The following is a 57,671-nucleotide window of genomic DNA, read 5'->3' as shown; positions in this document are numbered from 1 at the left end:
TTATTGACCTAGTTCCCCATATTATATCTTCGCTGCTTACTATTTCAGCGTCTGAAAGTGCATCCATTAATATATCGTGGTCTTCCTTAGTAAGATTGATCATTATTTCCGGTCCCATTTCTATGGCTATCCTTTTGTTCAGAAGCTTCTTTGTTTTTAACAAGTCGACCACCATATGAATTAAATCCCTTGGTTTGGCATGTGTTTTATGGTGAATAATAACATCTTCGAGCCAAGAGGTTCTTTCAGCCGTTCCTGATAGGAAATCCGGAACTACCAATGCTGGCATTTCATCAGCATAGAAGAGTACAACACCATTCGGTATTCCCTTTACTGCCCAATGAGTAGTGTAATACCCTGAAAAATATTCAATATTCTCCTTCTGCGTTAAGATCATCACATCGATATCTTTAGAAGCCATAATTTTCTGTGCTTTTTTGCATCGTTCTATATATTCTTCTTTCGGAAATGTGGCAAATAATGCCCTATAGTTATTTGATATTGACATTAAATATCCTCCTTTATTTATTCAGTAATATTTTATTCTACGACTTTTAAGGAAAAAACAATTGGATTTTTGGGGTCTGGGCATGCAGCAAGTATGCTGCCATCGGGTTCTGCCCACCCAAATTTAGCACCTGCACTTATTGCCTTTAGATTTGGATAAAGAGATACAAAGGCTGGGGCGCAAAAGTTACATGGAGTTTCATTTGGATTTATTCTAATTTTGTCACCTTTTTTTAGCCCAGCAACACATGTCCCTTTTTGTTCAACCACTTCAATTTCCACTATCATTGTTTTAACCTCCTTTCATTCCTCTCTGTATACAGTTTCTTTATTTAGGACCTAGTCTTAATCTTTTTTGTTTTGTAAAGCCTTTAATATCCTATTAGGCGTCATAGGTAATTCTTTTATTCTAACTCCTATTGCATCATTAATCGCATTGGCAATAGCTGGAGCAACTGGTACAAGCCCTGGTTCTCCAACGCCTTTTGCACCATAAGGTCCTATTGGACTCGGTTCTTCAATTAATAATGTTTCGATCTTGGGCATGTCTTTAGATGTAAGCATTTTATAGTTTGCAAATTCTGGATTCAATACCTTTCCATTGTTATCTACCATCAATTTCTCTATTAATGCATAACCAATACCTTGCTGTATCGCACCTTCTATTTGACCTTCAACTATATAGGGGTTTATCGCTCTTCCAACATCATGGGCAGCAACAAAGTTTAAAACTTCAACTATCCCCGTTTCTATATCTACCTCAACCTCAGCAAATTGTGCTGCAAAAGGTGGCGAATTCCCATCTATATCGGATACACCTATTCCAATGATATACTGGCCATCCTCTTTGAAATTAACATCATAAACAACATCTGCCACTTTGAGCAATTCCTCTTTGCTATTAGCATCCTTTATAATGCTATCCTCGATGGTTAAATTATCTTTATCGTAACTTAGCATCTTGCTAGCATGATTGAGAATCTTATTTCGAGCATCTAATGCTGCATTCTTTACGGCAACTCCATTTGAAAAAGTCTGTCTGCTAGCATAAGCACCCATATCATAACCGTCCACCATTGTATCAACTTGACGGTAATTATCCGTCTTAACATCTTCATATTTAAAGCCAAGCGCTTCGGCTGCAATTTGCCTTATGGAAGTAGTAATTCCTTGACCTATCTCTGCTGCGGCACTGCTTAGGTATGCGCATCCATCTTCATTGACAGTTATTCTAGCAGTAGATAACTCCGATAGGCCTGGCCTAGTACCCGAAATGTGAATCATGATTGCCATACCTTTACCGTGCTTTTTATTTTCGCTGCTGGACTTTGTTTTTTCCGACCAGCGTATTTTTTTCGCCCCTTGTTTAATACATTCCTCAATACCGCAACTATCTATCTCCAGCCCACTCTGATAATTAACATCGCCTTTTTCAACGTGGTGCATTAATCTATATTCCAATGGGTCCATATTTAATTCCCTGGCAATGGTATCGGTATGGGATTCTACTGCAAATGTCCCTTGTGGATTGCCATATCCTCTTATTCCACCAGCAGGTGGATTATTAGTGTAAACTATTTTCCCACCAAAATGTAAATTTTCACATTTATATAATGAAAGTCCCAAAAGTCCCATCATACGGGTTACTCCAGCTGCATGACAGGCATATGCCCCAGCATCTACAACAACATCCAAAGTTCTTGCGGTTAAACTACCATCTTTTTTAACTCCACTTTTTATTTTCAAATATGCAGGATGACGTGTGGTAGTGCAAACAAGCGATTCTTCTCTGGAGTATGACAATTTAACAGGTTGATTAGTTTTAATAGATAAAAATGCTGCTATTAATTCATTCGTTACCCCATGTCTCCCACCAAAGGCGCCACCAACTGAAGGTTTAATAATCCTTACCTTGCTAATTCCTAATCCGAGCGCTTCAGCAATTATTCTCCGGGTTATATGCGGTGTTTGGGTAGCTGAATAAATTGTAATATCGCCTCCTGGGTGTGCCATTGCAATACTAGTAGCAATTGGCTCAATTGGCGCTGGGCTTATCCTCGAAGTAGAAAATTCTTCTTCTATTATTAAATCTGCTTCTTTAAACCCTTTATCTATATCTCCAAAACCAACATCGTATTTGTGTAAAATATTTTTTTCTGCACATTCATGGATTGATAATGAATCATCTTTCATTGAATCAAAAGGATAAAAATAGGCCTCAATTGGTTCATAATCCACTTCTATAAGGCTTAAGGCCTCTTCTGCTATTTCCTCGTCTATAGCAACAACTGCTGCAACGGGATCACCTACGTACCTTGCCTTATCTGTAACAATAAACATGTCTTTAGGCAAAACCATCCTGCCAGGAACATTAGTTGGTGGGTAGGCTGCTGGATTATATCTGATCTGAGGAATATCGTTATAGGTAATAACATCGATTACTCCATTTAATTTTTTGGCCCTTTCCACTTTGATGTCCCTAATTATGGCATGTGGATATGGACTACGTAATACCTTACCCGCTAGCATCCCATGCATTTTTATATCATCCACATAGAGAGCCTCGCCACTTACTTTTTGGTATGCATCTCCTCGGGGTAATGACTTGCCAACCGTATTCATAATTTATCCTCCTATCTATTTTTGATTTATTGAACACCCACCATGTGTACAATATATACATTTGAAATTACCAAATTTGCATTTTACATAACTTTCCTCTGTATCTTTTCTTCCTATGTGATCAATTTTACTTTTTTGCTCATTATCTAAACCTGAAGATGATGTTAGATTGGGATATCTACTTTTCCCTTTTGATATCATTTTAAATTAGCTCCTTATCATTTCAAGTTAATCAATTATGAGTTGCAATCATTGCCACTCAGTGATTTTATAGCTTTTACTATTTTTTCATATCCTGTACATCTACAAAGATTTCCAGAAATAGCCTCCCGGATTTCTTCTTCTGTTGGATTCTTATTTGTATCCAACAATGCCTTTGCTGAAAGGATCATTCCTGGAGTACAATATCCACATTGAACTGCTCCATTATCGATAAATGCTTTTTGGATTGGATGCAATTTTCCATTTTGCGATAATCCTTCTATTGTGGTAATTTCCTTGCCATCACAATCCACGGTAAGTAGAACGCAGGATGTTACTGGTTTTCCTGATAATAAAACTGTACAAGCTCCGCAATCTCCTGATTCGCATCCTTTTTTGGTTCCAGTTAGGTTTAACCTTTCCCTCAATGTGTATAATAGAGTTTCCTTATTTTTTACCACAATGCTATGATCCTGGTCGTTAACCTTTAGGTTAACTAATGTTTTAGTTTTGATCATAAAATCACCCCTTCTTTATTCAATGCTTCTATTATTGAACGCTTTACAAGGGTCTTTAGAACTGTAGAGCGATACTCTTTTGTTCCTCGAATATCATCTATTGGGGATGATTTTTCGTGAGCAATATCAGCTACCTTTTCCAATAGCTTTTTTTCAATACTCCGTTCTTGTTTTATAAGTTCTTCGGCATCCCTTAATCTAAAGACACATGGTGCCACGCTTCCAAGTGCAATTCTAATATCTTTTATACTATTGTCCTCATCTAATTCAATTAAAGTTGCCACACAAACAGTTGATATCTCTAACGATTTGCGGTATCCATGTTTAATAAAACTATGAGTAAATTTACCTGATTGGGATGAAATACAAATTTTTGTTAAGAGGTCTCCACTATTCATCTTTGTGATTCCAGGCCCATTAAAGAAATTTTCAATTTGATATTCTTTTGCGCCCTCCTGAGCAAAAACGGTTAATTTAGCATCGTAACACATTAAAGGAGGTATCATATCTCCCGCTGGTGATGCATTGCATATATTACCTCCAATAGTTGCTATATTTCTTATTAAAGGTGATGCAAGTGAACGTGCAGCATCCGATAACAATGGAAATGACTCTTGAACCTGTTTATCAATACAAATTTCCGCTATTTTAGTCAATGCACCTAATTTTAAATGGTTGTTTTCTTTACAAATTCCATTAAGTGAATCTATTTTCTTTATATTTACAAGAGTTTCAGCACGAATAACTCCCCTTCTTAATTGAGTTAGTACATCTGTTCCACCGGCTAATATTCTTGTGTTCTTATCACAATCTTTGACAATTGAAAGGAACTCTTCAATATTTTCAGGGGAAACATAATAAAAGTTCTTCATGCTTTAATCACCTCCAAATTATATAATTTATAATGTTTTTACATGGCTTATAAAATTTGAATAAATAAAATTTCTATTTGATTTTTATTCTTCCTTGGATATGAAATGTTTTTGTATATCTAGATAGTATTCCTTGGGCAATTCATCGCGTAAATGTTCTTTACCCGTAACAATTATTTTGCTAAGCTCTGCAACCCTTTGCCCAATATTTTCCGCTGATAAAATTGCATTTTCATTAGAGCTGATAGCGCCGGCCTTTGGATCACCATATGTTGAACCTCCAGCTCCAATATAGGATATAGGCATATCTCCGGCAACAGGTATACAGTCCATTAATAGGAATGAATTAATTATGAATTGCATAGCAAATTCCTGTCCACCAAATCTGTTCATGCCTTGGGTGATCGCTCCTCCAACCTTTATTAACCTCCTGGGTTCTTCAGGATACATTGAGATAACGCTATTCCCTAATCTATCAAGTGCCGCTTTTAAATTGCTTGGTACGGACATGTGGTAAATAGGAGTAGATATGATTATTCCATCGGCAGAAACCCATTTTTCAAAGAATTCTTCGAAATCATCTCCTTTTAAAATACACTTTTCCCTTCTTCTATTACAAGCACTACATCCTATACAATGCTTGTAACTTTTTTTATGCAAGTCTAACACCTCAGTTACCACACCGCTGACCTTAGCAGCTGAATCCAAGGCTTTTGTTAAGAGTATCATTGAATTACTGCCTTTCCTTGGGCTAGCAGAAATACCCAATAGTTTTACTTGTTTACCCACTTGTTAATCCTCCTTTCGCATTAAAAACAATACATTTGTTGTGAGAATTCTAGAATAACTAAAAAAGCAAAAAATCATTTTTTATAAAACTACCACCACCCATAAGAATAATTGACAAATAATTATTAATTATCATCTGTCGAATAAACAATTTAAATTAAACATATTTTTATTTCTTTGTTTCTACTAAAGCTTAAAATCTCTAATTCTACCATTCCTTGATGACTTAAAGTCTGTCATATTATGATTGTTAAATTTATTCTTTCAGTTTTTGTAATTATTTTACTTCAATAATTATAATAACTCCTAATTTTCTTCCAGTATAATCCCAATTTATTGTCTTAATATATGTATTAGTCCATATATGACTAACTTTTTTATAGCTTGTATGTTCCGTTAAACTTCTAAATATTAAATTTCCACCGCTAGCAATCATTAGGATTTTTATAATATTAACATAGTACTATTTTTTGAACTTTGTTAATCAAAAGTTTAATGATTGACTTAGAGGAATCTGATAAGCAAGACACACCTTACAAATTAAATATATTTTTGAATTCATTTGCACTAATCGGGTTGACCCCTTAATTTTGGACAAAAACTCACTAATACTTCCAATACCATAGCATTTCATTTTGCCCTTGGTTTATTGTACATTAATATTTATCTTCATCAAGGATAAAGGCTACGCCCCTGCTAACGCAAGCCCTTGATTTCAGCTAAATATTAATGTGTTAGGCACTTGAGGACAAAAGTATTAAAGCTTTATTATCAACGGTTTTGCAGTTCCTTACAATGTTTTATGATAAAATTCTACTGGTGGAACATATCCTAAAGAACTATGGATTCTAACTTTATTGTAGAATTTAATATATTCAGATACTGCTTCTATCTTTAAGTATAGCTTTTAAATTCATACCTTGATAAACATTCATCTTTTAATAATCTATGAAAAGCCTCTATATGGACATTTTTGTTTGGAGTCTTAAATGGTATTCTTTCATGTTCTAATTTTAACTCTTTACAAGTATCTTGAAATTTATTGCTAATAAATTGTGGACCATTATCTGACCTTATAACCAAGCTAGTTTCCTTATTATAGAGTTCTCGCTTCATTAATGCTCTTTTAAGGGTTACGATTATATCTTCAGTTTTACAAGATAATCCCATATGATATTCTACTATATTTCTATCATATACATCTAGGAAGGAAGCTATATAGAAGAATCTATCTTCACCATGAATATAACCATATTTAATATCTGCTTCCCAAAGGGAATTTAATGTTGTTATTTCTCTATTTATAGCTATTTTTCTAGAATATTAGGTTTAATTTTTCTTTGAGGCCTTAAGACCTTAAGCTCTTTGCATAATCTATATGCCTTTTTCTTATTTATGATTAAATTAAATTTTCTTCTTAACAATACAGCTATTTTGTAGTAACCGTAGTATAATCCTTCTGTTTCAATGATTTCTAATATATATTCCTTTATTTGTTCATCATAAATAAGATTGCCATTTTTATCAAAAGAGTAACCAGGAATTAGCCTACCACCTTTATTAATTTTTTCAACTTCATTTATATCTTTAGTATTAGTTCTTTTTTTAATATTGTAATAATATGTAGACCTACTTAATCCAATAATTTTAAGGACAGTAACTACATTATAGCCTAAATCGATCCATTTCTTTGAAATAACGCTTTTCTCCTATTGTGGGTTCGTTTTTTTTGAAAGGTCTTTAAGAATGGCAATTTTTAAATCTTTTTTGCCTAATAGTTTTTTTAGTTGCTCATTTTCTTCTTCTAGAGACTTAGCATTAATATTATTGGAATAATTATAACTTGGAATTAATCCATTTTCTTTCCTTGACTCTCTAGCCCATCGGGTAACAGTTCCAGGAACTTTGGTCTGTCTTCTTGCGACTAAAGTAGAATTACCAGTTTCCTCTACTTCCCTGACAATTTGACGTTTAAATTCTTCTGGATATCTTTTATCTTTAACTCTCAATTTAGATAACCTCCCATTAATTTATATTTTTCTAAATTAGTGTGCGATTGTCCAAATAGGTTAGGGGGCTTAATAGTTACTACCAATATTAGTTGCAAATAATATGCCAAGTCTTCAAATCGTGAATCGTTAAAAAACATGGTTTTATATACCTTTTTTTAAAAACTATCATGAAGAAATACATTAATGAATCATTCAATGATACATTAATGTATCATTGAATCAATTAAACCCAAAATCTATTTGATCAATCATATACTGTAAGCGATCAATAATCACATGTATACATGTATATATGTAAGAATGAGAATGGCAGTCATTTTAGCTGCCATATTTTCTTTGTTATTTAGTTTTACATATTTCTTGGAATTTTCGATTCCTGGGAAGTAGATTATCCAATAATGCCATATTGTTTGAAATGGTATTCTAGGAAGAACAGTCAGTAAAAGTTGTAAATATTTATAGCGATTTAAGTCATTAGCTTTTGTCGTTTCATCAGACTATAGACAATTGCATTAGCTGTCGCGCCTTTTGGATTTCCTGCAAATAGCCAATTCTTTCCTCCTACAGTGAATGGGCGTATGCTGTTTTCTGCAAGATTGTTCGGAATTTCACAATTACCATCTTCGATATATGCCATTAATCCAGGTTGTTGATTCTTTATATATTGTAATGCTTGACCAATTTTGATTTTGTTAAAACTCCATTAATATTTAAATCAACCCACACCCAAGAACCTCCAAAACTGGTTTTTTATCAATTTGTTGTTTATGCTAATCTAAAAGTGGCTCTTCCTCATGATCGGTTAATTGAGTTAAGAAAACAAGGATTGATATATGACTTTCTTTCTTAACAACTCATAGCTTGCCCTGCCATACATATCTTTTTTAATTTGTTTAACTTTATTTACATTTCCTTCTGCTACCCCATTGCTTATATTACATGATATAGCGTTGATTACTGCTTGTGTCTCTTTCATCAGCCATCCTTACTAATCTACGTTGGAGATCCTTAGCATTATTTTGTGCTTTGCTAAGGGGAACGGCATAAAGATATTCTCTTTTCACTGCCATACCCGACACCTCCTTTTGTAGACTTTCAGGATTCGATAGCTACAGATGCTTCCATCTGTGTCCTCAGCCATAGTTACCCTTAGGCTGTCCTAAATTCTTGGCAGTATGAATCATTTAACTATGTTCCTTCATATATTGCCGATGTTCTAGATATTCACAGATTATCTAGAAGGTGATTCGTAATTCGGTCGGAATAGAGTCTGTGCGCACCCTAAGACATACTAAAATCAACGAGACTTCTGACAAAGGTTCACTTTCGTTTAACCATATTACATATGCGAGTGTCTATATCGGATTAGTGCTATTCCTATAGATTCACTATTTATCGTTACTTCCCATATTTTCATTTTTAAAAATGCAGTTACGGTAAGCTTCAAGTGGGTGATTACACTTGGTAGATGTTTCAGTCTACTCCATAAAGCTTACGTTTAGGCGCACCACAGATTATTTTTTCACTTACCAAAGTAACGTTTCCCATAAAATTCACATATTAGCAACACCACTTTTTAATGCTGCTTTTGAAACCGCCTCTGATACCCTGTCGACTACTCTTGGATCAAATACATCAGGTATAATATATTCCGATGTAAGCTCATCTTTAGTAACAATCTCAGAAATAGCTATAGCAGCTGCTAGTTGCATTTGTTCATTAATTTCTGTTGCTCTAACTGATAAAGCCCCTTTAAAAACTCCAGGAAAAGCCAAAACATTATTTATCTGATTAGGATAATCGGATCTGCCGGTTGCTACTATCTTCGCACCTGCTTTTAAGGCTTTTTGTGGCAAAATTTCTGGCGTTGGATTCGCTAGGGCAAAAATAATAGGATCTACATTCATCTTTCTAATTATATCTTCAGCAAGAATATTACCTGAAGAAACGCCAATAAAAACATCTGCTTTTTCTAAAGCATCTACCAATGACCCTTTTTTATTTTCTTTATTACTCCAGCGAGCAATTTCATTTTTATAACAAATGTCATACGTAGTATTGGAGTTAATAATACCTTTTCTATCACATATCAAAATGTCTTTTGGATTTAATCTTTTTAACATCTTCCCTATGGCTACTCCTGCAGCGCCAGCTCCATTAATAACTACACATACGTTTTTTATTTTTTTATTAACAATTTTTAATGAATTTAATAACCCAGCCAATACTACAATTGCCGTACCGTGCTGATCGTCATGAAACACTGGAATAAGAAGCTCCTTCTTAAGTCTTTGTTCAATCTCAAAACACCTTGGAGCACTAATATCTTCCAAATTAACACCTCCAAACCCAGTACAAATTAACTGTACAGTTCTAATAATTTCCTCTGTGTCACTTGTATCTAAACAAATAGGAAATGCATCTATCCCGCCAAATTCTTTAAATAAAACTGCTTTTCCTTCCATGACTGGTAAAGCTGCTTCTGGCCCTATGTTCCCTAAACCCAAAACAGCTGTGCCATCAGTTACTATAGCTATCATATTACCTTTTGAAGTATATTTATATACTTTATTTATATCCTTTTGTATTTCTTTGCAGGGTTCAGCTACCCAAGGTGTATATATTAACCCCAATTGTTTTTTATTTCTTACCATTACCTTTGGCGCTACTTCAATTTTACCTTTTTTTATCTCATGGAGTTCTAAACTCATATGTCTTAAACTCATATCATCCACCCTTTCATTTTGATCCTATTTAAACTTAAATGAAAATTGAGGACTCTAATCCTGTATGGTACAATGTTTTTGGAGAAAACAAGCACCTAACAAAAATAATAAAGTTCTTATGTAAAGAATTGGACCAATAAAGTGTTCAAAATGCAACAATAATATTTCTTTTTATAGTTATAGCAAGGATAGAGCAAAGATACGGGACGGTTTGAAGTGACCTGCAGTAATCCCCTAACGGTATACAAAATAGGTACGGTTAATTTATTGGTTTTTTATGAACTTAATTGCTTTTGTTTATATAGGTTTGGGGGCATGCTCCAAAATTTTTTGAGGCCTATAATGAGGCCTATAACTTAAATAACTCTAGTTGTGTAAGTTTTGAACCTTGATTTCCATTATAGGATAATAAATGACATATATCCTATAAATACCAATGAAGAATCATATACTAGCCCCTTGTATGTTGATAGTTTTTTTAAAAAAACTATGCGGGCAATTTTAATAAGTTATATATGTTTTTTAAAGGTACATTTTGCCTTGCTTGATAATAAATATACCTGATAAATCTTTTAGCAGTTGTATTTTTATGATGGATAATTGTTTCACCAATAGTTTTAATAGACAATCCCTTATTAGAAACCCTAAAGACTTCTAGGAAAGTATATGCTAAAAAACATATTAAAAAGTATCTTTCAATAGATATTCGGCTTCTAATACGGTATTGGTCAAGGCCTAGGTTTTCTTTAAAATACTGATAACTAGTTTCAATATTCCATCTGACCAAATAGTAATCTATAATTGTCTTATTATCAAGCGCATTATCTGTACTAAGAATGTATACAGGTTTTTCAAATCCATCTTTTCTAGCTTCAAAAGATATTAAAAGCACCTTGTTATCAATTTGGGCAACCTTACCTTGATAACGGTATACCTTGTATTCTTTACCCCTGACGGTAACGGAGTCTAGGGTATTTGGATCAAGATTATTGGCAAATTCAGATATTTTAATTTTATTACCATCAGGGTGGAAGTTTCGGTTAGACCTTACTCCACCAATTAAATGGTAATTCTCTGACAAGGCTTCATCTATTAACGAATTACTGGTATACCAGCTATCCATAAGGATATATGTTTTTTTAAGCTTTGATGGTTTACTGAAATTCTGTATAAATTCTTTGGCAATATCTGTTTTACTTTGAAAAGGTATCCCAAGTTCATCACACTTTGTATCCCTGTAGTAGGGTTTAAATTGAAGAGGAACTGAGTAAGCCCCTCCCACAAAATGTGAAGTTATTAAACAATGGGACCAGCATGCCTTACCCAAAGAATGCGAATAATGAAAATCCAGTGCCTCCATTGATTTAGTTCTAGTATCCTTTCGATTGACAGTATCATCAATTACAAGGAAACCAATATCATCGGAGCATAGTTCATTATTTAAAAGTTCTTTTATATAGGCTAAACGATTATTGTTAAGCAATTCATCATCCCAAGGAGAACTACTTAAAAATCGTGAGATACAGCTTTTATCTTTAGCCTTAACAATATTCTCTGCAATCTTTGAAATGGATACCTTATCACCTATATTGATAATGCCTTCTATTATTGTAGCAAGATTATTAAATTGTGGTTTATTCATTCCATAATTTACATCTTCTAAAAAATTGATTATTTCTTCATTGTGATTTACAATGGTAGTAGGCATAATCTTATTCCTCCCTTGATAAGTGTTTTTTGGGATAATTAACAATTATCATAGGAATGGAGATTATGCCATATTTAATTTTTGGTAATATTACCAATTACACTTTTATTTTTGCACAACAGGAGTTAATTGATCTTAAAGCTATGGATGTTAGACTAACACAACCAGCAATTATTACACTAACTGGAAAAAGAAACCAAAGAAGATCTGTTCCTTTAATGGATAAAACTCAAAATATTTTATCTGCATATATGAAAGAAAATCATCTACTAGAGAACGATAGACAGTACTTTCCACTCTTTCATAACGGCAGAAATCAAGCTTTTACAAGACCTGGAATTACATATATTTTAAACAAGTATTTTCAAGTGGCAAAACAGAAATATCCTGAAGTAGCATTTCTTGAATCTATTCATCCACATATGTTGCGCCATACTAAAGCTCTTCATTTGCTAGAATCAGGGGTAAATTTGATATACATCCGTGATTTACTTGGGCATGTTAGCATAACTACTACAGAAATCTATCTTAAGGCAGATACTGAATTTAAAAGAGCAGCATTAGAATCTGCATATCCTGAAGTAGTTTCTCAAGATATACCTGAATGGACAGAGGATACAGAACTTATACATTGGCTTGAAAATTTCTGTAGATAATTATTATCGAAAGATTTTTTATGGAAATTGTCTATTTAACATGTTTCTATTTTAAGTCTTTCGATAAACAAAAACTTGCGATAATTGCCTGAACCTGCAGGACCATAGAGGATTAAATTCTCTTAATTATTTATGAAATCGACCTTTTTAATTTTTCTATATCCATCGCCTTAGGGATCTGGATATTATTAAAGCTATATTAATCAAAGGTTTTAATTATATCAAAACCTGCACCCTTTAAATTTCTATTCTTACGTGATATTTCCATTTGTTCTACCTCTAGTTTCAATAATTGTGCTAGGAAATTAGTATAATCTAAGCTTGAATGTTTGAATAATTTTTATGGATACTACTGCTTAGCCTTAGTTCTTTACAATTTTTGTTTATTAATTCACTATTATGCATTATTATGATTCTCCTTGTATAATGTATTTAGGTTATTAAATAGGGAAACCTATAAACCTTTCTTTATTTATCTCTCAAAATCAGAGATAATTGTATTTTTAGATTGAGAGGATGATCGATTTCTCCTTGGGTCTTTGAACTCGTTATTGAAAGACTGATACCTCTCTCTAATAAGCTGTTTACGAATGAGTTGGATGTTGGTTGCTTTTTAGCTTCTCCCCGAATATATAACAAGGTAGTAACGCTTATTAGTAGAGTGGACTCACAATCTAAAATATTTCTTTATGAGGTATTATTTATGTTGTATTTAGGAATTGATATTGCCAAAAATAATCATGTTGCTTCTTTAATTAGTGAGAATGGAAAGACTCTTTTTAAAGCTTTTTCTTTCTCCAACACTTCAGATGGTGGAGAAGCTTTACTTTCCAAATTAAATTCTTTTTCTAACAATATTTCTGACTTTATTGTTGGTATGGAAGCTACAGGTCACTACTGGTTAGCTCTATATTCTTTTCTTTACGACAATGGTTTTACCGTTCATGTCATTAATCCTATTCAAACAGATGGTTGGCGAAAAGGAACTGAGATCCGTAAGAGAAAAACTGATACTATCGATTCTCTTTTAATTGCTGACCTTATTCGCTATGGTTCTTTTGTGGAAACATCTCTTTCCAATGAGGATATGTTCTCTCTTAGAAATCTAACTCGCTTTCACTCATACCTCGTTCAATCTATTTCTGACTTGAAAAGAAAGGTAATCAGTGTTCTCGACCAAGTATTTCCTGAATATCAATCCATTTTTTCTAATGTTTTTGGAAAAACCTCTAAAGAACTTTTGTTGCAATTCTCCTCTCCTATTGACTTTGAAGATATTTCTACCAATTCTTTAGCTGAATTAATCAATAAATTAGGTCGTAAGAGATCTGGAGATATTAAAGCTAATTTAATTAAATCTAAAGCTGAAAATTCTTTTGGAGTTACCTTTAGCAAAGATAGCTTCACCTTTCAATTAAAGGCTCTTATTCAGCAAATGAACTTTATTGAATCTCAAGTTAAAGATACAGAAAATGAAATCAATGATCTTATGTCTTTGATTAAGTCTCCTATTACTACAATACCAGGCATTGGGAATGTAATTGGTGCTACTATTCTTGGAGAAATTGGTGATATTGATAAATTTGACTCTCCAAAAAAGTTAGTTGCTTATGCTGGTATATATGCCGTTGTTAGCAGTTCAGGTGAATTTCAAGCTACACATACAGTTATGAGTAAAAGAGGATCTCCTTATTTAAGGAAAGCCTTGTTTCAAGCTGCCTTAGTAGCTTCATTTAATGACCCTGTTTTAAATGCTTATTACCTTAAGAAACGAGGTGAAAGCAAACATCATCTTACTTGTGTTGGAGCTGTTTCAAGAAAAATGTGCAATATTATTTATGCTGTGCTTAAAAATCAGACTCCCTATGAAGTAAGATTAAATGAATAATATCTAATTTACGTACCATTAAATATTCCCCTTTTAAAAACTTGTCATTTACAAGTCTTATTTGTTATACCTAATTTTAATATCAAAATTCTAAAATTATTTTATTTTATTGCTTGACTTTTTATAGTTGGTCTTTCCTATTAGCTGGTCATATTGAGTAATATTAGGAAAATATTTATCTAGTTTAGGCACTGTGTTTGGAAGGGAAATATCCACTTCCGGTAAACTTCCGGAATTTAATCTTAGGTATGTTCTCCATATTCCATTTGCTTCCCTTGCTCCACACTTAATTCCTTCTTCAAAGGCAATTATGACATTATCCATATTTGAATCCATTGTCATGTCAGTAAATATCATTAATGTTTTCTTCTTGCATTCATAATCACAACTTTCTAGAAAAGTTTTTAATGTTGTAGCCAATTTATTAAAAAAGCTTGTATACTTTAGATCCGTTGGTCTTTTTACCATTAGCTCTAGATATGGAAGCTGTCAATCCTTTTTAAAATGTCAGTAGTAGGATATAATAATAATAGCTTTGGAGCTTTGATATTGTAGCTGTTCAATTTTAAATGTCAAGGATAAAATGAAGAAGCAAAGCTTGTCCTTGACATTTAAAATTTCACTAGCTTGTTTTTCAACGAGTCCCAAAAGCTATAAAAATATTGTAATTAAGCGTATTTGCTTAAAAATATTTCTTGTAGGACACTAAGTATTTCCTCATAACTTTCGTCAAAATAAATTTTTTTAAACTTATCATGGCTGTATTTGAAATAAAGATTAAACCTAATTATCCTCGTATAATAATGTTATAGTTTAAAACCACATTTCTTTTCATTCTCACTATTCTTGTGAGATAATTATTGTACAGATAGAGGTCGTAGTAAGCTGTCCTTGAAGCATTGTCTTCCTTAAATAGACTTACGCCTCTTCTTTACATCTATATGCGAATGAGCTGGATAGTACCTAGTTACTGAATATCTAACGAGGTTGTATTGTTGTAAAGTAGAGAGGCTCTAGACTTTATCTGTTAATATTTTAAAAGCTGGTGATTATATGTTTTATGTTGGTATTGATGTTGCTAAGCAAAACCACGAAGCTTCTATTATTAATTCTAATGGCAAGCTTCTTGACAAAAGCATTTCCTTTTCAAATTCTAAAGCAGGTTGCAATAAGTTAATTACCGTACTTGAACGATTTGAAGCTAATACTTCCAATGTTATTATTGGTATGGAGGCTACTGGCCATTACTGGGTTAGTCTTTATTCCTATCTAATTGATCTAGGGTTTGATGTTTATGTTATTAACCCTATTCAATCAGATGCTTTTAGAAAGATGTATATTAGACAAACCAAGAATGATTCTAAGGATTCTTTTGTCGTAGCTCAAATTATGCGTTTCGGACAATTTACATCCACATCTTTAGCCGATGAAGATATTATGGCTTTACGCCAATTATCTCGTTATCGACTTGCTTTGGTTGATGAATGTTCTGATTGGAAACGTAGATGTATTGCTCTTTTAGACCAAGTTTTTCCTGAATATTCGAAGCTCTTTTCAGATACTTTTGGAGTAACTTCTAGAAAGCTTCTTTCTAAATACCCAACTCCTGAAGATATGCTATCTGTAGATACAGATACTCTTTCAAGACTTTTGTCAGAGGCAAGCAGAGGTCGTTTTAGTGTATCTAAAGCTTCTGAAATACAGGAATGTGCTACTAATACATTTGGAGTTAGCTTGGCAAAAGACGCATTTCAATTTCAAATTAAACAAATTATTACTCAAATTAATTTTATTGAAGAACAGCTAGAGGAGCTTGAAATCAAAATTTCAACATTACTTCACCAAACCAATTCAGTTATTACTACTATTACAGGTATTGGTGATGTTCTCGGCGCCATTATTATCGGAGAGATTGGTGATATCTCTCGTTTTAACTCAGCACCACAATTAGTTGCTTACGCTGGTCTTGATCCCTCTGTAAACCAGTCTGGCGATTTTGCTGGAACTAAAACCAAAATTTCAAAACGTGGGTCCCCTTATCTACGTAGAGCAATATGGTTGGCTGCTAATACTGCTGCTTTCAGAGATCCATCATTATCTGTGTATTATCAGTCACTTAAAGCACGTGGGAAGCATCATCTAACAGCTATAGGTGCAGTTGCTCGAAAGATGTGCAATATTATTTTTGCAGTCCTTCGTGATAACGAACCTTATGTGCCTCATGTTTAAGATAATTTATTAGTTAAGTTTAATTCTAACCTAAATTTCTTTGTTTCTAATTTAGGTTTATTTGTTTTGTCTATTTTACATGAGAATTTATGGCAGGTTCTGTCAAGGATGGTTTTCTCTTGACGGGTTCTGACAGAAATCTAAAATAACTAAGGCAAAATAAATAAAATTATCTCTTGACATTTAATAGCTGGTCTATTTAGATGTATATGACAAAAATGTAGTAGAATATCATACGGGATTATCCTGTAAAGCAGAAGATATAATTATAACCCTTAAAAAAGCACTAATAAAACTAGAACTCTATAACAAGGAAACTAATTTAGTTATAGGGTCAGATAATGGTCCACAATTTATTAGCAATAAATTTAAAAATACTTGCAAAGAATTGAAATTAGAGCATGAAAGGAGACCATTTAAGACTCCAAACAAAAATGCCCATATAGAGGCTTTTCATAGATTATTAGAAGATGAATGTTTGTCAAGGTACAAATTTAGGAGCTATATAGAAACTTATGAAGCAGTATCTGAACATATTAAATCCTACAATAAAGTTAGAATCCATAGTTCTTTAGGATATATTTCACCAGTAGAATTTTATCATAAACATTGGAAGGAACAGCAAAATCGTTGACAATAAAGCTTTAATATTTTTGCTATCAAGTGCCTGCGTTAACATGGGCGTAGCCTTTACCCTTGATGAGGATAAATATTAATGTACAATAAATCAAGGACAAAATGAAATACTATGATATTGGAAGTATTAGTGGGTTTTTGTCCAAAATTGCAAAATTAAAGGGTTAATCCTCTACCTACCAACATAAACGAGCACTCGCATTTACATCTCGTAAACTAGTACGTCTGATTTTTGGACTACCGATTAAGAATCAAAGCTACCCTAGCGATAAGGTTGGAGAGACTTAACAAAATGTTTTTACTTCAATACCCTGTTTTTTGTAAAAAAAATAGATTTTATTAAAACTACCCTTTTTTAATAATTTCTTTTGTTTTTTTAAAAAATTATCCCTTGACATATTACCAGATTGCTATCATGTTTTGAATATAACACTAGAAAAATATAAAAACCTGTATATTTTGAGATTCTAATTTTCGTGTGTTCCACTGTATAATTTTGGAGTTTAATAGGAATCTTATCAAAAATTATTCAAATTAAACAATTTAACCATGCTTTAAAGCAAGATAATTTACTTCATAACAGTCAATTCTTACTATTAAAGTTTTTGTAATAGTCCTTAAAGTTCTATCCAGCACAATACTTTTTCTTGTTAATATGAGATTTTTGCTAACGTTTTAGCCATGCTAAATAGTATTTTTCAAAACTGATATAAAGCCTTTACGGAAAATATTCGCATTATATTATTATATGCCTATTTATACTTATCTAAATTAATACCATATTTATTTGTCTTCCTAACTATTGTTGGTTGGCTAACTCCTAAGACTTTTGCAGCTTTTCGTGTTGTCCCATGCTTTTTTAAAGCTTTATATATCAATTGCTTCTCAACTATACTCACAGCTTCATCTAACGTCAATCCCTTTTGCCCAAGATTATATAGTTCGTCTATGTCTTCTTTACCAGCAATATTCAAAATATAATCATCAGAAATAGTATCATGGGGACTAATTAACACTAAGCGCTCTATTAAATTTTTTAATTGTCTCACATTTCCTGGCCATGAGTACCATTTAAGTAGTTCTAAGGCAGAATCGCTTAATTTTTTATTCATGTTATATTTTGAATTATATAAATCTAAAAAGTGTATTGATAATAGCGGAATATCTTCTCTCCTCTCTCTTAAAGGAGGAACTGTTATAGGTATAACATTTAATCTATAAAATAAATCCTCACGAAAAAATCCTTTCTCTACTTCTTTTTCTAAGTCTTTATTTGTAGCTGCAATTATTCTCACATCAATTTTTCGCAATTCTGTGCCTCCAACCCGAATTATTTGTTTTTCTTGCAATACCCGTAATAATTTAGATTGTGCATTTAAAGACAATTCTCCAATTTCATCCAGCAATATCGTCCCATTATCCGCTAATTCAAATAATCCAGGTTTTCCTTTACTAGCAGCTCCCGTAAAAGCTCCTTTAGCATAACCAAACAATTCAGATTCAAACAAATTTTCGGGTATAGAAGCACAGTTTACTTTAATAAAAGGCCCATCTTTTCTTAAACTATTCTTATGTATTTCCCTTGCTACAACTTCTTTACCTACTCCTGTTTCTCCAAGTATTAATATCGTCGCATCAACTTCCGCTATCCTATCAATAATTTCATAAATTTTAATCATACTTCTGCTATTCCCAATAATATTATATTTGTTTTCTTGGTCTTTGCGTAATTCCTTCAATTCTAAAAAATATTTTTCGTTTAAAACTTCTGACCACTCCAAGCGATTTTTTAAATCTAATAATTCAGTCATATCCCTTAAGTTTGTTACAACCATTACAATTTGTCCACTTCTATCAAATACAGGACTACTTGTGGCTAAACATTTCTTCCCATTTTTAAAGCAATCAATAATTGACACTGACCTTTTTTTCTTTAAAACTTCTAAACTAGCCGATTCTAAAAATAACCCTTTCTTTATTAACTCACTCATATGTTTCCCTATTACATCATCCTTTCTTATCCCACTCATCTTAGTATAAGATTCATTTACGAATAGTGTAATTCCATTGTTATCGGTGATATAAACGCCATCATGCATATAGTTTAAAATTTCCTCAATAGTCCCTCCTAGATGGTAACTTGGCCTTGAATCTGAATACTTAATTTTTTGCGTTTCAGATTCGAAAATATTTTCATTTTCCATAGAACCCCCCCAGATTCCCTAAAACCTAGATATATGAATAGCCTTATTGTTGTACTTCTTACTACTAATGTTCTTTTGTTACATGTCTAAATTTTTTGAATTGCCGTATTTATCTATAATTATATCATAAAATAAAATTAATGCCTATTATTTCGACAAAGTACTACATATTATTTATTGTTTTCATCATAATAGACTCAAAATAACAAATCTCTGCCAATTGCCAGAGATTTTACCTTATACTAATATACTTCCACTTATCGGTCTTAAATCTATATCTAATAAGTCCCCATCTTACCACCTGATCACAAAACATAGCATACCAAGCTCCTATTAAACCTAATTCTAGTTTTATAATAAATAGATAAGCTAATATTACTCTTACAATTAATACACTAAAAAATATAGCAACTAAAGTCCATACCGTATCCCCTGCTCCCCTCAATCCACCAGCTATAATTAACTGGGAGGATTGAAAAGGTTGTATGATTGCAATTACCTTCAATATTTTAGCTGCTTCTTCTATTACATTAGGGTCTTTGGTATATAAGCTTGCAATAAAGGAACCAAAGAAGAAAAATATTACCCCTACTGTTGTCGCAATGATGGCTCCAATTTTACCGCTAGTCCTAATATATTCTTCTGCTTTATCTGGATCATCTGCTCCTAAACTCCTACCCGTTAAAGAAGAAGCTGCTATTCCAAAAGCCTGACCTGGAGTAAAGGAAAGCCCTGATATATTTAAGCAAATCTGATGGGTAGCATAGGCTACAGTGCCTAAAGATGAAACGATTCGTACAAATACTAAAATACCAGCTCTAAAGGCAATTTGCTCTAAAGATGCAGGTATCCCGATTTTTACAAGATTATACATAATGTCCCTATTAAATTTAAATCTATTCTTTAAATTTATCTTAATAATAGTATTCTTTTTAAATATATGCCTTAATAGCATTAAAGTTGCTATCATTTGTGAAAATGAGGTAGATATACCTGCCCCAGTAACCCCTAGCCTAGGAAATCCAAACAATCCATAAATAAGTACAGCATTTCCAACTACATTTAAGGTATTCACCTTTAAATTTATATTCATCGGGGTTTTAGTGTCTCCTGCTCCCCGTAAAACTGCATAAATAGAGAAATTAAAAGCTTGAAATATTAATCCAATGATTATGACTTTAAAATAATTTCTACCATACATTAAAGTATCCTGATGGGCTCCTATAATTTTCATTATTTGATCTGTGTACACTAGGCCAAAAATAAAAATTGGCAATACAAGGAGAACCTGTGTCAGTAAAATTACATGTCTTACTACATTTTCTATCCGGCCTTCTTTTTTTGCCCCTACATATCTGGCAACCATGGCTGTTGCACCTACGTTTAAAGATTGAACCAAAGATAGGGCTATAAATACAACCTGATTAGTAATTCCAACAGCAGCAATAGAAGCAGCCGCTTCCCCTGGCTCTGCAATCCTCCCTAACATCATCATATCCACCATACCAAAAAGAGTTCCTAAAAAAACCTCTATCAAAACTGGGCCTGCTGTTTTCAATACTATATCTCGTGTTGTCTTTTTATTACAGACCTCCTCCATAAATAACCACCTCTTGTAAATAATTTCGATACCCTAAATATTATAGCATAAATATGGTATAAATCAAATTCGAAAAATAAAACCACTATAATTCAATTAGTGGTTTTTAAACTTAATTATATTCAACTTCTAAGATGTATTGGTCACTCCTATACCAACTATAAGTAAGTTCTATTGGATATACCTCATCTATGAAAGCAACTCGTTCTATATGAAGTAATGGAAAATTTTTATTCACATTTAATATTTGACCCATGTATTCGTCACTTTGTATTGCTTCTATTCTGTCTTTAGCTTTCTTTATTTCTTTACCCGTAATCTTTTGAATAGTCCTATATAATGATTTATTATCTAAATCATATTCAAAAAGTCCAGGACATAAATCTTTTCTTATATACGAATCTTGAAAAACTATAGGCATATTGTTTACCGATCTAATTCTCTTTATATGATATACATGCTGTGTTAAGAATATATTTAGCTTCTCTGCAACATCTTTAGTTGGGACTTCTATTTCTTTGAATATAACCTTTGAAGTTATTTTAAATCCTTTTTTCGAAATGGATTCCATAAAGCCTAAGGTAGTCATTCCACTACCTTCTCTTCTAATCTTACTGACATATGTGCCTGAACCAGGTATTCTTGTTAAATATCCATTATCAACTAAATCACTCAAAGCCTTATTTACAGTCATTCTAGATACACCAAAATGTTTTGCCAAGTTTTCTTCTGAAGGTAATTTTTCCCCTACCTTCAATTCCCCAGATACTATCCTTTTAAGTATTGATTCCCGAATTTGTATATAATAAGGAATTTTTTGACTCTTATCAAACATATAGAAAATAACTCCTTTCTTACACAAAAAAATTATAATTAATTTACATCCCTACATAAATATTGTATCTTAATTAGAAACTTCTGTAAACAATATTAATAACCTTAAACAAAAATAGCTATGCAATTTAACCGCATAGCTATTTTTGATTATATTATTTTGTAATTCCATATATTAGTTTATGTCTTGTATAGATGAAATGTGGACTATGCATATGAATTGAAACTATCTCTGTATGGGGATGATTTACAGATGTAAAGGGCTCGCTATATCCGCCTATGCTAGCACAATGCCCACCAACAAAAATACATGAAGTATTAAGAAACATTTCATCCAATAATGATGTCTCCATCAAATGATGACAATAAGTTGGAGATTCAATAAGAACCCTCTCCATTCCCATAGCCTTTAAAACTTTAAGAAGCATTTCAGCATTTGTATTACTTCCTTCTCCTGTAATTACAATAGGAATGCTACCAATATTATCCTCAATTTGTTTTTTTATAGTAGTCATATCTGTATAGTCAATAATAAAATAAGGTTTTGTAATTTCTTTCTTTAAATTTTTAAATCCATTTGGTGATGTATTAATTAATATAGAAACATCTCCGTCTACAAATACATCATTACTAAAAGGAATTTTAGTTCCAGACGCAGTTACTATTACTGTCCATGGAGCAATTGGCAAACCTGCTTCAATTCTTGAGTTTGAAATATCCTCATCAAAAACACTTCCTGTATAATCAGGTTCTTTTATAAGGGTTCCTGAGCCAATAATTATCCCATCAGCCACTCCTCTAAGCATATTAAGTACCCAGAAATCAGCTTTGGCTCCGCCTGGATCAAGATGGTTTGTTTTGGCTATTAGTGGACCTACAAAAGAATCCTCAAAAGCAATTTTCCCGTCAATAGACATAACATATGAAGCATATGTTATAGGTCTATCTTCTGGAATATCACCAAACATCAATTTTCCATATACATCCTCAATCTTTTTACATTTCAGGCTATCAGTTGTATAGCCCATTTTTTCTGTATTGTCAAACAACATGGATAGACGAATCTCTTCTGTATCAAAATGAACAATAGGTAAAGCCATTAAATCCCTCCTGTTTAAATATTGTTTTTAAAGTCATATCTTTCTTTACTCCCTATAGCAAAGTTCATTTAATCTCTGGCCTAAATATCTTGTTTGTTCTATTGCCTTAATATTGTCCTTTGCTGGGTTTGTGTCAGTATAGTATGCATAAGCAGATCCAATCTGTTCAGCATTAGTATAGTGAAAGAAAAAATCAGCAGTTCCTTCAATAAGTAATTCCATATTGACCCATTTCCCACCGGTTGTAACTATCAATGCACCATATTTAGGTTTTATATCATCCTGTTCTTCTCTTACATTATTCTTTGCTGGCCAATAACTTTGTAGTCTAGTACATATCGTAAATAGAGGAGCAGAAAAAGTACCAAAATGCATAGGTGTAGCTACAACTACAGCATCACATTCCTCTATATCGGAATATATTTCTTGCATATCATCTTTAATAGAACAACCTTTTTTAGTAAAACAGTACCTACAATCTTTGCAAGCTGAAACATTTACCTTATAAGCATCTATTATTTTAATTTCGCCTTTTAATACAGATTTTATTTCATCAATTAAAGCAACTGTATGACCATTTTTTCGTGGTGAACCGTTTAGTATTAAAGTTTTCATGAAAAATTCCTCCTAGTGATGAAATTTTGAAAAAATACTATTTAACCAGATATCTTATTCGCCCTGTATAGTTCCTTCTAAATTTCTATCTTTCACTATAAAATTCATAGCGTAGAATGCACCGGCTAATATTAGATATATTAATGAATAGGTTGGAGCAGCATTAATCATAACAGAACTAGAATGAATAAGACCAATAAAGGAACATGCACTTGCAACTATGAAACTAATTGCTGCACCAGTCCATTTCCTATCAATTACAAAGGCAAGAGTTGCGACGTATATTATTGCAATAAGCATGGAACCTTGAGAAAGTGGTAAAAATCCTTTAGCTAATCCTGCAGAAGCTAAATGATCTGGTGTCACTAAAATATCCTTTACTGGAAAATCAATTCCTCCAGTACTCAATGCCTCTCCTATTGCAAGTTTTGCTCCATCAATACCACTATTGACTTTTCCGTAGATAAGCTCAAATATAGGTATTGCTACCCCTAAAGCCATTGCAGGATAATATTTCCTTTCATTGACTTCAAAGGCTTGGGCAGTAGATGTAAGACCAGCATAAATAATTAGCGTCATAGTAGCTGCAGCTGGTAGCACAGATGTTGCAATAGCCACAAGACCTGTTGCACAAAGAACTAAGTAAAGAACCCCAACGTAAAGAGGATATGAAGAACCAGCTTTAGCTTTCTTCCAAGCTGGATGTCCCCAATAATAGGCCATAACAAATGGATTACCTAATAGGGCTCCAATGAAATTTGAGCAAGCTAATCCAATAAGAGCAATTCTTCTATCATAATTATCATTACCTGCTGCTGCCTGTTCAATAGCTTGGATAGCACCAATAACATCTGCAAAGGCAAAGGCTAGTATTAATGGTAGATATTGAATAGCAATGGAAAGAGCTTCTCCTGAAAACAATCCAAAACTTGGTATGGCTATATATATACCCAATGTTTTAAAAGATTGAGTTACTGAACCTGGATCCATTGCTCCTGAAATCCAAGCAATAATAGTTCCTACTCCTATTCCTACAACAGCTGGAGATAGTTTTTTAAGTTGAATTTTTGCAAAATACATTGTTAATAGAACAAATAATGAAGGAATTATTATAATTGGTGTTGCAAAACCATCTCCCAAAGTAGCCATTACTAACCAAGCCAAAGATCCACCAGCTAAACCACTAAATATAGCTGGACTCGGTATAAATTCAAGTAATCTATCCATTACAAATGCGCTGATAAAAGTAAAGATAGAATGAAAGACATTTGCAAGTAACCCTACTTTCCAAGCCAATACATAATCCCCAGTACTGAGATATACTGGAATCATAATAGCATTAATCCAAACAAAAAACGTACCTGCTGCAATTCCACCAGGAAGAGCTGTTATAGTTAAATTATTTGTCCTAATTCCAACCCTTCTAGCCATAATGGTATTCCACGCAAGCAATACAAATGCTGACAAACCTATGGCTGCAACGATTCTTCCAAATACAAATTCTGAAGGCATCTTCATAACACCCATCATAATAGTGGCGCCAATAATTATTTTTGAAAAACCATCGAAAAACACCCCTATGGCTGCATCTAAATCACCAGGAGCAGACCATGGTATTTTGTTACCTGATACATTTTTCATAGCATATTCCTCCTTTTGTTATTTTTCACTTACATCATAAATAAGTCTATGTCTCAAGAAGAAAAAATGTGGACTATGGCTATGGATAGACAATACCTCTGTGTGAGGATGATAAGTAGATAGAAATCCTTTATCTCCCTTACCTAAAGTCATTGTATCCCCTCCGCCAATGTAAACACAGGAAAGATTTAAAAACAACTCATCCATAATTTTCTGTTTAATAAGGTAATTGCCATAACCAGGTGATTCAATTAATAACCTTACTACACCTATTTCTCTCAATATTTTCATCAACAATGAGGCATTTGGAAAACCTCCTTCCCCTGTTATTACAACAGGAACTATAGTGTTTTGAAAATCTATTAACTTATTAAGGATTTCCTCTTTATTATTTTCAACTTCATCCAATGTAACATAAGGTCCTAATACTACATAATCTTGTTTCATATTCTTTTCTATATGTTCTAATCCAGCAGGAGAAGTTGCAATAATCGTCGGTATCCTTTCATCCTTAAAAATCTTATGTTCCAGAGGAATATCTGTAGCATCTAAAGATATTACAATATTTAAAGGAATTTGAGGTAAGCCGTGTTTTATCCTATCTTTTTCTATATCCTCATCATAAATATGCATAGAATAATCCTCATCAGTATGTAAAGAATTTCCTCCAATTATTGATGCATCACATACCCCTCTCAATGCATTTAACAACCAAAAATCAGCCATACTTCCATCTCCAGCTAAGATATTTTTTGCTGCTACATAGAAAGCACTAGGCTCGTCAACATATGCTAATTTTCCATCTATTGAAGTAACAAAAGAAGCAAATACATAAGGCCTGTCTTCTGGTGGTTTTGGAAACCTGATATTATCCCCATAAACCTCTTTAATCTTTCGACTTTCAAAAGGAATACTATTATATTCTTTTAAACTGTGACTAGTAAATATGTTATTCACCTTAATTTTTTCAGTTTTAAATTCTGTTCTTTGAAGTTTGTCCATAATTATCCTCCTATTTTTTCATTTTTTACAAATTATTCTTAGAATAGAGTAGTTCATCAATTTTTTCTACATTTTGTTTCAACTCCGCATAAACTTGATATAAATCTTTATATTTCTGAACTTTTAAAGGATCTGGTTTAACTTTAATACGTTCAGTAAACCAAATCTTTGAAATATGGTTAAAATCACTTATATATCCACTACAATATCCAGCAAGAAAAGCTACCCCTACAGCTGTACTATTATTGGGATAAAAAGTCAAAGGGTAATTTAGTACATTAGATATTATTTCCCTAATGAGCTCACTGTTAGCGGCCCCTCCAACAATATTTATTTGATCAATGGGTTTGTCAAAGTTTAGTAAATTACTTTTAATGTTGTAAGCAATTCCCTCTATCAGAGCCCTATATAAATGAAATTGACTATGCTTACTTCTATATCCATAAATAAATTCCGCATCTAATCCGAAAAAAGATTCTTCTGATTGTTGTTTATAATGGGGTATGAAAAACAATCCCTCTGATCCTAGGGAAACTTTAGAGCCACCTTCGTTTAACTCATCCCACCAATGATATTGAAATGTTTCTCTAATGTGATTCATAGATTCTCCACATGATAATATTCTTCCAATAAATTCAGCCTTACCAGGTCCAAAATGATAAGATGATATTAGTTCTCTTGGTGGACAATTAGCATATATTATTGTTCCAGATGTTCCCAAACAAAGCATAAGGTGGTTTCTATCAAAAGCCCCTCCTCCCAATATAGATGCAAAGGAATCCCCGGTTCCTGCAATTACCAAAGTTTCTGTTGTAAGTCCTGTCTCTTCTGCAACTTGAGGCAGTACATTGCCAATGACTTGGGAAGCTGGGCAGGGGGTAGGTAAAATATCCTCTCTTATTCCAAATTGTTTAATTTTTTGACTATCCCACTCTAACTTTGCAGGATTAAAAACGCCCCCAATAATACATGCTGTATCATAATCTATAGTTGGATTCCCTGTAAGCTTATATCCAATAAAACCGTGAGGTACTAATACTTTAGCAGTTTTTTTATACCTTTCTGGGTCATTTTCTTTAACCCAAAGAATCTTTGGAAGCATAAAGCCATGGGTAATAGGCAAATCCAGTTGACCATTAATAAATTTTAATTGTTTTTCTGCTCTTACATCCGTATGCATAATGGCATTACCAATCGTTTTCCCTTGGGAATCAATACTAGATAAAGCAGGTACACAACCAGTGAGTCCAATGGATTTAATATCTTTTGCTTTTACATTTGGCAAGCTTAAAAAAAATTTAACCATCAATTTAAACTCTTCCCACCAAAGTTCACTGTCCTGTTCTTGATATCCAGCCTTCGGGATTAATATATTGTGTTTCAATTGTTTATGTGCAACTACATTTCCTTCTTGATCAACCAATACTCCTTTTGAACTAAGAGTGCCAATATCGAAGCCTAAGAAAAAAGTTGACATTCTAAATTCTCCTCTCATAATTTTATACTGTCTAAGGCAGACATTCCTTTTTAAGGAATATACTGCCTTGTCCATTTATAATTCGACAATAACCCGGTAGGTAGACATATCCTTGGACCTTTCAAATGCTTTTTTTATTTCTTCAAAAGGATATTTTTCTGAAATTAAGCTTTCAAATGGTAACCTGTTATTAGAAATAATTTCTGCTGCTTTCCTAAAAGTTTCTTTAGTATGTTTGGTTACGCCAGTTATAGTAATTTCGTTGTAATGAAATATTTTAGGATCTAAGGTTATCAAATCACTAGGTTTAGTTGAACCATAAATTACTAATCTACCACGTATATTTAAACAATTTATGCCATCTTCAATAGCCTTTTCCCCTCCAGCAGTAAAAAATACGACATCTACTCCTCTACCTAAAGTTATTTCATTTATGCTTTCAACTATATTTTCGCTAATAGGATCTATTCCATGATCTGCCCCTAGTTTCAAAGCATTTTGTCGTCTAGCAGAATCTGGTTCACTAACTATTACAGTAGCTCCCTTTTCTTTTGCTAAAAATATGTGTAATAAACCCATGACCCCTCCACCAAGTATAAGAGTATAGTCACCTATTTCCAGTTTGCCCATATCGATACTGTGATTTACACAAGCTAAAGGCTCTGCCAATGTTCCAACAGCAAAATCAATTTCATCGGATATTTTATATACTTCATATCCTTTTGCAACAAAGTATTCTGCAAATCCAGCTGGCCCAGAATATCCAGGAACCTTTTCTACATCTATAGCATTTTCACACTGATTATCATAGCCTCTACGACAATAATAACATTCTCCACAACGGGTCAGACTTGCCACAACAACCTTGTCACCAATGGCTAATTCTTGACTTACTTTTGAACCAACCTTTTCAACTATACCAGAAATTTCGTGTCCTCCAATAAAGGGAAAGCCTCCATATTGTCCTGCATAAAATTTCTGTTCCCATGTACAAATTCCAACTGCCTTTACTCTAACTAGTACCTCATCTTCCCCAACTTCTAAAGTTGGAACTTCTATTATTTCAATCTCTTCAACTCCTGGCATTACCGCAGCCCGCATATTAGTTCCCTCCTTTTAAAATACCATAAGCCTCATCTACACTTGCATTTTCATGGATAAGTGACGCTATTGCACGGGTCATGTTAACAGGATCTTCTGCACCCCAAATATTTCTACCCATAGCTACACCAAGGGCTCCTTCATCTAGAGAATTTTTTATCAAACCTAAAAACTCTTCAGGATTATCTGTTTTGGGGCCACCTAAGATCACAAGGGGGCAGAAGGTTTCCTTTACTACTTTTTTAAATCCGGGAACATAAGGTGTCTTAATAAAGTCTGGCCCAAGTTCACAAACAATTCTATTACATCTAGCTACATTTTCTAAAGTTCTAATAGCCATCCCTGCATCAAATCCACCTGGAATTACTTCAGCACATAAAGGCATACCTACACTATCACAATAATTAACTACTTTTGCTAAAGCTGGAATAGCTTTATGCTCTACCCCATTACCTATCCCTACATTTATTATTACAGCATCTGCGCCTAATCTTAGAGCATATTCAACATCAAATATTAAAGTACTATCATGGCCTTTTCCTAAAAATGTTGGTGGCATATCTAGCCTCGCAATAAGTCCTATAGGGGCTAGTTCTTTTGCAAATTTTTTCGCCACTCCTAAGTTGACTATAGCAGCGTCTGCACCACCTTTAACAATCTTTTTAATAGTTTCTCCCGGATTTTCAATAGCTGGAGAAGCTCCATTAAAAGTTCCGTGGTCCATTGCTACTATTAAAGATTTTCCATTTCCCTTAAATATCCTACTCATTCTTCTAGTTTTATCCATAAAGCAGACCTCCTATGTTTTATGTATCATTAATTAAATTATGTTTTATACATATATTTCCATGCTGTATATACCACTATACATAGTATAATATATGGATTTTTTATTGTCAAGAATAATTTGTCCTTTTAAATGCTAACAGAAGAGTTATCTTTAAATTTTTCAAATATGAAACAGCATATCCCAATTATTCCATAAAGAAGTCCAAATTGTACGCCAGATTTAGAAAACAATTCTACATGTTGGGTATGTATAAGCCCTATTAATGAACAGAAAGTTAATATAAAGGATGTAATAGCAGCTTTCCTATATTCCTTATCACATATATAGGCAGTCCATATAGCAAATAATAAGCTAGTTGAAAATGCTCCATAAGATAAATTTTTTATTCCCTTTATTAATACATTTCCTTCTATAAAGGCTTTATAACCCAAAGATTCTACTGTAAGTCCAGCCACTAGTAAAGTTGAATCTATGAAATTATCGATAAATTGGGCAAGTATAGGAAATAAAGAAATTAACATTACCATAAAATGTTTAGTTTCAGTTTTTTCCATTACTTCTGTAGTTACAGTAATACCTATATATATTAACAATATTACTATTATTTCATAAGGAACTACAGCTAAAAACAACTGGGGCAAACCAAAAAAGCAAGAAATGTATGTTAATCCAACTAGCAAAGAGTATCCTCCTCTTGCACCAACTTTTTTCCATCCTGGGTGTCCCCAATATACAGTAGTAGGAAAAGGATTTCCAAAAAGTGAGCCAATTATTGTTGATATGCCATCCATTAACATGGAACGTTTAACTGGATACTCATCTCCGACCAATGCTGCACTTTCTACCCCTTGTAAAGTGGCTATGAAATTTGCAATTTCCAGTGGGATTATTATTTGTAAATATGGAGTAATATATTTTAATCCTTTAAATGCATCTGCTATAAACAAATTTGGTGGATAAAAACTAAGATCTTTTATAGAACTTGATAAATGCTCTATATTTCTAAATCCTGTTAACCAAGCCATTAAAGTCCCTATTAATATAACAAGCAAACTTGCTGGAATATTTTTAGGTAATTTTATATCGTTGTTGAAAATGATAACAATTAGAAAAAATGGTACTAATGCTACAATAGGATTTTCAAAAACTGAGAGTATACCATTGAAAGATAACCATATTAATGCGCTAGCAGCCATATTTCCCAATAAGGCTGAAGAAGGAATTATTTTAATTATGTACTTTCCTATAAAAGCTCCTATAGCTTCAATAATTCCACCAATTAAGCTTGCAGCTAATCCTATTTGCCATGCTAATTCAGCATTTCCAGTATTCCGGTAAATAGGTATTATTATTAGATATAGCCAACTAAAAACCTGAGTAGAGCTTATTCCAAAAGGCTGGGCAGTAACATCGCTACGCTTTTCTTTATGAGCTAAACTGTAGGCTTCATAAAAATACCACAAATTACCTAAGATGGAAGCAATGGCTATCCCTGGTAATATTCTTCCTAATACTATTTCCTTAGGAAAACCTTCTCCAAATAAAAGAATTCCAATAATTGCAGATATTTTAGAAAAGGCATCTCCTAAAAGTCCAAAAAAAGCATTTAATTCACCAGGTCCCCACCATTTATATGAAAATTCTGCCTTACTTTTTGATATAGATTTCACTTTATCCACCTCCGCAATAACAGCAAAGCTGTATATACATATAGTTGTTTATACATATTATATGCTATACCCTTAATCTTTGCAATATTAATTTTCATTTCCTAAGAAAATAAAATAATATATCAAATGAAAAAAGCTACAAACTATTGAATTGAATAGCCTGTAGCTTTTATATGCTAATTATAAATATTTACTTATGAATTTGCTTTTTTACCATATTTCTCTTTTATATATTTGTCGATACCTATAGCAGCTTGTTTACCAGCCCCCATTGCAAGGATTACTGTTGCAGATCCTGTTACAGCATCTCCACCTGCGAATACTCCTTCTCTTGAAGTTTGTCCATTTTCATCTACCACTACACATTTTCTCTCATTTATTTCTAGTCCTGCTGTAGTGGCAGGGATAAGTGGATTTGGTGATGTTCCTAAAGCCATTATTACAGTATCTACATCAAATTCAAATTCAGAACCAATTATTGGTACAGGTCTCCTTCTACCTGAAGCATCTGGTTCACCTAATTCCATCCTTTGACATCTTATACTTTTAACCCATCCGTTTTCATTACCAATAATCTCTATGGGACTAGTTAGGAATTCAAACTTTATTCCTTCTTCCATAGCGTGATGAACTTCCTCTACTCTGGCTGGTAATTCTTTTTCTGTCCTTCTATAGACTACCCAAACTTCTGCACCAAGTCTAAGGGCAGTTCTAGCAGCGTCCATAGCTACGTTTCCACCACCAACAACAGCAACTTTACTGCCAACTTTTATTGGTGTATCATAATCTTCTCTAAAAGCTTTCATAAGGTTATTTCTAGTTAAGAATTCGTTTGCAGAAAATACTCCATTTAGATTCTCGCCAGATATTCCCATGAATATAGGAAGCCCTGCACCAGAACCTATGAATACCGCATGAAAACCCTCTTCTTCTAAAAGACTATCTATAGTTACAGTTCTACCAACTATTACATTGGTTTCTATTTTTACCCCAAGATTCTTTAAATTTTCTATTTCTGGTTTTACTACTGTTTCTTTCGGTAGCCTAAACTCTGGAATTCCATATACTAAAACTCCGCCTGGTTCGTGTAGGGCTTCAAATATGGTTACATCATAACCTTCTTTTGCCAAATCTCCAGCACAAGTAATACCTGCTGGCCCTGATCCAATAACTGCTACCTTAAATCCATTCTTTTCTTTAGTCTTTCCTAACTCAATATTATGCTCTCTTGCCCAATCGGCAGCAAATCTTTCAAGTTTTCCTATAGAAACTGGTTCTCCTTTAATTCCTAGTACACATACCTGTTCACATTGTTCTTCCTGAGGGCAAACCCTTCCACAAACTGCAGGTAGTGCAGTTTGCTCTGCAAGAACATGAGCAGCTTCTTCAAATTCACCTTCTGCAATATGCTTAATAAATCTAGGTATATGGATACTTACTGGACAATTACCCACACAAGGATGATGTTTACAATTTAAACATCTTTTAGCTTCAGCCATAGCTTCTTCTTCCGTATATCCTAAACAAACTTCATCAAAATTTGAAGCCCTCTCTATTGGGTCCTGTACCGAAATAGGAACTCTTTTAAATCTATCCATTATGAACACCTCCATGTTGGCATGTACATGTTTTTTCCTCTCCACGTTTAGCTAATTCAACCTCTTCTTCTTTGTATTGAGCTTGTCTCTTTAAGGCTTCATCAAAATCTACAAGATGTCCATCAAATTCCGGTCCGTCTACACATGCAAACTTTGTTTCATTGCCTACCGTCACTCTACAGGCACCACACATTCCAGTTCCATCTACCATAATTGGGTTAAGGCTTACAACGGTTTTAATGCCAAGTTTTTTTGTCAATAATGATACAAACTTCATCATTATCATTGGACCAATGGAAATTACTAAATCGTATTCCTTCCCTTGATTAACAACAAGTTCTTCTATAAGTCCGGTTACCATACCATTAAATCCATAGCTACCGTCGTCAGTAGCAATATAAAGATTACCTGCAACTTCCCTTATTTCATCTTCAAGTATTACTAAATCTTTAGTCTTTGCACCAACTATTACGTCAACATCGATACCACGTTCGTGGAACCATCTTACCTGAGGAAATACAGGAGCCGCACCAACTCCACCTGCTACAAACAGCACTTTTTGCTTTTTGATTTCTTCAATATCTGCATTAACGTAATCTGACGGTTTTCCAAGGGGACCTACAAAATCCTTAAGATAGTCTCCTTCATTAAGAGCTGCAATTCTTTTAGTGGAACTACCCATAGCTTGAATAACTATGTTGACCGTTCCTTTTTCTTTGTCATAGTTGCAGATAGTCAAAGGAATTCTTTCTCCGGCTTCGTCAACTATAACAATAATAAATTGACCTGGTTGAGCTGAGTTTGCAACCCTTGGAGCTAAAATGTCCATTGAAACAATATTAGGGGCAAGATCTTTTTTCTCAACAATTTTATACAATAGAAACTCCTCCCTCATATAATTTTATCATTTTAATTATACATCATTTGGGGTAAATATAAAAGGTTAGTTATTTATATGACTAACGCCTTTATTGGAAAATTTAGTAACAATAATTAAGCATAATTCATTCCCAATTTGGGGATACCTATAAACCAAATATCAGATATTAATGCATAAACTCTCCTGCTTGTTAGTACATGAGAAAAAGAATATTAAAATTTCCCTTTCTATAACCTAAAAGACTAATGTTTGTCATATAATTAACGATTTCTTTCACCATAAATATAACATAAAGAATTTTAAAATTCAATAGATTAAAAGAAAATATAATATTCTTAGCGATCAATGGTAATCGATTAGATATGAATGTTCGTTAATGTTTTGACCTTCTTTGAGTTTTAAATTTCAGAAGATAAGAAAAGAGGCCTGTTCTCAAGCCTCAAATATTACATATCTTCTATTATATTGGTTACCCATTTCTTTGAGAATATTCTTGGTAAACCAATTGATGCCTTTACTATCTCCTCTGAATAGACTAATGGCGTAACATAATATACTGGAAGTTCAAATACGAGAGCCCCCAAAAAAGCTAAGGGTACCCCCACTAGCCAAACAGCACCCATCTCTAATAACATGGAAAACTTAGTATCACCACCGCCTCTGAGAACACCTACAATCATGGTCCCATTGAACACCTTGACGGTGAAAAACAAAGCTAGTACATTTAACAACTTCTTCGAAGTTATATATAGCTGTGGGGTTAAATTTTTAAATATACTTAAAATAATATCCGATGATAGGTACAGACCTAGTCCTAAAATTAAACCTAATCCTACAGATAAGATTAAAAATCTATTAGCATATTCAATGGCAACTTCTTCCTCACCGGCACCAATTTTATTTCCTACCATTACAGTACAAGCATTTCCCACTCCTCTAGTTATTGTCATAAATAAGTTTTGTACTGTATTCAATATTTGTACTGCAGCTGCAGCTTCAGTACCTATTTTAGCATAAGCAATAGAATATAGGACGGTACCTAATGACCAGAAAGCTTCATTGACTATTACCGGATAAGCTGTTTTAATATATCTTTTTACAAAGTTTCTATTCCAATTAGTCATCTCTTTAATATTAGCTGCTAAAGGCCCATCCCCAGAATAAATAGAATATAAAATGAGACCCAATTCTACTACTCTAGCAATCACTGTCCCATAGGCAGCCCCTTTGATTCCTAAAGCTGGAAAACCTAATTTTCCAAATATGAGTAAATAATTGAATATTCCATTAGTAATAAAGGATACTAAGCTTACTACCATTGGCATTTTTGCATTGCCAACACTGCGGGAAGCTACTGCATATGAAAAGCTAAGTCCTGTAATAATATAACTAAATGAAACTATGGTCAAGTATTCTACACCAAGGCGGATTACTTCCGGGTCTTTACTGAATATCATCATAATGCGGTTGGGTATAAATAATGCAGCTAAAGTAAAAATAATTCCAATTATACTTGCTATAGAAAGAGATAGACCTAGTATTTTTTTTACATTTTCCCTATCCCTTTTCCCCCAAAATTGGGCAATAAATACTGCCGAGCCCGTAGATACACCAAATACGGTTACACCATAAAAAAAGAATACTTGATTGGCAAGGCCAACAGCAGCTAAACTAGCTTCTCCTAAACTGGTAATCATAAGGGTATCCAGCATATTCACAGATGATGCAATTAAATTTTGTAATGTAATAGGCAAAGCTATTGCAAATAAAGCCCTAAAGAAATTCTTATCTTTCCACACTCTCTTCATCATATCCCTCCTATCCACCCTGTTATATCTTTTTTTGCGTCAGTATTTATGATTCTATCATATATTTTTAATTTTGAATAGTGATTAAAATATTAGGGCTTCGAAATATATTTTAATTGGATCAAAATATATTGTCAATAAAAATTTTGACTTAGGTCAAGGATTTAAGTCAAATTTTCTAGTAAAATGGAAATACTAAAATTTATGGAGGTATTATCATGGAAAATAGGATAGTAGATTGGCAAAATGAATCATTAACAGATTTAGTCAACTTTATTACAGATGTTTATCATGAATATTTTCAAAAAGAGATGAAAAGCATAAGTACACTAACCACAACTATATTAAGAGTTCATGGTAAAGACCATAGAGAACTTTCAAAAGTTCATAGAATCTACCATATTATACAAATCAATTTAGTCCAAAGGATGATTAAAGAAGGAGTTAATATACTACCACTAATTAAAATATTTGAAAGAAAAGCTAGAAAGGAATTTCTAGAAGAAATATTCCAGGAAAAAGACCTATTAGAATCTGAGGAAGATAATATTCAGAATCTGTTTAAAGACCTAAACAAAATAACCAGTGGGTATTCTGCGCCAGAAGATGGCTGTGCTACTTATGATAGAACCTATGAAACCCTTAAGGAATTTGAATCCAAAGTATTAGAATATATCTATTTAGAAGAAGATATTTTATACCCTAGACTGAAGGAAGAATTGAATAAATATTAATGCATAACAAAGGCCTCTTTCTTTAAAATAGGAAAGAGGCCTTTACAATTCCCTTTTTCTGCTGATGTTAATTTTTATATGATAATGTTTATCATTATCATATTTGGATATATATAATAATAGATAATAACAAAATGATTATATAGATAAAGGAGAGAATAATATGGCTTTTAAATTACCAGAATTAAAGTATTCTTATGATGCTTTAGAACCTCATATCGATGCATTAACCATGGAGACCCATTATTCAAAACATCATAAGGGCTATGTTGACAATTTGAATAAAGCTTTAGAAGGACATTCTAAATTTCAAGAAATGTCAATTGAGGAGATTTTAAAATCTTTAGATGAATTGCCAGAGGAAATTAGAACTGCTGTAAGGAATAATGGTGGTGGCCATTATAACCATACATTATTCTGGGAGATAATGTCTCCAGATGGCGGTGGCAAACCAGATGGAAAACTTGCAAAGAAGATTGACGAAGATCTAGGTGGATTTGATAAGTTTAAAGAAGAATTGAAGAAAGCTGCTCTAGGACAATTTGGTAGCGGTTGGGCTTGGTTAGTCCTAAACAATGGTAAACTAGAAATTGTTTCTACTCCAAATCAAGACAATCCTATTTCTGATGGAAAGCCACCGATCCTTGGCATCGATGTATGGGAACATGCATATTACCTAAAATATAAGAATTTGAGAGCAGATTATATTGATGCTTGGTGGAATGTAGTAGATTGGAAAAAGGTATCGGAAATATTTGATAAAGTTAAATAATAAGCTATAATGAATAAGTTCTCATTTCGGTGCCAGGCACCGAAATGAGAACTTATTTGTAATAATTTTGTAATATTCAATTACTAGCTTCCCATCTCTACTATAACATTATGCTCTAATCCATCATCTATTAATTGAATATATTTATTATCTATAGAAACTCCATCTACCATCAGGCATTTGACGCCATTATTTATTCCTTTTGGATTTATTATCTCTATATCGTATTTTGTATTATTATATCTAAATTCTATTCTAAAACCTTCCCAATCCTTAGGAATACACGGGTCTATATATAATCTATCTTTTATAACTCTAAAGCCTAATATATCCTCTAAACCTACTGTATACATCCAACCAGAAGAACCTGTATACCAGGTCCAACCCCCTCTTCCCAAATGTTGAGGGTTTGTATATACATCTGCTGCTACAACATAGGGTTCTACCTTATACTTATTTGCTTCTATAGGAGTTCTAGAATGGTTTATTGGGTTGATTAGGCTAAATAATTTATAAGCCTTGTCTCCCTCTCCTAACATGGCAAAGGCTTTAACTACCCAAGTAGCAGCGTGAGTATATTGTCCCCCATTTTCCCTAATCCCTGGTACATAGGATTTAATGTATCCTGGTTCTTGGTCTGTAGTGTCAAAAGGTGGGGTTAGTAATGCTATTATCCCTTCTTCCTCATTTATTAAATAATTTTCTACAGATTTTAAAGCTTTTTTTATTCTTTCCCTATCCCCTATAGTAGAAATAACTGACCAAGATTGGGCTATAGAATCAATGGTACATTCGCTATTCTCCTTAGAGCCTATAGGTGTGCCATTGTCAAAGAAAGCCCTCTTATACCATTCTCCATCCCAGGCGTTAGTTTCTAAAGCATTCTTTAATTTTTCAATGATCCCTTTATATTTTTTAATTCTTTCAAAATCTCCTACTATATTACAAATAGGTATGAAATCTTTAAGTACTTTGGCTATAAACCATCCTAGCCATACGGATTCCCCTTTGCCCTTATATCCCACTCTATTCATACCATCGTTCCAATCTCCTCCCCCCATTAGGGGCAAATCCCTTTCTCCAAAGTTTAGAGATTTATCGATGGCCCTAATACAATGTTCATATACTGTACCAATATCTTCGGATATGGTAGGGACTTCATACCTTTCTTCTTCCGCTTCCTGCAAAATAGGGCTTTCTATAAAGGGAATCTTCTCTTCTAGTATACTTTTATCTCCAGTAACCTTAATATATGTTGCCACTCCTAAAGGCAACCATAGTAAATCGTCAGAGTATTTACTCCTAATTCCTTTATGGACTTCACTATCTGGTATTGGGTGCCACCAGTGTTGTATATCCCCTTCCCTATACTGATGTTTGCAATTTCTGAGGATCTGTTTTCTAGTCTTCTCAGGCATATGGTAAATAGCATTTACTACATCTTGCATCTGATCCCTTGCTCCAAAAGCCCCTCCCACCTGATAGAACCCAGCTCTTCCCCATATTCTACAAGCAATGGTTTGATACATTAACCAGTAGTTCATTAGATAGTTCATAGTATTATCTGGAGTTCTTACTTGGATAGTAGATAAAATTTTGTTCCAAAATTCTTTTACTGCTATTAAAGCATTTTTAGCAACTTGAATGTCTCTATATTTAGCTATTACCTGATAACCTTTTTCAAAATCATTATCTTCTCCTAGCAAAAATACTATTTCCTTTTCTCCATCTGCTGGAATATGGATATTTATCTCTATAACGGCACATGGATTATATCCAAATCCAACCTTATTAGACAACCTTTCCCTTCTAATTCCTTCAGGACTTTCATAATCAGGATAAACTCCTAAGAATTCCTTCCTATCTCCTGTATAAGACTTAACCATTTCTGAAGAACCTACGAAAAGGGTGCTGCCTTTAAATTCACTATTTGTTGAATTTTTGACTAAAAATATATTTTCCTTTATTTCTGTCTCTAACAACATTTCTGTTTCTTCGTCAGAAACTCCTAATACAGGCCTTATATAATAATATAGACTAATCTTTCTATCTTCACTGGTATCATTTTTTAATCTTATTAAATTAATCTTCACCTTATCATCTAGGGGGACAAAAACCGTTAGTTCCTGTTCTATACCTTGACTATGGTGATGGAATTTAGTATAGCCAATCCCATGGGTCACCATATAATCCCTATCATCTCGAATAGGTTTAGGAGTAATGGTCCAAATTGCCCCAGTATTGTCATCTACTAAATATACTATTTCTCCTGGCCTTTCTATTATTGGGTCGTTATACCAGGGGGTTAACTTGTTTTCCCTACTATTTTTAGACCAGGTAAATCCACTACCTTGTTCAGTAATTATGGTTCCAAAATCCCTATTGGCCAATACATTTATCCAAGGCAAGGGAGTGTTTACATCCTTTGAAAGTTTTATTATATACTCCTTACCATCCTCTGAAAACCCACCATATCCGTTGAAGTATTCTAAATCCAACGTTATATCTTTTTTAGGATATTCTACTAATTCCTTATTATATTCTCTAATGGGGATTGGTTCTGTTGTAATTTTTTTAATCCTAGGCCCTTCTTCCGTTTTAATTATTATCGTTGCCCATTTGAAGAATAGGAATAAATCCTCTTCTGGCATAGTATTTATATTTCTAATAAATACTCCTCCTGGAATGTCGACTACTTTGCCTCTTCTTTCATAGACTATTTCTCGTATATTTTCAAATAAAGGCTGATAATAGATACTATCTTCCTCATTCAATATAACTAAATCCACTGTCAATCCCTTATAAGACCAATACTCATGAAGATCCAATAACTGGATTAAGGTACCAATACCTTCCATGGACTTAATAGTAGCTAATATTATTGGATTATCTCCAGAAATACCATAGGCCCATAATCCTTCTTTTCCCTTTATATTCTGTTTTAGTATTGAAGCATAGGAATCTTTTATATTCTCATCTAGGTAGAATAAATAAGGAAGTAACCCTTCATATAATTTTGAATTGGACCTGTTTAGATTTAGATATCCCATTTCCGTTTGAGATTTAGTCTTATAAAGATCTATTGCCATTTTTATACTAGACTTATTATTATATTTCTTCAATATTTCTATAGCTTCATCTTTAGTCCTAGTCAGAGCTGTAATAAAAAATATATCCACCTTTTCCTTAGGCTTTAATTTTATCTTTTTTCCTATACTCATAATCGGATCTAATACTACTCCGGTAGTATTGGTAAGCCCTTTAAATATTCCTTTAGGACTGTCTAGGGAATTGCCCCTACCAATGAAATTTCCTCTATTGGTTTCATATTGAAATTTTTCTTCCCCATTATTGAACATCCTTACTCCATGAAGAATCCATATATCTTCCCCTTTCTCATCCCTTTTTCTTCTATTGGCTAAAATTCCTTCTTCTTCCTCAAGGGCTTCCGTTTTGATAAAGAGATTGTTGAAAGCAGGATGAGCCAAATCCGAGGCTAACTTTTCACCTACTATTTCAAAATAACTTATAGCCTCGAGAATGGATTCTTCATCTCCATTATTTATTAATCTAACCTTCCTTATTTCCCCAATTTCTTCCGGTAATAGGAATATGTCCATTTTAGTTTCAATATGCCCATCTTTCCGCCTAAAACTAGCCTTATAGGTTGAAAACTCCACATTATAATAATCTGATTCTTTATAAGTAGGCGCATAGGTCGTAGACCATAAATTATTATTTTTTACATCTTTGATATATATAAACTGTCCATAGGGAATTGATAGATAATCCTTTCTCCATCTATTGATAAATATATCCCTATTTTTTGAAAATCCTTCTCCCCTATTATTAATCATTAGAGTATAGGTATTAGAGGACAGAAGATGGCATTTAATATCCTGAAGATCTTCCTTTCCGTATATCCTTTTTACTAATTTTTCTTCCCTTTTCCTTTCAATATCTATCTCCTCTAGATTCTCCTTCTCCTTAGATATAATTGGATTTAAAGGAATTTTTTCCTGTAATAGGAATTCTCCACATTTCATCTGAGGGTCTCTATGAAATCTATCAATTAATATATCCTTGTTGATAAAATTGTTTATAGCCGCAAATATCATCCCTTGATGATGACTCATATAGGATTTAACTATACCTTTATCTAAATGGGAAGGCAATCTGTTGATACTATAGTCTATAGCTTCATAAAACCCATATTCTCCTTCTAAACCTTCTTCTTTAAGCCTTTTTATATTGGCTAAAACTTCCTCCGATTCAAATCTTAATGCTAAAAAGGTAGAATATGGAGATATGACCAATTCATCCTTTAACCCTCTTTGAAAACCTAAGGCTGGAACTCCAAAAGCCTTATACTGGTAATTGAGCCTATTGTCGAAAGCAAAAAATCCTGATTCGGAAATTCCCCAAGGTACATTGTTTTTCTTTCCATAATCTATTTGAATATTAATTGATGTTTTATAGGTTTCATCTAATAGAGTATTTTTATAATTTTTCAATACTAAAGCAGGCATTAGATACTCAAACATAGTTCCAGACCAAGAGGCAAGACTTATATGACTATTTTCCATGATTATGGATTTACCTAGCCTTTCCCAATGCTTTAGGGGCACCTCACCCTTTGATATGGCAATATAAGATGAAATCCTAGCCTCAGAAGCTAATAAATCGTAATGGGAGTTTAATACCTTCCCTTCTTTTACATTGTAACCTATATAAAAGAGATCTTTTACCTCATCATATAGTGGAGTAAATTTAGTATTATCAATTATATCTTCTATTCTATCTATTAAATTCTCTACCTTTTTAATTTCATTAAAATCTTCTTTATATTCTTTTAATCCTTCTTTAAGTACTATCAGGTAGGAAATAAAATTCCCACTATCTACTGTAGAGACAAAAACTGGTCTTAAAGGTTCTAAAGTTTCCGTATCATACCAGTTATATAAATGTCCTTCCCATTTTTCCATTTTTTCTATAGTATCTAAGGTTAGTTCCACCAAAACTACCATTTTTTCCGTGGTTATGAAGCCCATATCCCTGCTAGAGAGTATGGAAAGCAAATAGAAACCTATATTTGTAGGAGAGGTCCTATTTGCTACTCCATTATAGGGATATTCTTGAAAGTTATCTGGTGGCAAAAAATTGTTCTTACTATCTGTAAAGGTTTTATAAAACTTCCAAGTTTTTCCTCCAATTTCCTTTAATAATTTTAGTTCTTCTTCCCCTCTCTCTGTAATTTCAATTTCTTCTTTACTGATCTCATAGGCTACAACAGGTCCTAAAGACCAAAATATACCGATAATTAAGCTAATGATTGTATTAGATGGATTAAATATATAGGTAAGAACTATTAGTATTAGAGATATAATAAAGTTTCCTCTCATCAATTTAAAATAGCTGGTCATATCATTCCCCAGTTTTCTTTCCATATCAAAGGCAGTTGTCCACTCCAATAGATTTTTCTTAGAAACCAATACCCTGTATAGAGTTCTTACTATAGCATCTACCATCATTAACCCTTCATGAGGTAAAAACATAAAAGTTAATAATCCTTGATATAGATGGGTTTTATAACCATATATTATATTCCCATTCAGTTTCATCTTCTCAATTTTATATTTTCTATACAGCAAAGCTTCTATTGCCATTATTATTATAGGTAATAGTAAAACGGTCAGTGCTAATCCTATCCAGACAAAAATATTTCCAGGGAAAAATGTTAAACCTAAAAATATGGTCAATATCAAAGATACAGGCAAAAGGCTTCTTCTTAGATTATCTAAAATCTTCCATTTAGATAAAGGTGATATAGATTTTCCGTATTCTCCAGCAAGCCATTTTATTAATTGCCAATCTCCCCTAACCCATCTATGTTGTCTCATAATATAAGAACTATATTTTTCAGGATATCCGTCTATCAATTCTATATCCGTTGCTAGTCCTACTCGGATCAAACTTCCTTCTAGAAGATCATGGCTAAGTACAGCATTTTCAGGAACTACATCATTTATACATCTTCTAAATACTTCTAAATCATAAATTCCTTTTCCTGTAAATATAGCTTCCCCAAATAGATCTTGGTAAATATCCGATACTGCTGTACTATAAGGATCTATTCCTCCTGCTCCAGCAAATATTCGTGTAAATAGAGATTTGTTGCTACTTTCGATGTCCACCAATATTCTCGGCTGGATTATTCCATATCCTTCTTTGACTATCTTTTTACCTTTATCTATAATAGCTTTGTTTAAAGGATGGGAAATAGTACCTATTAGTTTTTTTGCTCCCTCTATAGGTAATTTAGTATCTGCATCTAAAGTAATAATATATTTGATTTTTCCTTTAAGTTTTGAAATATCTCCTGAAATAATATTAAAACTAGTATCTTCATCTCCTATAAGAAGGTTGTTTAACTCGACTAAAGCTCCTCTTTTCCTTTCCCATCCCATCCATCTCTCTTGGGTTGCAGAATAAACCCTCTCTCTATGAAAGAAATAGAATATCTCATCATCTGCAGCATATTTATCATTTAGCTCCTTTATTACCTTTAGCCCTTTATCTATTATTCTTTCATCTTCTAAGGCTATCTTATTGTCACTATCTTTAAAATCCCCTACTATTCCAAAGTATATATTCTCTAATCTATTTGATAGATAGTATATTTCCAAATTTCTAGCTAATTCCTCTACCCTATCTTCATTAGGTAGCAAAGTAGGTATAACAACAAAGGTTGCCAATTCTTTAGGGATTCCTTCTTTATAATCGACTTTAGGTAAAACTTTAGGCCTAAATCTTTTAGAATAAAGGTAATTAAATAAGTTTATGGAAATCGTCATAGTTGGAACAATTATTACAAAAAAAATTAGAATACCCCAATAGATATTTCCTTTATTATATCCATATTTACTAAAAAGAACTGTTATTAACAGGGAAGACAAAACTATTGGCAAATAATAACTATATGGATTTAAATAAATGCTGGGATTTTTATTACTTTTATTAAAAAAATTAAATAATCTCTCTCTTCCTTTATCTATAAGGTAATATCCAATGTGGGCTTTTTTATCTCTACTTCCTTTTTCCCATTCTTTCTTAGCAAATTCCAATGCCTTTTTAGATAATAGTATTTCCTGAACATTGAATCTATCTGCCAACCTTTGAATTTCATGCCTATAATAGCTTTTTGATTGAGAATCCATATTTTCATATATTTTTACCGGGTCTTCGATAAGTACCCTTTCCACAATACATATAGAATGGAAAATATTCTCCCAATTTAGGGAGGAAAGGTTCCTTAAAGATGTCATACAATATCCTAAGGATATTTTAAATTTAGATTGAATAGTATATTCATTTTCTAAAGTTTCTTCAATACTTCTTCCATAATAATCTAGCTTTTTATTTATTCTATCTAATATTGTTTGAAAGTTTTCCTTTTCCTCCCTTATTTTCCTAACTATCTTTTCTATTTGTATGGAGTTCATACTAGGTACATTTTCAATAATCTCTTCAATATTATCTTCTATAGATAGATCTATATTATCTACTTTTCCCCAAGCTTCATTGATTTTTAGAAAGTTAAATGAAATATTTCCAATCCACTCCATAAGACCTAAAGTGATATATCTTGAAAACTGGACTATCTCCTCTAAGGCTAATATATCTTCCCTTTGAAAGTCATTAATAAAGCTTATTAGGTTTTCCTCTGTTATGCTTCCTGATCCTTGGGAAATTAGTTCTAAGGCTAATAGATAAACTCTGGGATACCCTTTATATTTGCCTGTCTCTATAATCTTTAATACAATCTTTTTTTCTTTTTTTATATTCGCCCTTAGCTCTTTATATATTAGCTCTATTAAATAAAAATTATCCAGCAGCCAGTCTGTACCTTTTGGTAAAGCCTGCCCTTTGGATATATCCCTATTAAATTTTAAATATGCCTTCTCTATCTTCTTAAAACTTTGGTCTAACCTATTTAAAAAGAACCTTTTAGTATTGGCCTTTCTAACAATTTTATATAGAGTATGGATTTCTTCTTCCTCCACCAATGACCTATTAATATATTTTGTCCACATCTTTTGTCCTCCCTTTCACTGCTAGATTGTTAAATTAATCCTTTAACAATCTCCTTATTTTATTATCATATTTTTCCCATAATTCTTCTGCATACTCTTCATCATTACCTTCTATATATAGATTAAACCTTGGCTTTTCTTCATCTGGAATTATTAATGCCCAACCTTTGTCATCAATAAATCTAATTCCTTCTTTAAGTTCTACACCTTCTTTTCTATCTTCTGTCAATCTTCTAATGATATTTCCTTTATTATCCCATTTACAGGGTATTTCTTTCTTAAAATAGAAATACTCAGGTAATTCTTGAAGCAATTTATTTAATACTATATCGTTATCCATTATATAATCAATGATTTTTCCTGTAGCCCAAATACCATCAAAACTTAACACAAATTGAAAATCCAATTCTTTATTGACTATAGTTTGAATTAAATCAGAAATATTGGATTTAGTATAGATAGTCTTGCTATTATATTTTTTTGCTATCTTTTCAACAATCCTAGGAAAATTATAAGGTATTACCGCTTCTTTAATCTCTCCAGTTTTAAAACCTATTAGTAATGATAATAGATAATATTTTTCATCCTGGACAATATTAAACCCATCGGTTAAAGCAATTCTTTCACAATCTTCACTATAGAGAATACCTAAATCTCCATCTTCCTCTAATACTAAGTTTTTCATGTCTTCTATTTCTAAACCATTTCTATATTCTGCCACCATAACATTACAACCTATTTTATTCAAATATCTTTCTGCTAATCTGACAATATTATTAGATGGAGCGGCAATAATCAGTTTAGGCTTTTTATTTCTAATTTTATGGACATTTTTTAGTCTTTCTATACCTTCTTTTAGATAGATGGATGAAAAATTATAAATATTAACTATATCCTCTATTTCATCACCGCTACACCTTTTATAATCTTCTATGATCATAGTGTTTTCAATTTTTCTTTCCGTTCCTTTATCAATATTTCCTCCCTTATCATTTATTATTTCTATATATACTAGATTTTTATTATATTCATCTGTCCTTATCTGAACTCCGCCATCTGCTTTAAAATGTTTTACTCCGAATCTACACATAGGCATGGTACTATCTTCAATATTGATTACCAAAGATCCAGTAGATAAAATTCCAGATATAATAGAGGATTTTATGGATTTAGATAGATTATGCTCATCGCTATTTACTATATAAATACCTTTACTTTTGATTACTGTAGCTAAACTAGTTCCCAGCTTAACAGCTATTTCTGGAGTTATAGTAGCATTATAAATGCCAGAAATATTCCTAGAGCCAAAAAGCTTTCTAGATGCTTTTTCTTCCCATACCATATTTTCATTTAGAGTAATATTCTCATCTATGGTCTTGTGTGGCCATATCTTAACTCCAGGTTTAATGGTGCTGTTTTTAAGTATTTTAGAATGTGCACCTATTACAGTTCCTTCAAATATTCTATTTCTTTCATCTATTTTTACATTATTACATATGACAGCTTTTCTAATTTCACAGTTATTTGAAATATCTACATTGTCCCAAATAATACTCCTTTTTATAGAACTACCCTCTCCTATACTACAGTTATTCCCAATTACCGTATAAGGCTCTAGACTTGCTTGAGCCTTTATTACAGAGTTTCTTCCTATATATACAGGTGGATATATTTTAGCACCTCTTTCAATTATGGTTCCTTCTCCAGCCCAGATACCTTCCCCTTGATTGTCTTCTAAAAGATACTTTTTACTTTTCTGGCTCAATATATCTTTATGAGTATTTATGTAGGTACTTAAATCACCAACATCACACCAATATTCTTCTGTTATATATCCATAGATAGGTACTCCGTCTTCCAGCAATTTAGGGAATAAATCCTTACTGAAGTCGAAATTTTGGCCTTTTTTATAATATTGAAAAACCTCTGGCTCCAATATATATATTCCTGTGTTAATGGTGTCACTAAATACTTCTCCCCAGCTAGGTTTTTCTAAAAATCGTATAATCTTTCCATCTTCATTGGTTACCACCAAACCATATTCTAATGGAATAGGCTCTTTTTTTAAAATCAATGTGGCTTTAGATCCTTTTTCAACGTGGAAATCGTAGGCTTTTTTTAAATCTATATCAGTAAAAGCATCTCCGCTTATTACAACAATAGTAGTATCCAGGAAATCATCAGCATTCTTTACACTGCCTCCTGTGCCTAAGGGCTTTTCCTCTATATAATATTTAATATTAACATCAAATTTGGAACCAGAGCCAAAATAATCCATAATCATATTAGGTAGATAATGTAATGTAACTGCAATATCCTTTATTCCATGCTTTTTCAATAATTCTATTCCATATTCCATAACTGGTTTGTTAAAAATTGGTACCATTGGCTTAGGTAAATCACAGGTTAATGGCCTAAGCCGGGTACCAATTCCTCCAGACATAATTACCCCTTTAATAGTAATCACTCCTTTATTGCCTAATACTCATACATGGATATCTTGTGGAACTTTCCCTAATTTTATACATAAAAAACCTTCCCATTTTAAATCTGGGAAGGTTTTCCGTTATCTTATAGATTTAATCCTATCCATTGTTGCTTTTTCTATTAATCTAATCTTTTCTTCCGATGAGATTTTATTTTCTCCCTTTGAATAGATATATATTTTTATCTTTGGCTCTGTTCCTGATGGTCTAACTGCATACCAAGAACCATCATTAAAGAAATATTTTAATACATTGGATTTGGGATTTCCTGTCTCATCTCTTAAATAATCTATAGCCTTTGCTAATTTCATATCCTCGATGGAGATAATAGGGGTCTTTCTAAAAGAATCCATTATTCTTTTAATCCTTTCCTGTCCTTCAACTCCTTCCAATACTATGGAAATTAGCTTTTCAAAATAATAACCATATTGTTCATATAATTCTTCTAATCTATTTAATAGTTTTTTCCCTTTTTCCTTGTAGAAAGCAGCCATTTCCGCTATTAACATAGAGGAAATAACTCCATCTTTATCCCTAACAATGGTACTATAAACATAACCTATACTTTCCTCATATCCAAAAATAAAGGTATGTTCATGAGTTTTGTCGAATTCATTAGCCTTTCCACATATATGTTTGAAGCCAGTAAGAGTTTCTAAAGTAGTCACATTATAATCCTCTGCAATTGCTCTACTTAAATCTCCTGTTACTATACTTTTAACTATGGCTCCATTTTTAGGAATAGTATCTTTCTTATCTTTGGATGATAATATATAATCTACTAGTAAAGCTCCTGTTTGATTCCCATTTAAAAACACATATTCCCCATTATCATCTTTAACCATACAAGCTACCCGGTCACAATCTGGATCTGTTGCTATTAAAATATCTGCCTCCTTTTCTTTACCATATATTTTAGCATATTCAAAAGCTTTAACATCTTCAGGATTTGGATATCCTACAGTAGTAAAATCTGGATCTGGTTTTTCCTGTTCAGGTACTACATATACTTCTGTGAAGTTTCTTTCTTTTAATACTCTCCTAACCAATTTATTTCCTGTACCATTTAATGGTGTATAGACAATCTTGATTTCTTTATCTATATCATCGTTTATCCCTAATTTTTTTACCTTTTCCACATATTCATCATCAATCTCTTTGCCTATATACTGGATAAGTCCTTTTTCTATTCCTTCTTCTAAATCAATTAGTTCAATATTGGAAAAGTCTCCAATATTGTTTATATTGTTAAGGATCTCTTCGGCTATATCATCTAATATTTGGGAACCTTCTTCCCAATATACTTTATAACCGTTATAATCTTTTGGATTATGACTAGCAGTAATAACTATTCCGGAGATTGTGTTCAATCTTCTTATAGTATAGGATAAAAGTGGTGTAGGCCTTATATCATCAAATAAATAGACCTTTATACCATTAGCTGCTAAAACCCTAGCTGCTATATGTGAAAACTCTTTAGAAAAATGTCTAACATCATAAGCTATGGCTACTCCCCTTTCCATAGCCTCTTTTCCTTTATTTACGATGGTATCTGCTAATCCTTGAGTAGCTAAAGATACAGTGTACCTGTTCATCCTATTGCTTCCTGCACCAATTTTACCCCTTAGCCCAGCAGTTCCAAAGGTTAAATCTTTATGGAATCTATCTTCTATTTCCATTTCATCATCTTTAATGGCTTTTAATTCCCTTTTAGTTTCTTCGTCAAAATATCCATTATTTAGCCAGTATTTGTATTTGTCTAAAAAATTCATTTTAAACCTCCCTATTTTCTATTCTATTTTTTTAAAAACTCTAAGGCATTTTTCACTTGAAGTAAAATACCTTTGGTTAAACAATCCTCATCTATATCAAAATAAGAGGTATGACCACTATAAATAATGCCTTTTTCTCTATTTCCAGAACCTAAATGGAAGAAAGCAGAAGGCCTTGCAGCTGCAAAATAGGAAAAATCCTCTACCCCAAAACTAGGATAAGGCATTTGATATACATTGTTTTCGCCTAATAATTCTAATCCATTTTTCCTAACAATATCCACCATATCATCATCATTAATCAAAGCAGTATAGCTTTCTGTTCTCATAAATTCACCTTTTCCACCTAAAGGTTGAGGTGTTTTTTCTACTATGTTTTTTATTCTATGTAATACTAGCTTTCTCGATTCTTCTTTTAGAGTTCTAACTATTCCTTCCATTTCGACCTTATCTGCAATTATGTTCCTTGCATATCCACCCTTTATGGTCCCAATAGTCAACACTGCAGAGGACCTAGGATCTACATTCCTGCTCACTACCGTTTGTAAAGCTACTAATACCTGACTAGCTATAGCAATGGCATCTATTCCATCTTGAGGATAGGCTCCATGGCTATTTTTTCCATAAATTATTATTCTAATCATATCCGAGGCTGCTTTCATCTGACCATATTTAATACCAATCTGACCAGTTTCAAGACTATTATCTACATGGAGACCAAAAACTCCATCTACATAAGGATCCTCTAATACCCCTTCCTCTATCATAGGTAATGCTCCACCAACGGTTTCCTCTGCTGGCTGAAATAAGAGTATAATATTTCCATTTATATTATCTTTTATGTCGTTAAGCACCTTACTAGCTCCTAGTAAAATAGCTGTGTGGGCATCATGACCGCAGGCATGCATCTTCCCATCTATTTTAGATTTATAAGGAACATCTTTTTTATCATCCATAGGTAATGCATCTATATCTGCCCTAAGAGCCACAGTCTTTCCTTTGTTTTTTCCTCTTATTATCCCTACTACTCCAGTATTTGCAACTGTCTTGTTTTCAATTCCCATCTGATTTAAATATTCAATAATCTTATCCCTAGTTCTGTACTCTTCTAGTCCCAATTCTGGGTATTGGTGAAAGTCTCTTCTTATATCTATTACCCAGTCTTTTATCTCCATCACTTTTAATTCCAAATAATCGTTTTCTACCATGGAGTCACTCCTTGAATAGGTTTTTAATTATTATAACATATACCAATACCAAATAATAAAAATCCATTAATTAATTTTATTATTAACAACCCAATTACCTTTCCCATATTATGTATCATGGATTAATAATACTTTATTAAGGAAGGTGGAAAGATGGACAAAATTAATAATATAGAAATACCCAAATTGATTAGCCCTGATATTATTGAATCAGTCATAGAGAATGAAGAAGCTCTTAGTGCCTTATTCCATTTACAAGAAGAAGAATGTTTTTTAAAAAAAGGTAGTAGCAGAATAGCATGGAATTCAAAAATGTTGAAATTTATACTATGTGATATACAGATTTACTTAAAGGGTAGTAAATATAAAAAAGAAGATGTGGAAGAAATTAATACTAATGATAAATTTGATATCTACATAAACGTATCCGATATATCCAATAAAAAAATAGTTGAGAACCATGAAAAAGAGATTAAACGTATAAAAGAATGGCTTGAGTCAATAGAAATAGAGTTAGAGAATATCAAAAAAGTATTAAAAGAAAAAAACACGAGAAACTGGGGAACAATAAAAAACAAATGAATAGTAAATCTTCTTAAAAAATTTATTTAATGGAAGTAACAAGATTAATGAATTGGAATATAATGCTAATGGGCAAAAGGCCTTAACATTGTTTAAATTGTTCGCCCAAGAATTTTATTGATGCAATCCAAGAAGGGGGTGGCATAATATGTCAGTTTGGTTAAAGAAACCATAAAAACTGTGCTTGAAAATTCACCAGATATGAATGAGCCATTACATTCTAGAGATGGTAGAAATGAATGTAAATTTGGCGATTGCCCAAAAGCAGAATGTTGTTTTAATATTTGTAGGAGCATTGTAATAAATATTTGTGATTAGTCTTATAGATAGAACTGCTTAATAAAACCCAGACTAGACATGTCTAGTCTGGGCATTTTGTTGAAAAACACGGTTTTCTTTCTTATGAAAACCGTGTTTTTCAACAAAATAATAATGAAACTATACAAATCAATTATTAAACCATGCAAATTAGTACATGGATTGGATGGATTAGGTCCATCTTTTCCGGACCTCCACATCCAGTTTGCCATCTTCTTTAAATTCATACAAACAACAATAAGCATAGCCTGCGCCTTAACTTTTCCTAGTCCTCTTAAGGTTGTCCAGCGCACGCCATACTTCTCTTTCATATCTGCAAATATACGCTCAATTGTTTCCTTACGCATTTCATATATTTCTTTATTAATACTTATATGCCTTAAATGCTCAACCTCTTCCATGTAATCTGCCAATATATGACGAGTAACAACTTTAATATGATTTTAGCTACTTGTACACTTATTTAAATATGGACATTTCACACATATCTTAGGGTCTGATTTATACTCTCTATATCCGTCTCTATTGGTTGTGCTATACTTTAATATTTGATTATTTGGACATATCTAACAGTCATAATATCCATCATATACATATTCATATTTTCTAAAAAATCCTTTCTTACTTCTTGGTCTTGTGTAGGGCATTATTGGCCTAATTTCTTGATCTATCAGTAATTTTGATATATATGGAATTTTATATCCAGCATCTACTGCTACATATTTTGGCTTACCAATGTTTTTCTTAACTTTTTCTAATACTATTTCAAACATTGTACTATCATGAACATTTGCAGCAGTTACATTTATTCCAAGTATGAATCCATTCTTATCACAAGCAGTATGGAATGAATATGCGTAGCACTTTTCCTTTTCACTCTTATGCAGCATTCCACTATCTGGGTCAGTTTTACTTTCCTTTACTTCTTTGTATTCTGTTTTTTTACTCTTATCCAGTGGCTTTTTACCATGTGCTTGTCTATCTTCATTGATTTCTTTATCTAGCAATTCTTGATATCTACGCATTTCTTTTTCTAATTTTACTTTATTATATTTCTTTTTATTGGCATTTGCTTTTACATGGGTTGCATCTATGAAAACAGCATCTACCTTTACGAATCCTGCATCTATTGCTTGCTTTAAAATATGCATAAATATTTTTTCAAATATATTTGTACCTTTAAATCTCCTTACATAGTTCTTTCCAAATGTAGTGAAATGAGATACCTTATCATTAAGACCATAACCAAGAAACCAGCGATATGCCACATTTGTTTCTATTTCAGCTATTGTTTGCCTCATTGATTTGATTCCAAAAATATATTGAATGAAAACAATTTTGAATAGAACAACAGGATCTATACTTGGTCTACCAGTTTCAGTGCTATACTTGTCTTTTACTAAATCATAGATGAAACTAAAATCTATGCAAGCATCTAGTTTCCTAACTAAATGATCTTCAGGAACCAATTGATCAATAGATGTAATTTCAACTTGAGTTCTTTTATCAGAATTATTTATTGTTAGCATAATAACAGCCCATTTAAAATTTGTTATATATTATATATTCTACAAAAAAGCAGAAAACCCTTTTTGAATTTAAGAATTTTCTGCTTTTTAATTAATTTATTATACTTTGTCTTCAGTCTGAGATAGTCTCCGTTTACAGACTATCTTATCCATGTCAATCAATTAATTAAATTTATTCATAAAAAATTGATTATAATTTATTGCTTAGTAAAACTAAATAGCAATTAAAGTACTTGTGCATTTACCAAAATTTCTTTTACTTTAGCTTTTTCATCTTCTTTCAATGGCAATAATGGTTTTCTTACTAAACCACCTTCAAACCCTAATAGATCACAGGCATATTTTAATCCTGCAATCCCAAAGGTTGCTGTAACTGCTTTGTTTACTGGGAACATCCTTTCATATATTTCTCTAGATTTTTCCCAATTGCCTTCTTCAAAATATTCTTGGACTTCTATACATTCCTTAGGTGAACAATTGGCTAAGGCCATAATAGATCCTTTTATTCCAATAGTTAAAGCAGGATACCATGCTGAAGCTGTCCCAACAAGTAAGTTAAACTTACTTTCTTCAATAACCCTTTTAAAGTCTACTAATTGAGGTATACTTCCTGAACTATCCTTCATACCAATAATATTGGGATGTTTGCTTAGAACTCCAACTGCATAAGGAGATATATTAATATGTGTAAACTTTGTTACATTATAGATCATAACAGGTATTTTTACATTATCAGCTACTTCTGTAAAGTAGTTTATTAAAGCTTCATCATTCATTTTCCCTGAATAGTATGATGGAGTCAAAATTAGTGCTGCATCTGCACCGAAATCTGCTACTTTATTAGTAAGGTCTATAGTAGCTTGAGTTGATTCTAAACCTGTTCCTGCTAACACAATTTTGCCCTCTTTTTTATGTTTAACTGTTAGTTCTACTAATTTAAGTTTTTCTTCTTCATTCAAATAGGCCGTTTCACTGTTAGAACCAAGTACCAAATAACCTGCTAAGTCATATTCATTCCATCTCTCCATATTCTTTATATGTTTGTCGTAATCTACTTTACCTTCTTCATTAAATGGTGTTATCATTGGTGGGATAACTCCCTTAATTTTAAAATATGACATAATTTTAACCTCCATTAACAATTATTTTCTAATAATAATTACTCTATATATTAAGTAATAAGTAAAAGAGCTTTTTACGATCAATCAAAATAGATTTCCATATTCATTAAAATTTGGTGGTGTTAATACTCCAATAATTTCTAAATTAGGGTTTTGCTTTGCTTCTTCTATTAATTTTTCTGAAATATAAATATACTCCATATCTAATGTATTTTTTATCCTAACTATCTTTGCGTCTAATTCATTTTCTAAATTGCTAGTCTTTATTGCTCCTTGTATTGCAAGTTTATCATTATCTAATACCATAGGAATTTTTATAGTCTCCTGTACTGTTGATGTGATGGAGTTTGGATATGTTTGATCAAATCTCATCTTGTCAAAAAATCTTTTAGTAGTAAAATCAGATAACCCAATGCCATTTGCATTACCATGGGATTCATTTGTCAAATCTAATACAACTATTTTTTTGATCTTAGGACCACCAGATGCATAAGGGGTATGGTATCTTCCTATGATATTCGTGTCCATTCCTGTTCCTGTAATGTTTTTACCTATTTCATCTAGAACAAGAATATCAAATTTATCAAAATAAACTTTGGGTAGCATTCTTTTTGATTCTTTTTGAAGCTGAGGTTCTAGATTTAGTATTTGTTCCTTTTCCATGGCAATTATTTTATAAGTTTCATCATAAGCATTTTCTAACAATCCTATGGCAAAGACTATATTTTTCTTCTCAATTATAACACTTGCTATTTTGGGTAAATTTTCTGCCATTTTCCCAAATCCCTGATGGTGACAAACTTCAGCCCCCTTCTGTTTCCCAAGACCAATAGTTATCATTTTGACTAATCCACTTTCATAGGGTCCACGGAATCCAACATGGGGTTTTATCCTATTGATTACAACTATCCCATCTGCTTCGTTAGCATATTTATCTATATATACGGGTAAGCTATCTTCTGTTTCACCTATTTTTACTACTTCCATGGAGGATTTAATTGGCGCTCCGCAAAATTCTTCTGTTATCCCCATACTATTTAAAACCTTAATCTGTCCTTCTGCATTAGCTCCTCCATGACTACCCATAGCTGGAACTATAAAAGGTTGTCCACCAACTTCCTTTATATTTCTTGCTATTTCTTTGATAATCCTATCTATGTTAGCAATTCCTCTGCTACCGGCAGTTATAGCAATCCTATCACCTTTTTTAATATTATTTAAAAGATTTTTCTGTATAAGCTCTTTAGTTGTTTCCTTTTCTATATTCTCAATTTTAGGTCTAGGGAATTTTTGTCTAACCTTTACGAATTTTGGTATAGACACATTCCCTAATAATTCATTAAAAATACTCATCTTCATTCTCCCTATAATCAAATAAATTTTATCCTGTATGTTTTAAACTCTAGTTATACAGAATAGTTCATCGTGTTTTAATATTTCTGCTTTAGCTTTCTTGCCCGAAGCTACACCAAGGATAAAATCAAATATTTCCTTTCCTTTTACTTCAATGCCTTCGCCTTCACTTATTATTGTTCCTGCATTAATATCGATATTTTCACTCATCTTTTCAAAGGTAAATGAATTGCCAGTTACTTTGACAACTGGTACAAATGGAAATCCTGTAGGAGTACCTCTTCCTGTAGTGAATACAATAATTTGTGCACTTCCACCAACAAAACTGGTCACTACTTCCCCATCATGGCCTGGTGAATTCATTAAATAAACTCCGCCTAATTTTTCTGGCTTTTCGGCATAATCTACTACTCCTTGAATAGGTTTTGAACCAGATTTATAAATTCCTCCTAATGCCTTTTCTACTACCGAACTGACTCCTCCATCAAAATTGCCTGTGGAAATTAGAGCCCCCCTGTGACAAAATTCCTTTTTTGTACCTATTGTCCTTAATTTATTTTCCATTTTACCAATAGTATTCTCTATATCCTTGGCTACTTCTTCATTAACCGCCCTTGCTGATAAAATATGTTCTGCACCCAAAAGTTCTGTAACTTCAGAGAATAATATGGTCCCACCATTATCTACAACTAAATCAGACATTGTACCTACAGCTGGATTTGCAGCTATGCCTGATGTAGCATCTGTTCCTCCACATTTTACACCAATAATTAAATCTTTCAAATCACATGGAACTCTTTCTTCCATTGAAAGTTCTAAAGCCCACTCCTTTGCAATTCTAACACCTTTTTCAATTGCCTTTAAAGTATCTCCTTCTTCTTGAATTACTACTTTTTCAACTGGTTTGAGTGATTTAGATATTCCTCTAACAAATTCATCTGGTGTAAATCTCTCGCATCCTAATCCTACTACCAATACAGCAGCAAGATTAGGATGGTTACCCATTGCAATAAGGGTTCTTGCTGTGATTTCTAAATCCTCTCCTACTTGGCTACATCCTACAGGATGATTTAAATATACAGCTCCTTCTACCTGTTCAGCAATCATTTTTGCCACTTTATTTGCGCAAAATACAGAAGGAATAATTCCTATATAATTTCTAACTCCAACTTGACCATTTTTTCTTTTATAACCCATAAATTGCATTATTATCTCCTCCTATTTTCCTCTTCTACATCCCATATTATGATTGTGAATCCATTGTCCTTTTGCTATATCTTCCAAAGCATACCCTATCTCTTCACCGTATTTGTAGACAATATCTCCCCTAGAAATATCCTTTAGAGCAATCTTATGCCCAAATTGTATATCCTCGAGAGCTTTAACATTTTCATCTTTATAGCAACAGAATTCTCCTGCTTTACAATCTTCAAGTAATACTCCCACATTATCTTTTTCATTTATTACAAGCAATCTTCTATTCATCGTCATCCTCCTCGTATACTATGTTTAGAAGTACTTTTTATTAGGTCTTCTAAGCATAGTATTATTTTTATACAATTTTTAATTGAGATATCCTAATGCTATAATTAAACTAAGGATAATTAGCGAAGGATAATTCTGCTCCTCCTTGCAAAACCTTATGGTTATTGCCCATTAAGCATGCTTCCTGACTTAGTCATCATAATCTTCCAACTCAGATGCTGCATCTCTTTGACTAGACCAACAGCAAGGTAATTTTCAAAGATGAATGCTAATAGTGCGAGGTTGAAGTTAGTGACTAAGATTAGGATATCTCTTTTACTAATTGTTCTCCAACTACCTATGAAAGGCGGTGATAATATGAAGAACAAAATTTTATCAACTTTATTTGTTGGTATTGATGTTAGTTCTAAGACTAATGTCTTATGTGCTCTAGATTTTCAAGGGAATAAACTTCTTAATCTAAAGGCTTCGAACAACAATCCTGGTGCTGAATCTATGTCAAAAAGTATCGTGGAGTGCTTAAGTTCTAATAAG

General features: G+C 32.7%; 44 protein-coding genes and 1 pseudogene (1 of these 45 cut by a window edge). 7 read left to right on the top strand and 38 right to left on the bottom strand.

What is annotated here, in order from left to right; genetic code table 11:
* The 14 genes from CUL_RS0102750 to CUL_RS0102690 all read right to left on the bottom strand — a co-directional run.
* A protein-coding gene (locus tag CUL_RS0102750) for a M24 family metallopeptidase (RefSeq protein WP_025640434.1) crosses the window boundary here: on the bottom strand, nt 1-508 show its beginning. Its footprint begins 686 nt before the window's first position; 508 of the gene's 1,194 nt are visible here — the first part of the coding sequence; it begins with the start codon at nt 506-508; its stop codon lies off the left edge, out of view.
* Between the two features lie 32 nt (nt 509-540).
* Complete coding sequence (locus CUL_RS0102745) at nt 541-795, bottom strand: TIGR04076 family protein (RefSeq protein ID WP_025640433.1); 255 nt, start codon at nt 793-795, stop codon at nt 541-543.
* A gap of 57 nt (nt 796-852) precedes the next feature.
* The gene (locus CUL_RS0102740; RefSeq protein ID WP_035142674.1) at nt 853-3,129 is read right to left on the bottom strand and encodes a xanthine dehydrogenase family protein molybdopterin-binding subunit; all 2,277 of its coding nucleotides are present in this window, start codon (nt 3,127-3,129) and stop codon (nt 853-855) included.
* 236 nt (nt 3,130-3,365) lie between these two features.
* Nucleotides 3,366-3,848, bottom strand: coding sequence for a (2Fe-2S)-binding protein (locus CUL_RS0102730; protein ID WP_035142673.1), 483 nt, complete (start codon nt 3,846-3,848; stop codon nt 3,366-3,368).
* Nucleotides 3,845-4,720, bottom strand: coding sequence for an FAD binding domain-containing protein (locus CUL_RS0102725; RefSeq protein ID WP_025640429.1), 876 nt, complete (start codon nt 4,718-4,720; stop codon nt 3,845-3,847). Before CUL_RS0102725 ends, CUL_RS0102730 begins: the two co-directional genes overlap by 4 nt.
* A gap of 84 nt (nt 4,721-4,804) precedes the next feature.
* A complete protein-coding gene (locus CUL_RS16530; RefSeq protein WP_025640428.1) occupies nt 4,805-5,509 on the bottom strand; it encodes a flavodoxin family protein in 705 nt (234 codons plus the stop codon).
* 790 nt (nt 5,510-6,299) lie between these two features.
* Nucleotides 6,300-6,401, bottom strand: coding sequence for an IS3 family transposase (locus CUL_RS20095; RefSeq protein WP_081722741.1), 102 nt, complete (start codon nt 6,399-6,401; stop codon nt 6,300-6,302).
* 2 nt (nt 6,402-6,403) lie between these two features.
* Nucleotides 6,404-6,802, bottom strand: coding sequence for a DDE-type integrase/transposase/recombinase (locus CUL_RS18250; RefSeq protein WP_269077313.1), 399 nt, complete (start codon nt 6,800-6,802; stop codon nt 6,404-6,406).
* Nucleotides 6,803-6,816: 14 nt separating this feature from the next.
* Complete coding sequence (locus tag CUL_RS20090; RefSeq protein WP_408065614.1) at nt 6,817-7,002, bottom strand: helix-turn-helix domain-containing protein; 186 nt, start codon at nt 7,000-7,002, stop codon at nt 6,817-6,819.
* A 216-nt stretch (nt 7,003-7,218) separates the two neighbouring features.
* The gene (locus tag CUL_RS16520; protein ID WP_035142672.1) at nt 7,219-7,518 is read right to left on the bottom strand and encodes a transposase; all 300 of its coding nucleotides are present in this window, start codon (nt 7,516-7,518) and stop codon (nt 7,219-7,221) included.
* Between the two features lie 469 nt (nt 7,519-7,987).
* Nucleotides 7,988-8,203, bottom strand: coding sequence for an IS66 family transposase (locus tag CUL_RS20085; RefSeq protein WP_408065613.1), 216 nt, complete (start codon nt 8,201-8,203; stop codon nt 7,988-7,990).
* A 129-nt stretch (nt 8,204-8,332) separates the two neighbouring features.
* Nucleotides 8,333-8,497: a transposase gene (locus CUL_RS18805; RefSeq protein WP_157752608.1), complete on the bottom strand. Its 165-nt coding sequence runs from the start codon at nt 8,495-8,497 to the stop codon at nt 8,333-8,335.
* Between the two features lie 577 nt (nt 8,498-9,074).
* Nucleotides 9,075-10,247: an NAD(P)-dependent malic enzyme gene (locus CUL_RS0102695; RefSeq protein ID WP_025640427.1), complete on the bottom strand. Its 1,173-nt coding sequence runs from the start codon at nt 10,245-10,247 to the stop codon at nt 9,075-9,077.
* A gap of 487 nt (nt 10,248-10,734) precedes the next feature.
* A complete protein-coding gene (locus CUL_RS0102690; RefSeq protein ID WP_025640426.1) occupies nt 10,735-11,955 on the bottom strand; it encodes an IS701 family transposase in 1,221 nt (406 codons plus the stop codon).
* Nucleotides 11,956-12,020: 65 nt separating this feature from the next.
* Here CUL_RS0102690 and CUL_RS0102685 point away from each other — a divergent pair, with 65 nt between their 5' ends.
* Together CUL_RS0102685 and CUL_RS0102680 are read left to right on the top strand one after the other, a co-directional pair.
* Nucleotides 12,021-12,611 (top strand): tyrosine-type recombinase/integrase, encoded by a 591-nt coding sequence (locus tag CUL_RS0102685; protein WP_025640425.1) that lies wholly within the window; start codon nt 12,021-12,023, stop codon nt 12,609-12,611.
* 703 nt (nt 12,612-13,314) lie between these two features.
* Nucleotides 13,315-14,499: an IS110 family RNA-guided transposase gene (locus CUL_RS0102680; protein ID WP_025640424.1), complete on the top strand. Its 1,185-nt coding sequence runs from the start codon at nt 13,315-13,317 to the stop codon at nt 14,497-14,499.
* Between the two features lie 96 nt (nt 14,500-14,595).
* Here the strand turns inward: CUL_RS0102680 and CUL_RS0102675 are convergent, their stop codons facing one another.
* Nucleotides 14,596-14,919, bottom strand: coding sequence for a hypothetical protein (locus CUL_RS0102675; protein ID WP_236616418.1), 324 nt, complete (start codon nt 14,917-14,919; stop codon nt 14,596-14,598).
* A gap of 633 nt (nt 14,920-15,552) precedes the next feature.
* Here CUL_RS0102675 and CUL_RS0102670 point away from each other — a divergent pair.
* Both CUL_RS0102670 and CUL_RS20080 read left to right on the top strand, forming a co-directional pair.
* The gene (locus CUL_RS0102670; protein ID WP_025640422.1) at nt 15,553-16,728 is read left to right on the top strand and encodes an IS110 family RNA-guided transposase; all 1,176 of its coding nucleotides are present in this window, start codon (nt 15,553-15,555) and stop codon (nt 16,726-16,728) included.
* Nucleotides 16,729-17,116: 388 nt separating this feature from the next.
* Complete coding sequence (locus tag CUL_RS20080; protein WP_025640421.1) at nt 17,117-17,362, top strand: integrase core domain-containing protein; 246 nt, start codon at nt 17,117-17,119, stop codon at nt 17,360-17,362.
* A gap of 754 nt (nt 17,363-18,116) precedes the next feature.
* On the opposite strand, the gene CUL_RS0102660 is transcribed toward CUL_RS20080, so the two are convergent.
* From CUL_RS0102660 to CUL_RS0102595, 14 genes are all read right to left on the bottom strand, one after another.
* Nucleotides 18,117-19,568 carry a sigma-54 interaction domain-containing protein gene (locus tag CUL_RS0102660; protein ID WP_025640420.1) on the bottom strand — a complete coding sequence of 484 codons (1,452 nt, stop codon included), beginning with the start codon at nt 19,566-19,568 and terminating at the stop codon, nt 18,117-18,119.
* Between the two features lie 232 nt (nt 19,569-19,800).
* The gene (locus CUL_RS0102655) at nt 19,801-21,168 is read right to left on the bottom strand and encodes an MATE family efflux transporter (protein ID WP_025640419.1); all 1,368 of its coding nucleotides are present in this window, start codon (nt 21,166-21,168) and stop codon (nt 19,801-19,803) included.
* Nucleotides 21,169-21,280: 112 nt separating this feature from the next.
* Entirely contained in the window at nt 21,281-22,003 is a 723-nt protein-coding gene (locus tag CUL_RS0102650) for a GntR family transcriptional regulator (protein ID WP_025640418.1), read from the bottom strand.
* 154 nt (nt 22,004-22,157) lie between these two features.
* Nucleotides 22,158-23,102: a dihydrofolate reductase family protein gene (locus CUL_RS0102645; protein WP_025640417.1), complete on the bottom strand. Its 945-nt coding sequence runs from the start codon at nt 23,100-23,102 to the stop codon at nt 22,158-22,160.
* 45 nt (nt 23,103-23,147) lie between these two features.
* Nucleotides 23,148-23,717, bottom strand: coding sequence for a flavodoxin family protein (locus CUL_RS0102640; RefSeq protein ID WP_025640416.1), 570 nt, complete (start codon nt 23,715-23,717; stop codon nt 23,148-23,150).
* 54 nt (nt 23,718-23,771) lie between these two features.
* Complete coding sequence (locus CUL_RS0102635) at nt 23,772-25,358, bottom strand: hypothetical protein (protein ID WP_025640415.1); 1,587 nt, start codon at nt 25,356-25,358, stop codon at nt 23,772-23,774.
* Between the two features lie 18 nt (nt 25,359-25,376).
* Entirely contained in the window at nt 25,377-26,360 is a 984-nt protein-coding gene (locus CUL_RS0102630) for a RibD family protein (RefSeq protein ID WP_025640414.1), read from the bottom strand.
* Nucleotides 26,361-26,385: 25 nt separating this feature from the next.
* Nucleotides 26,386-27,837 (bottom strand): FGGY family carbohydrate kinase, encoded by a 1,452-nt coding sequence (locus CUL_RS0102625; RefSeq protein WP_025640413.1) that lies wholly within the window; start codon nt 27,835-27,837, stop codon nt 26,386-26,388.
* A gap of 75 nt (nt 27,838-27,912) precedes the next feature.
* The gene (locus tag CUL_RS0102620) at nt 27,913-28,938 is read right to left on the bottom strand and encodes a zinc-dependent alcohol dehydrogenase (RefSeq protein ID WP_025640412.1); all 1,026 of its coding nucleotides are present in this window, start codon (nt 28,936-28,938) and stop codon (nt 27,913-27,915) included.
* Nucleotide 28,939: 1 nt separating this feature from the next.
* On the bottom strand, nt 28,940-29,725 hold the full coding sequence (locus CUL_RS0102615) for a class I fructose-bisphosphate aldolase (RefSeq protein WP_025640411.1): 786 nt from the start codon (nt 29,723-29,725) through the stop codon (nt 28,940-28,942).
* Between the two features lie 128 nt (nt 29,726-29,853).
* Nucleotides 29,854-31,398, bottom strand: coding sequence for a uracil permease (locus CUL_RS0102610; RefSeq protein ID WP_025640410.1), 1,545 nt, complete (start codon nt 31,396-31,398; stop codon nt 29,854-29,856).
* 194 nt (nt 31,399-31,592) lie between these two features.
* Nucleotides 31,593-32,996, bottom strand: a complete 1,404-nt coding sequence (gene gltA, locus CUL_RS19645) for an NADPH-dependent glutamate synthase (RefSeq protein ID WP_005584073.1) — start codon at nt 32,994-32,996, stop codon at nt 31,593-31,595.
* On the bottom strand, nt 32,989-33,873 hold the full coding sequence (locus tag CUL_RS19640) for a sulfide/dihydroorotate dehydrogenase-like FAD/NAD-binding protein (protein ID WP_005584072.1): 885 nt from the start codon (nt 33,871-33,873) through the stop codon (nt 32,989-32,991). The genes gltA and CUL_RS19640 overlap by 8 nt, the downstream gene beginning before the upstream one ends.
* A gap of 449 nt (nt 33,874-34,322) precedes the next feature.
* On the bottom strand, nt 34,323-35,684 hold the full coding sequence (locus tag CUL_RS0102595) for an MATE family efflux transporter (RefSeq protein ID WP_005584069.1): 1,362 nt from the start codon (nt 35,682-35,684) through the stop codon (nt 34,323-34,325).
* A gap of 218 nt (nt 35,685-35,902) precedes the next feature.
* Between CUL_RS0102595 and CUL_RS0102590 the strand changes: the two genes are divergently transcribed.
* Together CUL_RS0102590 and CUL_RS0102585 are read left to right on the top strand one after the other, a co-directional pair.
* Nucleotides 35,903-36,418: a hemerythrin domain-containing protein gene (locus CUL_RS0102590; RefSeq protein ID WP_025640408.1), complete on the top strand. Its 516-nt coding sequence runs from the start codon at nt 35,903-35,905 to the stop codon at nt 36,416-36,418.
* 163 nt (nt 36,419-36,581) lie between these two features.
* On the top strand, nt 36,582-37,190 hold the full coding sequence (locus tag CUL_RS0102585) for a superoxide dismutase (protein WP_025640407.1): 609 nt from the start codon (nt 36,582-36,584) through the stop codon (nt 37,188-37,190).
* A gap of 83 nt (nt 37,191-37,273) precedes the next feature.
* On the opposite strand, the gene CUL_RS0102580 is transcribed toward CUL_RS0102585, so the two are convergent.
* From CUL_RS0102580 to CUL_RS0102565, 4 genes are all read right to left on the bottom strand, one after another.
* Nucleotides 37,274-45,283, bottom strand: coding sequence for a glycoside hydrolase family 94 protein (locus tag CUL_RS0102580; protein ID WP_025640406.1), 8,010 nt, complete (start codon nt 45,281-45,283; stop codon nt 37,274-37,276).
* 34 nt (nt 45,284-45,317) lie between these two features.
* Nucleotides 45,318-47,726: a sugar phosphate nucleotidyltransferase gene (locus CUL_RS0102575; protein WP_051403481.1), complete on the bottom strand. Its 2,409-nt coding sequence runs from the start codon at nt 47,724-47,726 to the stop codon at nt 45,318-45,320.
* 123 nt (nt 47,727-47,849) lie between these two features.
* Entirely contained in the window at nt 47,850-49,541 is a 1,692-nt protein-coding gene (locus tag CUL_RS0102570; RefSeq protein ID WP_025640404.1) for a phospho-sugar mutase, read from the bottom strand.
* Between the two features lie 23 nt (nt 49,542-49,564).
* The gene (locus tag CUL_RS0102565; RefSeq protein WP_025640403.1) at nt 49,565-50,749 is read right to left on the bottom strand and encodes a M20 metallopeptidase family protein; all 1,185 of its coding nucleotides are present in this window, start codon (nt 50,747-50,749) and stop codon (nt 49,565-49,567) included.
* A gap of 153 nt (nt 50,750-50,902) precedes the next feature.
* On the opposite strand from CUL_RS0102565, the gene CUL_RS0102560 reads away from it, so the two are divergent.
* The gene (locus CUL_RS0102560) at nt 50,903-51,331 is read left to right on the top strand and encodes a hypothetical protein (RefSeq protein ID WP_025640402.1); all 429 of its coding nucleotides are present in this window, start codon (nt 50,903-50,905) and stop codon (nt 51,329-51,331) included.
* A gap of 320 nt (nt 51,332-51,651) precedes the next feature.
* Here the strand turns inward: CUL_RS0102560 and CUL_RS16510 are convergent.
* The 5 genes and pseudogenes from CUL_RS16510 to CUL_RS0102530 form a co-directional block, all read right to left on the bottom strand.
* Nucleotides 51,652-53,178 (bottom strand): annotated as a pseudogene (locus CUL_RS16510) (IS1182 family transposase).
* A gap of 224 nt (nt 53,179-53,402) precedes the next feature.
* Entirely contained in the window at nt 53,403-54,299 is an 897-nt protein-coding gene (locus CUL_RS0102545; RefSeq protein WP_025640401.1) for a dihydrodipicolinate synthase family protein, read from the bottom strand.
* 84 nt (nt 54,300-54,383) lie between these two features.
* Nucleotides 54,384-55,652 (bottom strand): nickel pincer cofactor-dependent isomerase, group 22, encoded by a 1,269-nt coding sequence (locus CUL_RS0102540; RefSeq protein ID WP_025640400.1) that lies wholly within the window; start codon nt 55,650-55,652, stop codon nt 54,384-54,386.
* Nucleotides 55,653-55,694: 42 nt separating this feature from the next.
* The gene (locus CUL_RS0102535; protein ID WP_005587709.1) at nt 55,695-56,858 is read right to left on the bottom strand and encodes a UxaA family hydrolase; all 1,164 of its coding nucleotides are present in this window, start codon (nt 56,856-56,858) and stop codon (nt 55,695-55,697) included.
* A 12-nt stretch (nt 56,859-56,870) separates the two neighbouring features.
* A complete protein-coding gene (locus CUL_RS0102530; protein WP_005587711.1) occupies nt 56,871-57,137 on the bottom strand; it encodes a UxaA family hydrolase in 267 nt (88 codons plus the stop codon).
* Between the last annotated feature and the right edge of the window lie 534 nt (nt 57,138-57,671).

The organism is [Clostridium] ultunense DSM 10521 (assembly GCF_000511955.1).
Classification (GTDB): Bacteria; Bacillota; Clostridia; order Tissierellales; family Tepidimicrobiaceae; genus Schnuerera; species Schnuerera ultunensis.
Note: the sequence above shows the minus strand (reverse complement) of the source record. Positions and strands in the feature narration are given on the sequence as shown.

Bases quoted from the DNA above. Each gene is read 5' to 3' on its own strand.
- CUL_RS0102745 (WP_025640433.1), bottom strand. From the start codon at position 795: ATGATAGTGGAAATTGAAGTGGTTGAACAAAAAGGGACATGTGTTGCT.
- CUL_RS0102740 (WP_035142674.1), bottom strand. From the start codon at position 3,129: ATGAATACGGTTGGCAAGTCATTACCCCGAGGAGATGCATACCAAAAA.
- CUL_RS0102730 (WP_035142673.1), bottom strand. From the start codon at position 3,848: ATGATCAAAACTAAAACATTAGTTAACCTAAAGGTTAACGACCAGGAT.
- CUL_RS0102725 (WP_025640429.1), bottom strand. From the start codon at position 4,720: ATGAAGAACTTTTATTATGTTTCCCCTGAAAATATTGAAGAGTTCCTT.
- CUL_RS18805 (WP_157752608.1), bottom strand. From the start codon at position 8,497: ATGAAAGAGACACAAGCAGTAATCAACGCTATATCATGTAATATAAGC.
- CUL_RS0102695 (WP_025640427.1), bottom strand. From the start codon at position 10,247: ATGAGTTTAAGACATATGAGTTTAGAACTCCATGAGATAAAAAAAGGT.
- CUL_RS0102690 (WP_025640426.1), bottom strand. From the start codon at position 11,955: ATGCCTACTACCATTGTAAATCACAATGAAGAAATAATCAATTTTTTA.
- CUL_RS0102685 (WP_025640425.1), top strand. From the start codon at position 12,021: ATGCCATATTTAATTTTTGGTAATATTACCAATTACACTTTTATTTTT.
- CUL_RS0102680 (WP_025640424.1), top strand. From the start codon at position 13,315: ATGTTGTATTTAGGAATTGATATTGCCAAAAATAATCATGTTGCTTCT.
- CUL_RS0102670 (WP_025640422.1), top strand. From the start codon at position 15,553: ATGTTTTATGTTGGTATTGATGTTGCTAAGCAAAACCACGAAGCTTCT.
- CUL_RS0102660 (WP_025640420.1), bottom strand. From the start codon at position 19,568: ATGGAAAATGAAAATATTTTCGAATCTGAAACGCAAAAAATTAAGTAT.
- CUL_RS0102655 (WP_025640419.1), bottom strand. From the start codon at position 21,168: ATGGAGGAGGTCTGTAATAAAAAGACAACACGAGATATAGTATTGAAA.
- CUL_RS0102650 (WP_025640418.1), bottom strand. From the start codon at position 22,003: ATGTTTGATAAGAGTCAAAAAATTCCTTATTATATACAAATTCGGGAA.
- CUL_RS0102645 (WP_025640417.1), bottom strand. From the start codon at position 23,102: ATGGCTTTACCTATTGTTCATTTTGATACAGAAGAGATTCGTCTATCC.
- CUL_RS0102640 (WP_025640416.1), bottom strand. From the start codon at position 23,717: ATGAAAACTTTAATACTAAACGGTTCACCACGAAAAAATGGTCATACA.
- CUL_RS0102635 (WP_025640415.1), bottom strand. From the start codon at position 25,358: ATGAAAAATGTATCAGGTAACAAAATACCATGGTCTGCTCCTGGTGAT.
- CUL_RS0102630 (WP_025640414.1), bottom strand. From the start codon at position 26,360: ATGGACAAACTTCAAAGAACAGAATTTAAAACTGAAAAAATTAAGGTG.
- CUL_RS0102625 (WP_025640413.1), bottom strand. From the start codon at position 27,837: ATGTCAACTTTTTTCTTAGGCTTCGATATTGGCACTCTTAGTTCAAAA.
- CUL_RS0102620 (WP_025640412.1), bottom strand. From the start codon at position 28,938: ATGCGGGCTGCGGTAATGCCAGGAGTTGAAGAGATTGAAATAATAGAA.
- CUL_RS0102615 (WP_025640411.1), bottom strand. From the start codon at position 29,725: ATGGATAAAACTAGAAGAATGAGTAGGATATTTAAGGGAAATGGAAAA.
- gltA (WP_005584073.1), bottom strand. From the start codon at position 32,996: ATGGATAGATTTAAAAGAGTTCCTATTTCGGTACAGGACCCAATAGAG.
- CUL_RS0102595 (WP_005584069.1), bottom strand. From the start codon at position 35,684: ATGAAGAGAGTGTGGAAAGATAAGAATTTCTTTAGGGCTTTATTTGCA.
- CUL_RS0102590 (WP_025640408.1), top strand. From the start codon at position 35,903: ATGGAAAATAGGATAGTAGATTGGCAAAATGAATCATTAACAGATTTA.
- CUL_RS0102585 (WP_025640407.1), top strand. From the start codon at position 36,582: ATGGCTTTTAAATTACCAGAATTAAAGTATTCTTATGATGCTTTAGAA.
- CUL_RS0102580 (WP_025640406.1), bottom strand. From the start codon at position 45,283: ATGTGGACAAAATATATTAATAGGTCATTGGTGGAGGAAGAAGAAATC.
- CUL_RS0102575 (WP_051403481.1), bottom strand. From the start codon at position 47,726: ATGTCTGGAGGAATTGGTACCCGGCTTAGGCCATTAACCTGTGATTTA.
- CUL_RS0102570 (WP_025640404.1), bottom strand. From the start codon at position 49,541: ATGAATTTTTTAGACAAATACAAATACTGGCTAAATAATGGATATTTT.
- CUL_RS0102565 (WP_025640403.1), bottom strand. From the start codon at position 50,749: ATGGTAGAAAACGATTATTTGGAATTAAAAGTGATGGAGATAAAAGAC.
- CUL_RS0102560 (WP_025640402.1), top strand. From the start codon at position 50,903: ATGGACAAAATTAATAATATAGAAATACCCAAATTGATTAGCCCTGAT.
- CUL_RS0102545 (WP_025640401.1), bottom strand. From the start codon at position 54,299: ATGTCATATTTTAAAATTAAGGGAGTTATCCCACCAATGATAACACCA.
- CUL_RS0102540 (WP_025640400.1), bottom strand. From the start codon at position 55,652: ATGAGTATTTTTAATGAATTATTAGGGAATGTGTCTATACCAAAATTC.
- CUL_RS0102535 (WP_005587709.1), bottom strand. From the start codon at position 56,858: ATGCAATTTATGGGTTATAAAAGAAAAAATGGTCAAGTTGGAGTTAGA.
- CUL_RS0102530 (WP_005587711.1), bottom strand. From the start codon at position 57,137: ATGAATAGAAGATTGCTTGTAATAAATGAAAAAGATAATGTGGGAGTA.